This window comes from Emticicia sp. MM, from assembly GCF_001649495.1.
This window is the reverse complement of the sequence record NZ_LXHX01000066.1, coordinates 1-43282: the sequence shown is the minus strand read 5'-3', so window position 1 is coordinate 43282 and position 43282 is coordinate 1. Positions and strand designations below refer to the sequence as shown.

The following is a 43282-nucleotide window of genomic DNA, read 5'->3' as shown; positions in this document are numbered from 1 at the left end:
GTAAAGGTCGTGATATCCTTTTCTTTATAGATAATATCTTCCGTTTTACACAAGCAGGTTCTGAGGTATCAGCCCTTTTAGGTCGTATGCCTTCTGCCGTAGGTTACCAACCAACATTGGCAACTGAAATGGGTGCTATGCAAGAGCGTATCGCTTCTACTAAGCGTGGTTCTATCACTTCAGTACAGGCCGTTTACGTACCTGCCGATGACTTGACTGACCCTGCTCCAGCAACAACCTTCGCTCACTTAGATGCAACAACTGTATTGAGCCGTAAGATTGCTGAGTTAGGTATCTATCCTGCCGTTGACCCTCTTGATTCATCTTCACGTATCCTTTCTGCTGATGTATTAGGAGATGCACACTATAACTGTGCTCAACGTGTGAAAAATATCTTACAACGCTATAAAGAGCTTCAAGATATCATCGCTATCCTTGGTTTGGAAGAACTTTCAGAAGAAGATAGATTGACAGTATCACGTGCACGTCGTGTACAACGTTTCTTGTCTCAACCATTCTTCGTAGCTGAGCAGTTTACAGGTTTGAAAGGTGTATTGGTTGATATCAACGATACAATCAAAGGCTTTAACCAAATCATTGATGGTCTTTATGACCACCTTCCAGAGGCAGCCTTCAACTTAGTTGGTACTATTGAAGATGCAGTAGCTAAGGGTGAGAGATTGATTGCAGAAGCTTCTAAATAAATTAAGAGTTAAGAATTAAGAATGTAGAATTTTCAAACCATTCTTAATTCTACATTCTACATTCTTAATTACAAAGAAATGAACTTAGAAATAATTACTCCTGATAAGAAAGTTTACGCTGGTGTAGTTGACGCGGTTACATTACCGGGGACAAACGGTGGATTTCAAATTTTGAAAGACCACGCACCAATTGTAAGTACACTTGCCAAAGGAAACTTGGTTATCGACATTAACGGTAAAAAAGAAACATTCCTTGTTGATGGTGGTGTAGTTGAAGCAGCTAAGAATAAAGTTTTAGTTTTGGCTGAATCGGTTGCTTAAAACCTTTTTTTATAGATACTCAAAAGAGGCATAGAGAAATCTGTGCCTCTTTTGGTTTTATGGGCGAAAAGAGAGTATATTTACTCAGATAAAAGGCAATACCTTCATTAATTTTGAACCTCAAAGAATATTATTAGGTTATTAGAATATATTATATCGATTGAATGCTCATAGATAATCACGGAAGACCTATTAATTACTTGCGATTGGCTGTAACTGACCGCTGTAATTTGCGTTGCTTTTATTGTATGCCAGAAGAAGGAATACAATATTTGCCAAAGCCGCATTTATTGAGCTACGAAGAGATGCTTCGTCTTTGCCGAATTTTGGCTGAAATGGGCATCAGCAAAGTCAGAATTACGGGCGGAGAGCCATTCGTTCGTAGAGATATTATTCCTTTTCTGTGGAAATTATCAGAAATTGAAGGTATTGAGAAGATAAATATTACGACCAATGGCGTACTTACAGCACCATTAGTGCCAGAGTTAAAGCAAATAGGCATTAGTTCGGTTAATCTTAGTCTTGATTCGCTCGACCGCCAACGGTTCTTCGAAATTACTCGCCGTGATGAATTTCCGAAGGTTTGGGCTACTCTTGAAGCTCTTTTAGCACACGATATTCCCGTTAAAGTCAATACAGTAGTAATGGCTGGTAAAAATGATGCTGATATTTTATCAATGGTTGAGTTGGCTCGTAACCAAAATGTATCGGTGCGTTTTATTGAAGAAATGCCTTTTAACGGCGAAGGTCTTCGCCCCGAACAAATGGAGTTTTGGAGTTATCGACGAATCATTGATTTAATTCGCTCAGAACATCCTGAACTTTACAAGTTACAAGACGAACCTAATTCTACGTCATATAATTATCATATTCCGAATTTTAAAGGAACGGTGGGTGTAATTGCAGCATTTAGTCGAACTTTTTGTGGCACTTGTAACCGCATTCGTGTAACGCCTACGGGCAGCTTCCGAACTTGTTTGTACGATGATGGTGTTTTCAACGTAAGAGATTTCATGCGTCAGAAATTATCAGATGAAGAAATCAAACAGCGAATTTATGATGCTTTACAAAATCGTGCAAAAGATGGTTTTGAGGCCGAAAATCGCAGGTCTGGTGCCATTTCAGAGTCGATGACTACGATTGGTGGTTAATATCAACGAAAGAAATTGATGATAGAATGCATATTAAATTTAGAATAAAACTTTACCAAATATCAAATTTATAGTTTATGTTAAAAGCAGAAATGGTTACCGATAAAGGTACAATGACAATTGAGTTTTACGAACAAGACGCTCCAATTACAGTAAATAACTTTGTTACATTGGCAAAAAAAGGTTTTTATGATGGCCTAATTTTCCACCGTGTGATTCCAAACTTCATGATTCAAGGTGGTGACCCAACAGGTACAGGTGCTGGTGGCCCCGGTTATACAATTCCGTGTGAATTAACAGGTAATAATCAATACCATGATAAGGGAGTACTTTCAATGGCTCACCGTGGACGTAATACTGGTGGTTCGCAGTTTTTTATTTGTCATAATCGCTCAAATACTCAACATTTAGACCGTAATCATACTTGTTTCGGTAAAGTTGTTGAAGGATTGGAAGTGGTTGATGCAATTCGTCAAGGAGATAAGATTCAGAAAGTAACAATCATTGAAACTGAAGCGTAATTCAGACTAATATTAGCAATAAAAGCTGCTCAGAAACTTGTTTTTGAGCAGCTTTTTCTTTTTCCACCATCAAAAACAATTATTTCTTTCTATCTTCGCAAAAAATCAAACTTCATCGTTTTTATATGAAAAAACTATCCATCTTTACTATCCTAAGCCTAAGTTGTGCTTTGGTAGTTGAGGCACAAAGACCAGCCGCAACTACAGAGTATAACGCTAATACTCGATTTGAGCAAATGGGCACTGCTCTTCCAACTCCTAATACATTCCGCACAGCAGCGGGTAGCCCCGGAAAAGACTACTGGCAACAAAAAGCAGATTACGACATTAAAGCAGAATTAGATGACACGAAACAATCTATTTCAGCTACCGAAAAAATTACTTACACCAATAATGCCCCAGAAGAACTACGTTATTTGTGGCTTCAACTCGACCAAAATCTTTTTGCTAAAGGTTCGATGGGTTCAAATATTGGCCAATCGGCTATTAATCCTGCCAATGGAGCAAGTTTTAATACTTTATCGAATATGACAGGAGCTAATGCCAAAGATTATGGTTTTAAAATTTCAGCTGTAAAAGATGCTCTTGGAAAAGATTTGAGATATACCATCAACGAAACCATGATGCGTGTAGATTTACCAACACCTTTAGCAAAAGGTATGGCTTTTACGCTACAAGTTGATTGGAAGTTTAATATCGTAGATTTGAAAGGAAGTGGTGCAAGAAGTGGTTACGAGCTTTTCCCGAAAGATGGAAATGTTTTATATGAAATTGCTCAGTGGTTTCCACGCATGGCCGTGTATGATGATGTAAATGGTTGGCAAAACAAGCAATTTTTAGGTCAAGGTGAGTTTACACTTCCATTTGGTGATTATAAAGTAGCCTTGACAGTGCCAAACGATATGGTTGTTGGTGCAACTGGCGAACTTCAAAATGTGAAAGAAGTTCTAACTCCCACACAAATCAAGCGTTGGGAACAAGCCAAAAACACGAAAAATCCAATTGCAATCGTAACGCAAGAAGAAGCTGAAGCTGCTGAAAAAGGTAAGCCGACTGGCAAGAAAACTTGGGTTTATGCCGCAAAAAATGTGCGTGACTTTGCTTTTGCAGCTTCTCGCAAATTTATCTGGGATGCCATGCAAGTTGATGTAGAAGGTAAAAAAGTTTGGGCGATGTCGCTTTATCCAAAAGAAGCGAATCCACTTTGGGGACAATATTCTACTCGTTTAGTGGCTCATACGCTTACAAGTTATTCGAAGCGTACGATTCCTTATCCGTACCCAGTTGCGTATTCGGTGCATGGCTCGGTTGGAGGTATGGAATACCCAATGATGAGTTTCAATGGGGCAAGACCTGAACCAGATGGAACTTACTCTGAAGCAACGAAAAACTTCTTGATTTTAGTTGTTATTCACGAAGTTGGACATAACTTTTTCCCGATGATTGTGAACTCTGACGAACGTCAATGGTCGTGGATGGATGAAGGTTTAAACTCATTCTTGGAAGGTTTAGCTTGTTTGGAATGGGACAGAAACTTCCCAGCAACTGGTATTGAGCCTCAATATATTACGGGCTATATGAAAACCGACCCAACTAAGCAGAACTCAATTATGAGTAGCTCAGATAATATTTTACCGGGAACATTTGGACCAAATGCTTATTCGAAACCAGCAACGGGTTTAAATATCTTGCGAGAAACAGTGATGGGGCGTGAATTATTTGATTACGCATTTAAAGAATATGCACGTCGTTGGGCATTTAAGCATCCAACGCCAGCCGATTTCTTCCGTACAATGGAAGATGCATCGGGTGTTGACCTAGATTGGTTCTGGAAAGGATGGTTCTATGGTGTTGAACCCGCTGACCAAGCTATTGCTAATGTAGAATGGTATAGTATTGATAGTCAAGACCCTACTAAGGTAAAAGCAACAGCTAAAGCGGATGCAGATGCTAAAGCACAAACACTAAGTAATATCCGAAACAAAACTGATATCAAAGAAACAGTTGTGGAGGCTGACCCAACCATGAGAGATTTCTACAATAGTTATGATAAGTATGCAGTAAGTGATGCCGATAAGAAAAAGTATGAACAATATTTATCTACTTTAAGTGAAGAAGATAGAAAGCTTGTAGAAGAAGGTAAAAACTTCTATGTGGTAAGTTTGAAAAACAAAGGTGGGTTGGTAATGCCTGTAATTATCAGAATGGAATTTGAAGATGGTACACACGAAGATGTAAGAATCCCAGCGGAAGTTTGGCGTTTGAATGATAAAGATGTAAAGAAGACTCTCGTTACAACAAAAAAAGTTGCCAAATTCAAACTTGACCCTTATCACGAAATTCCAGATATTGATACTTCTGATAATGCGTTTCCGAAAGAACCTGAGCAACCAACAAAATTCCAAGCCTTTAAGCAAAGAAGTTTTGGTGGTGGTTCAAACCCAATGCAAGAAGCATTGAAAAACAAACCAGCAGGAACTCAGACAAGTGGAGAGAAGAAGTAAGGAAAATAGATATATTTTCTTAATTTTAACGGTGAAGTCAATCAACTGGCTTCACCGTTTTTTATTATCATTCAACAACAAAATCATCATGCAGACGCTTCAACTAATCATAGAAAACAACATTGCTCGTGTAACTATCAATCGACCAGAAAAAGCCAACGCTCTCAACCAAACAGCATGGGACGAAACAAAAGAAGTTTTTGAAAGCCTTGACGAAAACCCTGAAGTAAGAGTAATTGTGCTTGAAGGAGGAGAAAGCAAACACTTTTGTGCAGGGATAGATTTGAGTTTATTGATGTCGGTTTCTCAAACAAATATCGCTTGTGATGCCCGTCGGCGTGAGCGTGTACGTAAAGATGTATTGCGTTTACAGGCACCGATTGATGCTATTGAAAATTGCTCAAAACCAGTTTTGGCGGCCATTCATGGTGGTTGTATTGGTGGAGGAATAGATTTAATCTGTGCCTGTGATATGCGTTATTGTACAGATGATGCCTATTTTACTATCAAAGAAATAGATATGGGAATGGTGGCAGATTTGGGCACTTTACAGCGTTTACCAAAGATTATTGGCGATGGTTTGGTGAGAGAAATGGCCTACACAGGCAGAAATGTTGAAGGAAAAGAGGCTGAGAAAATCGGTATAGTCAATCGCTCGTTTACTGATAAAGAATCAATGATGAGAGAAGTGATGAAAATAGCGGCAATGATTGCCTCTAAATCACCCTTATCTATTCGTGGGACTAAACATATTTTACTTCACACTCGCGATCACTCTGTGGCGGATGGGCTGAATTATATGGCCACTTGGAATGCGGCTATGCTACTTTCAAATGATTTAAAAGAAGCTTTCTCTGCAAAGTTAGAAAAGCGTAATACAAATTTTGAAGATTGAGTAAAACTGCCTAATTTTAATATTATGGATACTTAGTTGTGCAATAGAATTGGAAAATTTCAATAAAACCGAAAGAAAATTAGCTTTTTTTTAAGGAAATAGCTCATTTATTCTAAAAAAGTTGGCTTTTCAATTGGAAAGGCTGTAATTTTGCACCCGAATTTGAGCAAATGCCTAATTCTTCAATTTTATTATCAAAATTTTACATCTAAGTATCATGTCTGCATTAAATTTAGTTGCCGACAGAATCAATGCGTTGGAAGAATCAGCCACGCTTGGTATGTCGAAAAAGTCTCGTGAATTAGCGGCACAGGGACACAAAGTAATCAATCTCTCCGTTGGAGAACCTGATTTCAAAACCCCAAAACACATCTGCGAAGCTGCCAAAGCAGCTATCGACGCTGGTTTTCACCACTACACTCCTGTAGCAGGTATTCCTGAACTACGAAAGGCTATTGCAGACAAGCTTAAACGTGAGAATAACATTGATTGGAAACCTGAAAACATCGTAATCTCTACTGGTGCAAAACATTCTTTGGCCAATGTGATTCAATGTTTGGTTAATCCAGGAGATGAAGTAGTAATTTTGGCTCCATACTGGGTAAGTTACTCAGAAATGGTGAAATTGGCAGACGGCAAATCGGTAATTGTTGATGGTGCTTTTGAAAATGATTTCAAAGTAACTCCAGCACAATTAGAAGCAGCTATTACAGAGCGTACGAAAATTGTAATGTATGCTTCTCCAAACAACCCAACGGGTTCGGTGTATAGCGAGGCAGAATTGAGAGCATTAGCGGCAGTAATCGAAAAACACGAAAATGTGTTTGTCTTAGCTGATGAAATCTACGAATATATCAACTTTACAGATGAAGGCCATTTCAGCATGGGGTCTATTCCAGCATTGAAAGACCGTGTAATTACAGTAAATGGTTTTGCTAAAGGTTTTGCCATGACTGGCTGGCGTTTAGGATATATTGCCGCAGCAAAATGGATTGCTGATGCCGTAGAAAAACTTCAAGGACAAGTTACATCAGGTACCAACTCTATCGCTCAACGTGCAGCAGTTGTTGCATGGGATGATACAGCGGCAGCTGAATCAATGAAATTGGCGTACTTACGTCGTCGTGATTTAGTGGTTGGTTTATTAAGAGAAATTCCAGGTTTTAAAGTAAATATGCCAGATGGTGCATTTTATGCATTTCCTGATGTAAGTTATTATTTCGGAAAATCTGATGGAAACGTAACCATCAAAGATGCTGACCAATTGTGTATGTGGTTGCTCGAAACAGCTCACGTAGCACTTGTTGGTGGTGGTTCGTTTGGTGCTCCAAATTGCTTACGTTTATCAACCGCTGCCTCTGATGAAGCTCTGACAGAAGCGGTAGCAAGAGTGAAAGCAGCTTTGGCAACATTGAAATAAGGAGATTTATGTTTAAGGAAGACTTCGCTTAGAGCGAAGCCTTCCTTATTATATCAACCCCTCCAATCCCAAACCACAACTCTCCAAACTTCGCCTAAGGCTTCATCATGAAAATCTTTTACTGGGATAAAACCCACACGGGCGTGAGCCTTCAATGAACGTGTATTATTCGTTGAAATATCGGTTACGCACATTTCAAATTTTGCAGCTAATTCTTCTCGGAGTTTCTGATACATTCCATCAAAGAAGCCCATACTTCGGTAGCCCTCTCCCACACAAACTTGCCCCATAACTACATAATTAAAATCTTTTAGCTTTTGTTCGTCGTAATCGATTTCATCAATAGCCTCGAATAAGGTCTTTAGTTCTGGAACACCGTTTTTAAATTCTGGCAACATAGCTAAGCAATAAGCCACAACTGTATCTCCATCTTTCACGATAACACTTGGTTGGGCATCGTTCATAGCCTTCAATACGGCATATTCGTGCTCTACCGTTACAAATCCTTGACTTTGAATTTGTTCGGGTGTGAGATTCTTCTTTAAGTTTTTTTGTTGGAGGGCTAAAATTCCCCTTACGTCCTCGTCACTGCTAACGGTTGTAATGATTGGATTCATTGAAGTACTGACGTTTGATTAAAGCTCGAAATTAAAGTTCTTTATCAATGAATTAAAGGATTTACTACATTGAATTTTATGCACCATAATTAAAGGAAAAAATTTCGCTTATTTACTCATAATCATATTCGAGTATTCGTAGAAAACTTCCTATTATTCATCTATCTTTGGGCATTGTTTAACACTACGTCAATCAATTCATGAACTTCAAAAATATTATCTCAGGCTTACTTTGTAGCTTTTTTCTTTGCCCACAAATAGGTATCTCACAAAATACGGCTGAACAATACCTCTTGGTTGGAACCTACACTCGCAAAAATAGCGAAGGAATTTACGTCTATAAATTTAATTTAAATACGGGCGACTTCAGTCGTGTTAGTGTAGCTTCGGGCATTAAAAATCCATCTTTTTTAGCTGTTTCTCCTAATCAAAAATTTGTTTATGCAGTTTCAGAAATCAGCGATGGGATAGTCTATTCGTACAGTTTCGATAAAAATACGGGTATGCTCACAAACCTAAATACGCAGTCGGCTGGTGGGGCAGACCCTTGCCATATTAGTGTCGATAAAACAGGAAAATGGGTTTTAGTTGGTAATTATTCGGGAGGAAATTTATCTATTTTACCAGTAGAGCCGAATGGTTCGCTTAGTGCTGCAAGTCAAACAATTAATCATTCTGGAAGTGGACCCAATAAAGGTAGACAAGAAAAACCACACGTTCATTCGGTGAATATTTCTCCGAATAATCGAGATGTTTTTGTGCCAGATTTAGGAATAGATAAAATCATGACCTATAGCCTAAACGCACAAAATGGTAAATTAGTAGAAGGAAAACCAGCGTTTACGAAAGTGGCTGATGGTTCGGGGCCTCGCCATTTTACGATTCATCCCAACGGAAAATTTGTCTATGTGATTCAAGAACTAAGTAGCACCGTTACAGCCTTTAATTATGTTTCAGGAAAACTATCTCCTATTCAGACAATTACTACGCTTGCGAAGGATTTTAAATATAAAAACAAGAGTTTTTGTGCTGATATTCATATCTCGCCCGATGGGAAGTTTTTATATGGCTCAAATCGTTTTGTAGATGCAGGAAATAAAAACGGCATTTTTGCTCCTAATAATACTACTGATACAATAGTTATATATAGTATTGACCCCAAAACAGGTAAACTGACTTACATTGGAAATGAACCAGTTTTAGGAAAAATACCTCGTAATTTTATGATTACACCCAACGGAAAATTTGTTTTGGTAGCCAATCAAGAGACAGATAACATCACGATTTTTAATAGAGATGCCAAAACAGGAAAATTATCGCCAACTGGTAAACAAATTGAAGTTCCTGTACCGGTTTGTTTGAAGATGATTGATGTGAAATAATTTAGTAGGACAAGTTTCTAAGTTGTTTTGATATTTGACAAGTTAAAAACTTGTCCTACAAGAAGGATTGCATGGAGCAGTTAATTTGAAAAAAAATCAGTTTTAGCTAAAACTAACTTGTAGCTAGCTAAAACCGATTTTAAAATAACAAGTTGGAAACTTGTGCTACAACCTTACAAAAATAAACTTAAACTCGCACCAAATTGCCAATTTCTCGGCATGGCCGCATTAAAGAAACGATTACCAACCGCATTGATGTCGTTTCCGAGGCTATATACTTCATTTAGTAGATTATCGCCAGCGGTATAAATATTCAAACCAACTCGTTTGAAACTCTTACGAAAACCAATTCTGGCATTTAATAGTTTATAGCTATTTGCATAAACGGTATTGGCATCATTGAGAGGCATTCTATCTGTAAAGTTAAAGGTAGAATTTAGGTAAACGCCAATTTTTGTTTGTAAATCTAAGCCCGAAACCCATACTTGGCGTGGCACGCCCGTAAGTGCATTTCCCGATAAGTCGGTTTTGAGTTGTAAGTAATTCTTGAAGCTATAATCATTGAAAGTATAGCTCGTGAAAAGGCGTAATTCTTGAATAAATTCTTTATCAACATGCTTGATAATAAAGCTATTCAGTGATAATTCAAGTCCATTTTGAAGCGTGCTTCCTGCGTTTGTAAAAATCTCTCTTCCTGCATTATCAGTTCTTCGAACGATTGTATTTTTTAAGCGAAACGAATACGCCGTAACATCAAAATTAATTCGCTTGTTAAATAAATTTCCCCGTGTACCGATTTCGTAGTTAATGCCCTTTTCGGGTGCGAGCGATGGGACAAACGAACTAGTTTGGTAGCCACTGATATATTCTGTAACGGTTGGCGGTGAAAAACCACTGCTAACACTCGCAAAAATTGAGATTTTATCTTGTATATTCTTCAAAAGGGCAATTCTTGGTAAAAATGCCGCAGGTAATAACTCGGAAATCGGCTTGATTTTCGGAGCATCCGATAGACGAGTAAAATCATACTTGAAACGATTATAGCTACCGCCAATTGTCAGAATAAAGTTTTGTGGCAAATCGGTTTCCAACTGGCCAAACAAGAAATAATTCCAAGCGGCTACGTTATCATTGGTTTGTAGGGTATCAATTACTCCTGCTTTATTCCCAAAATTGCGAATCACCCAAGCTGACTTTTGTAGTTCACCACCAACTGTAAAACGATTTTTGAGTTGCCCCAAATCAAAAACATAATTCATGCGTGTACGACCACCAAAAGTTTGTTCATTACGAATTTCATAATTAGTAATAAATGGATTACGTAGCTCCGAAATTGTTCCATAAACACTCGTTACGTTTGTCCAATGAGAATTAAGGTGGTATTCTTGCGAAACACCAATATTGAATAATTTCTGATAAATTCCTGCTTTTTGTTGAATCGGACTTGGTAAAGTAGCAGTGGCCAAACGAGCCTGACTTGGGTCTTTTTCGAACTGTGCTTGTGTAAGTCCACCGGGCGTTTGGTAATGAATATCAGAATAAAGTGTTGAAATATTTAAGGTTTTCTTATCTGACACGAAATAACTTGAACGCCAGCTAAGAACATCTCGCACCATTGCACTGTTTTGTCGATATCCATCAGATTGGGCGTGGGCATAGCTCAAAACACTATTGACTTTCGCCGAAGCCACATTCCAAGCAAGATTACGATTTTGTAAACCATAACTGCCATAAGCTATGCTAGAAGTGAGATAATTGGTGCTTTCTTTCTTGCCTTCTGCCTTGCTTCCACCAAGCAGGATTACACCGCCAGTTCCTGCCCCATAAACACTTCCTGCGGGTCCTTTGATTACCTCAATATTACTGATAGTATTCATATCAATGGCATTTAAAAAGGTATTGCCATTACCATCAGTTAGCGGAATATCATTCCAGTAAACTTTTACATTACGCACCCCAAAAGGCGAACGAAGCGAACTTCCACGAATGGCTAAACGATAGCTTCCTGGCGAGCGTTCTTCCATGCGTACTCCCGCTAAGGTATTAAAAACGGGTACAAGTGTAGTATTTTCAAATCGTTGTATGTCTTTGATTGTCAGTAAATTAACTGAGGCAGCGGTTTCGATTAACTTTCTTTCTGATTCAAAGCCTCGAACAATAACTTCATTGAGTTGCTTTGTGGAATCTGCTTCTTGGGCAAAACTATTGAGAGCAATAAAACTGAAAATAAGAATATTTGAAAAGTAGAATTTAAGCATTTGTTTATTTAAAATGTAATTATTCATTAATTGAAAAAGCTCCAGTATCGTAGAGCGAAATTAAGTTAAGGTGTAAACTATCGGCTTGGTGCTTGAGGTTTTCAACCACATAACGTTTGTTGGAGTCATCAACAATAATTAACCCTGTTTGAAAATTTGTAAAAGAAGGATTCAACTTTCGAATGGCATTGTTTGAAAGCAAAACATAATCAGCATTTCCTTGCAATTTTCCATTAAACTTCTGCTGTAACCATAAGATTTTCTTTCCTTCAAAATCTAAATAAGTGATACCTTGTTTATTTGTATACTGGTTTGAAGCCAATTTGTTTTCATTTACAACTCCAGATTTGTCATAATAGTTTTTCAAATGGAAATCATGTGTTTTTTCGCTATTAAGTAAAGTTGTATCGGCAATGAATGTAGCTGATTTGCCATCAATAATACTAATACCCGATTTTTTAGGAATAAAATGAAAAGTGAGGCTTTTTTGTTTACTCTGTAAATAATCTTGACTGATGTTAAAACACGTTAGAACAAAGACGAGAGCTAAACTTATGCGTAGATATTTGAATTCTAATCGAAGAAAGAAAAATACGATTAGTAAAATTATGGCATAAATGAGAATTACTTCGGTAAAGGAAATAGAAAAGCCTTTTAAAGTAGCAAAGGGTAGTTTTTCAAACAAAAAGATACTTTTATTAAGAAAAACCAACGAATGTTTTAGAATAAAGCCAAATACAGTACCTAAAAATGGCACTTTCGCCAAAATTAGCAATGCTAAACCCGCGGGTAAAACAGCAAACGAGAAAAATGCTACAAACGGATTGGCAATTAAAAAATAAGTCGGAAACTGATGAAAATAATAGACACTCAAAGGAAATGTAAATAATTGTGCTGCAAAACAGACACAAGTGCCTTCCCAAAGACTTCTAATAATTGGGTTATTGGGCGATAATAATTGATATAAATAAGGATGCAAGAAAACAATGCCAATAATAGCCAGGTATGAAAGCTGAAAACCTACATCTATCAACCAAAATGGGTTCCAACAAAGCAATAAAAGAGCTGAGATTGCAAGTGTATTATAGATATTTTGTCGGCGGCCAATTGCTGTTCCGATTTGAATGAATGAAAACATGACCGTTGCTCGAAGAACAGTAGAAGAAAGCCCTGTGAAAATAGCGTATCCCCAGAGAATACCAATGACAAGTACAGTGAAGATTTGTTTGCCGAACTTGCCACGCTTTTTTATCCAGCCTAGCATCCAACCAAGAAATAAAAACAAAATTCCCACGTGCATACCCGAAACTGATAAAACGTGGATGGCTCCAGAGGCTGAGTAAGCATCAAGAAGGTCGTTGTCAATATCATCTCGTAAACCTGCCACCATTGCACTCGCAACGCCATATTCGTTCGGTGTTTCAATGCGTGCCTTGAAAACGCTATCGGCATATTGATTGGCTTTATACGAAAACTCCAAAAGTTTTGAAGGAGCCTGATGCCCAATTTTTTCATATTCTTGTCCCCACAAAAAATGGTGCGTATAAATACCTTTGTATTGTAGAAACTTTCGGTAGTCAAATTCTTCAGGGTTTTTTGGTGCTTCTACTTCACGAGGCATATTTTTTATTAGAAAAACATCGCCATATTGTGGTTTTTCAGACGCTTGTTTGTTGAAATAAAGAAGTGTTTTCCCAGTTGCTTTTATCCATTGACCATTTACTTTGATGGCATTTATTTCAGCTTCTACCTTAAAAGTTTTAGGCTTAGTTTCAGAATTACCAATAATAGTTGCTTGATAATGACTAAACTGAGGAAGATTTATGAAATGGTTTGGCTGATTGCTTGCTGTTTTGAAATGCGTAAGACTCCAACCAGCCAAAAAGATAATTGCCATTAATGCACTTCCGCGAACCACAGGCTGGCGGAAGCGTATCGAAAGACCAAAAATTAGCATCAAAAAGCCAATCAAGTAGTAGATAATTTCTGTTGGAAAAGAAATAGCATAGGAGTCGGTTTGGAGATAAACCGTAATTCCTAAAATGAAAAATAGTAAATATCTAACTACTGGAAAAGCGTTGAATTTCATTTCTTGATTAATTTATCTAATAACCAATTATGGATAATCTCATTTTCTTCAGGGAAAGTCCAATGACCTGTTTCTTGGTATAATTTCAATTCTTTGGGTGAGGAAATTGAATTATAGGCCGCCCACATCGAAGTTGGTGGACAAGTTTCATCATTGAATCCCATTGAATAAATGCACGGAACTTTAAGATTTTTGGCAAAATTTACTACATCATAGTAAGCCGCAGTCTTAATTTTAGCTTCGGTATTGTGATGCGGATTATTTTTATCAAAAATATGCGGCCAACCACCCGCACGACCTTTCAAATACCCAACCATGTCTGACATGGCAGGGTAAGTTGGAGCCGCCCACTTCACACGAGAATCGAGAGCCGCTGTAACAATTGATAAAGCTCCTCCTTGACTTCCACCCGTTACGGCCAAGTTTGTCCCATCAAATTGGGGTAAACTTACCAAAAAATCGTTGGCACGCACACAGCCTAAAAATACTTTTTTATAGTAATATTGGTCACGGTTATCTAAGTTATATGTCCAATAACCGCTAAGTGCCGCTGCTCCTAAGTCGGTATAAACACTGGCATCCAAAGTTACAGGAACACCATGAATACCAATTTCTAAAGTAATAACTCCTTTTTCGGCAGTTCTCACATCTCCTGAATACGGACGCACACCCGCACCCGGTACACGCAATAAGGCTGGATATTTTCCTTCCTTTTTCGGCATACACAAAATTCCGTATAAACGAGTAGTACCACCTTCTTTATAATTTTGAAGATTTAGGTGGTAAACATTTACTGTTTCGGTGCATCGTTCGGGCAGCAAAGTCATTTTTGCGTCCATAGGTACTTTGGCGAGATTTGCTTTCGCCTTATTCCAAAACTCATTAAAATCGCTTGGCATTTCAACTGCTGGTTGAATTTTTTCGGGCTCAAAGGCAGCTGTTGCTAAATTTCGGTATTCTTTTCCATCTACTTTGGCAATAACCGTACAGCGTAAAAAGCCCGAAGTTGTCATTGTTCCGCCATCAAGTTTTATTACGCCATCTTTCAAAACTGTACTATCTTTTTTGGTTTCAAACTTTTCTGGCCCAATTTGATAGATAATTTTGGTGTTTTTTAGAGGATTTCCCCATTTCGATACCGTTACCGAAAACGTAACTTTTTCACCGATTTTATATGTCCAATCTTCATGGTCTGGTGCAACCATAACTTTTATCATTTGGGTAGAAGGTTGTGCAAATGTTAGGCTACTTAGCAGCAGAAAAGATAGAATATAGAAGAGTTTTTTCATTGCAAATATGATTTTAGGGTTGAATATTTTTGGAAAATTGAGTGGCTTCGACTACGCTCAGCCACCCATTTTCCACTTTATTTAATCAAATATGGTCTGATAATTTTTGTCCATTCAGCATAGCCTGCGGGCTTCATGTGAAGGCTATCGCCCACGAAATAATCGCCATTGATGCTTCCATTCGGACGATACATGGCAGGACGAATATCAATGTAAGTAAAGTTTTTATGTTTTTTGATATACTCTTCTATCATAGCATCAGCTTTAGCTACTTTCGGCCAATCAGCTTTTCTTGAAATAGATGGTTTCATAGAAATATAATAAATCTTGGCCTTTGGTAAACGATTTTGGATTAATGTAGCCAATTCAGCGAAGTTATCGAATACTTGCTCGGGGGTACGTTGTGGTTTACCAATAAATAGGTCATTTTCGCAGTAAAGTACAATGTTTTTAGGTTTATACGGCACAAGCATTCGTTCGGCATAATAAGTCATTTCTGGAAAAGTAGAAGCACCAAAACCATGATTAATGACCGAAAGTGGAGTAAAATCTTCTTTTAGGGTTTTCCAAAGTCTAATACTTGAGCTTCCGTAGAAAACCGTTTGTCCTTGTAGTTTTTCAAGGCCAATTTCTGCATCTTTTTTCTCATAATTTACAATTTCATTTTCGAGTCGGTCGATTTTATAATCTACTTCATCGGGAGGGGCTATGGGTATGTGCGTAAGTGTTCGCTGACAAGCAACTGCAAGAGCTAATAACGCTGAAAAAAAGAATAAAGATTTTTTTGTCATTTTTTGAATAGGGTTGAATAATTGATAACCAAAAATAGTAAAAACTCGTTTTAAAGATTTAATAACCTCTACAAAGTTATTAAATCGGGAATTTGTTAATTCTGTGTAAATCTCGCAAATCTTTTTAATCAAGGCTAAAAACCTTAGCTTTGTGTTCAAAATATAGACATAATGAACCAAAATATCGACAAACTTTATAGAATAGCACAAAAGAAAGAACGCCTAATAATTGGCTTAATGTCAGGCACTTCAATGGATGGGCTTGATGTAGCTTTATGTAAATTTCGAGGAAGTGGTGGCGATACTGAGGTAAGTGTGATTGGCTTTGAGACGATTGGTTTTGATGAGGAAGTAAAAGATGAAATTCGACAAGTTTTTGCCAAGCCAACCATAAGTTTTCTACAATTATGTGTATTGAACCCGTGGATTGGCAACCTTCACGCCGATATTATTAATAAATGTTTGAAAAAATGGAATATTTCACCCAATGAGGTTGATTTAATCGCTAGTCACGGACAAACAGTTTTTCATGCACCAAGGATTCTCCATAAAATTGAGAAATTCCCTAACGCTACACTTCAAATTGGTGATGGAGACCACATTGCAGTGAAAACAGGTATCATTACATTTTCAGATTTTCGCCAAAAACATTGTGCAGCAGGTGGCGAAGGAGCTCCTTTAGCGGTTTATGGTGACTATCTTATTTTTTCTAAGCGAAATGAAAATCGTATTCTCCTGAATATGGGTGGGATTTCCAATTTTACTTATTTGGCAGGAAATCTTGATGCAAACGAGGTATTTGCTACTGATACTGGGCCTGGAAATACGTTGATTGACGCTTACATGAAGAAACATTTGAACCTACCTTATGATAAAGATGCTAAGGTAGCCAGTAGAGGAACGATAAATCGAATGTTGTTGGATGAATTAAAAAGAGATGATTTTTTTGCTAAGCCATTCCCTAAAACGACTGGCCCTGAGTTATTTAACCTCGAATATTTGAAAAATGCACAAGATAAAAGTAATACACTTGGGCTTTCGCACGAAGATATTTTGGCAACATTATGTAGGTTTTCGGCTGAAACAATTGCTGAGGCAATCTTACGAATGATGGAGTCTAAAACTTTGAAAGATGTGAGTGTCTATGCAAGTGGTGGAGGGGTCCATAATCCACTAATTATGAGCAGTTTAAAAGGGTTATTGCCTAGTTTTGAATTCCTGAAAACAGACGATTTAGGTATTGCGGGCGATGCAAAAGAAGCGGTTCTATTTGCTACTTTGGCCAATGAGGCAGTTTCGGGGGGGAATACCAATTTCGGTACTCGCAAGGGCGTTCCAAGCATAAACATGGGTAAAGTTTCGTTTCCATACTAAATATTATTTCACCAAATTTGTATGTTTTAGTATTAATTAAGTTTTATGAATTACAAATTACTATTATCCATTCTACTTTTTGTATTAGTTAAAAATGGATTTGCTCAAATCACCATCACTCATCCTTTTGAGCGAATGGTTTATCAAAGAAATAATTCGAATCAAGCAAAAATTAACATCGCTGGAAATTATTACTCTGCTATTGACCGAGTCGATGCTCGTGTAGTGAGTATTACAGGAGGTAACACAACTGCTTGGACAACCATACAATCGAACCCAAGTAATGGTTATTTTTATGGTACAATTACCGCTACGGGTGGGTGGTATAGATTAGAGGTTAACGCTTATCGAAATAATACCTTAGTTGATTCAAAAAGTATTCAAAAATTAGGTATTGGTGAAGTTTTTGCTATTGCGGGTCAATCAAATGCACAAGGTGGGGCTGGGGTGAGCACGCCCGCAAGTGATGATAGAGTAAATACGGTAAATTATAGTAATAACCTAACAGATTATAATCGTTTACCTATTGGGTTTTCAAAAATGGAAGGCGACTCTTGTAAAATTGGCCCCTTTCATTATGTTCCATGGGCTTGGGGAAAACTAGGCGACTTATTAGCAAGTAAACTAGGCGTACCTGTTTTATTTTATGGTGCTGGGCATGGTGGAACTTCTAGCAATGATTGGAGTAAATCATCACAAGGCTTGCCTTATGATGGAGAAAGTTGGAAACGTCAAGATTTAGGAGCCCCTTATCGTGCTTTAGAAAATAGTGTGGCTTATTATGGGAGTTTAACAGGTTTAAGAGCAGTTTTATGGCATCAAGGTGAGAGTGACCCCGAGACATTTTTTTTACCTTACTATGAAAATGTAAGAAATGTTATTAATAAAAGTCGAGAAAATGCCGAACATACAAGTTTAGCATGGGTAGTAGCAAGGGTTTCAAGAAATCCTGAGCCGCACGACGGGCCTATACTTGGTCAAAATACATTAATCTCAGGCTTTCAGGTTGGTGGAGGTGATTATTATCCACCCGTGCCCTACGTATTTGCTGGGCCAAATACCGATAATATCAACGGTTCTACTTATAGAACCGATGGTATTCACTTTGATACCTACGCAGGTCAGATAGAATTTGCCAATGCTTGGAATTCCACCCTCGATAATACCTTTTTTACGAGCTCAATACCAATGATGGCCTCAGCATTATTGCCAGTTTCTTTAACTTGCAATAATTCTACGCCAGCTACCCCAATTACTTTAAGTGTGACAGGTGGTTTTAATAAATATGCTTGGTCGAATAGACAAAATACTGTGCAAGAGTCAATAGGTTTTAATTATAATGGTTGTTGTCAATATACGAACATTCCACCAGTTGGATATGAAAACCTTAATTGGCGTACTTTGGATAGTACTTCTATAACAACGGGCACCGCTGCAAGATATGCCGCCAATGTTAGAAAAAGCTCTAAAAAAGTGTTCTTTAGCCCTGTAATTGATTTATCAGCATTTACTTTACCAACGAGCCCAGCCTTTAGTAGTTCGGCAACGCAAGTACGTCCAAACGATAGTTTAGTATTAACAGGCTCTAATTGTAATGGAACCTTTTTATGGTCAACAGGTGCAACCACTAATCCGCTCACCTTTGTTCCAAGCACTACTAATAGTTATACCGTTCAGTGTAAAACACTCTATTGTATTAGTGCTGCTACTTCACCGCAAACGATTACCGTATCATCTTGTTTTCCAGATAACTTGAACTTAAACGGAACGGTCAGTAGTGCAGAATCGCCATACTCAAGCCAACAATCAATACAAAGTAATCAGATTATACAATTGAGTGGAAAAATAAACTATACTGCAGCCAAGAAAGTAGAACTACGGCCGGGTTTTGAGGCTAAATCTGGGACTGTATTTCAAGCAATGATTTCGGGGTGTAATTAACTAGAAGGATTTAAAGCAAAAAAGCTCCTTTCAAATGGAAAGGAGCTTTTTTGTTTACGCAATATTTTTTATGCTGAGTTTCGACTCGCATTGATATTACCAAATAGAGAGCGAGTAACCATTTTTTCGTAAACTAACTTTAGTTTCTCGTCTTTAGTCTCTTCTATTCTTTGCAAAGCATATTGCTGAATCGTTAGTAAAGGCAATACAATGTGCTCACGATAATTGATTGACATCTTACCTAAAGTTTCATTTGCCATCAATTCGCTTTGCCCCGAAACTAAAAGCATATTCTTTACAGAAAGTAAATATTCTTCATACAAGATATTCCAAAACGCACCATATTCTGGGTCGTTTTTCATGTATTTGGTCAATGGGAAATAGGTTTTAGTTAAAGCCATCATACTATTTTCCATCAATGTCTTGAAATATAGCGAGCTTTGATAGAGCGATTTCAAATCTTCTAAACGACCTTCCTCGATAACTTTTTGCATAGCAGAGCCAAATCCAAAATATCCTGGAACATTCTGCTTTAATTGACTCCACGAACCAACAAACGGAATGGCTCGGAGGTCAGAAAGCATAAGTTTCTTTCCAGAACTTCGTTTACTTGGACGGCTACCAATATTGGTTAAACCATAATATTTAAGTGGACTTTTGTTTTCGAGGTAAGAAACAAAAAGTGGGTGTTCTTTAAGTTCGAAATATTTTCTTACACCCTCTTCTGCTAATTCATCAATTAATACACGCTCTTTTTTGTCTAAAATTGACCTATCATCGTGGAATACATCATTGATGATACCTGCGGAAATCAACTGTTCGAAATTATACATCGCTTGTGGGCGAGAGCCGTACATTGAAGTAATGGTTTGGCCTTGAATTGTCACCTGTATTTCATTATTGGCGATAGTTGGCCCTTGCGAAGCATAAAATTGGTGTGTTTTTCCACCGCCACGAGCTGGAGGCCCACCACGACCATCGAAGAACATTACTTCTATTTGATTTTTCTTCGATACTCTCGAAAGCTTTTCTTTCGCTTGGTAGATTTCCCAGTTTGCTTTTACGTATCCTCCATCTTTCGTGCCATCAGAGAAACCAAGCATAATCGTTTGATGATTTTTGCGGTGTTCTAAATGAGCCTTGTAGAATGGTAATTGATATAAAGCCGACATGGTTGATTGGGCATTATCTAAACCTTCGATGGTCTCGAAAAGAGGCATTACATCAACATTAACCTCTGAAGGTGTGATACCGCAGAATCTGAAAAGAGCCAAAACTTCTAACACCGAGAACATTGAAGTAGAGTTACTGATGATATATCGGTGACAAGCTTTCTCGCCATTGAGGGTTTGAATTTCTTTGATTGCTTTTACTGTTTTGAAGGTATCCTTAGTAAGCGGGTCTTCAAAATCATCTTCATTGATTAGTAACTCATGCTCTGTCAAGAAATGAAGTTTTTCTGCGTGAGTCCATTCAGAATAAGGCTTTGGAGAAATGGCATATTTTTGGTTGATTTCATCCATTACTTTTTCATGAATACTACTATCTTGACGAATATCTAAGCTCGCAAAATGTAGTCCGAATAGCTTTACTTGTTGGATAAATCTATCAAAAAGGTCTAAGAAAATAGAATTATGCTTCGTAATGAGCAAATCACGAACTTCATATAGCGATGCAAGGAGTTCTTCGAGCGTGAGGTCATTTTTCAGGCCATTCATATTCGTGTGAATACGATTACTGATTTGTGTCAGTAGTGGCATGATACCTTTGAGTGTCAGGCGGCGACAAACAATCTTGAAATCGTTGTAATAACACTTCAAAATGCTTGAACGCAATTCTTGAGCTACTTTCTTAGAAATGTCGGCCGTCACAAATGGATTGCCGTCGCGGTCGCCACCGGGCCAAAAACCTAATTCAAGTACAGGGCTAAATTCTGATTCTTCAGTTTGTAAATAATTATTGATTTTCTGATGAATCTCACCAATAACTTGATAATAAACGTGACGAAGATAAAAAATGATACTTTGGGCTTCTTCAAGCGGTGTAGGCTTTTGCTCGTTGATAAAAGGTGTTTTACCAAGCTGTTGCAGTAAAGCATCAATACCATTGATATCATTTTTAGGTATCAACTCTTCCAAATCTTGAATAATACGCAACACACTATTTGGGTAAAATTGCGTAGGGTGAGCCGTAAATACTACACGAACCTTGAAGTTTTTGAGTTTTTGCTTTACTTCTTCAATTTTATTTTGCTGAATCGCCAATTCGAAGGTGCTTTGGAGCGTTCCCTTTCCATTAATCGGCGTAAGTTTCTCAAAAGCAGAATCTTCAATACTATCAAATAATACAACCTGACGCTCAATGTAAGTAATGAAGCGGAAAAGAAGGTCTATTCTTTCCTTTTCGTCTTTGATAGTGGTGTATTGATTGAAGAATAAATTGATGATTTCTTTAGGGTCTTTACCTTGTTCAAAACCAGTTTCCGATAAATCATGAAGGAATGGCATTAATTGACCAATCTTTGCCATCTTATCGTAAGGGAGCCTCGAAAAAAGCGTGTTGAATACAAGATATTTGTTGTGAATCTCTTGTGTAAAAACCGATTCGATTGAATTTTTAGGCATTCTTGTGCAAGTATTAAGGTTTTGTGTAGCAAAATACGCAAAAACATACTGCATTTTGATGGATTAGCCGAATAAACTTTGGATTTTCTTGGAAAAATTAAAATTTTTCAAAACAAATAACAAATAATGAAAAAACGTATTCGAGATTCCGCAAGCTTAGAAGATGTTGCTGTTTAATACATAGCCAATGGGTAGGTTTTTATGACTATTACCAACCATATTATTTAGGAAGTTTTTCCTATAATTTGCGGGTGTCGTTTGAGTATATTTCTTGAAGGTCTTAATGAAGTGATTATGGTTATTGAAGTCGCAAGAAAAACAATGTCAGCAATATTTGTTTCGATACATTGGAGAAGTTTTTTTTGCCAAGTCAATTCGTTTTTGGTTGACATACTCAACTGGCGAAATACCGAATTGTTGTTTGAAACATCTGTAAAAGTTAGGTTCGCTCATACAAGCTTTTTCGCTTAGTTCCTTGACAGATAGTGTGCGATGTAGGTTTTCGTGTATGTATTTTACTGCGTAAGCAAGGCGATTAGTATTGATATTTTGTTGAAAATTTTCAAGTAAAATAGTTCTTGCTTTGGTTTGCATGAGCCTGATTATCAGTTCTTTCAAAACCAAATCGGCAAATACATCTTTTGCTTTATTATTTTCAGTAAAAATATAAATTAGATGAGAAATGAGGTGATTAATACCAATATCGTTAGTTAAAAAGAAATTCGATTCCGAAAATGACCAACCATTTTTATCATCAATCAATGGAAATTGCTCGTTTAGTTCATCAGTAACTCTTTTAATTTGTGGTTGAGAAATGGCTAAGGCTAGGCACTGAGTAGGATTATCTTCTTGGGCTTCTGGAAAATCTATTTCCACGAGTTAGTGGCTTGGTACAATCAACGATTCGCCCGGAAAAAATCAAAAGAGGGTAAATCAGTAAGGTGCATAACTTTTTTCCCTCGAATCATACTAGCTAAAACAGGATTCTAAAATTGTAATGCAACTTTTTCGGCCGATTTGTGGGTTTCATAGATATTTAATTCAGCATTATTCAATGTGTAAGCAGTACGATTCTCAACTAAATCGACTAATTTGCGATTTTGTTGATGATAGCTGATATTAAAATATGGTTCCATTGACCAATTGATAGAATAGTTCTCTTTATTTATACAATTATTTAAACCGAAAACCCGTCTAATGTGTTTTTTATATAAATTTTTAAATAATTGTATTGTACAATTTTGATAAAAAAATAGAAGATAAGATTAATTATCTATTAATTCTTTGAAGTAAAGTAAGATTTACCATTAGTTAGCGATGAAATACCCAATATATATGGACTACAACGCCACAACACCCCTTGATAAAAGGGTGCTTGAAGCAATGATTCCATACCTAACAGAGCATTTTGGAAACGCTGCTAGTCGCTCCCATGCCTACGGTTGGAAAGCGGCTGAGGCGGTAGATGCAGCACGTCAGCAAGTGGCCGATTTGTTGGGTTGTACATCAAAAGAAATTGTTTTTACCAGCGGGGCTACTGAGGCTGTCAATTTGGCGATAAAGGGTGTGTATGAAGCTTTTAGTTCGAAAGGAAATCACATTATTACAATCAAAACAGAGCACAAAGCTGTATTAGATACTTGTCAACATTTAGAAAAATTGGGTGCTGAGATTACCTACTTAGACGTTGATAACGAAGGAAATATTGACTTAGAAAATCTTAAAAATGCCATAAAAAAGCAAACAATTCTGATTTCTGTCATGGGTGCCAATAATGAAATTGGCGTAATTTACCCTATTCAAGAAATTGCTCGAATTGCACATGAAAATGGTATTTTGTTTCATACCGATGCTACCCAAGCGGTTGGTAAAATACCAGTTAATGTAATAGCAGATGAAATAGACCTACTCAACCTTTCTGCCCATAAACTATATGGCCCCAAGGGAGTAGGTGCCTTGTATGTGAGAAAAAAACTAAATATCATTGCTCAACAAGATGGAGGCAAGCATGAGCGTGGCCTTCGTTCGGGTACATTAAATGTTGCAGGAATTGTAGGATTAGGGCAAGCCGCCGAAATAGCCCATCGTGAAGGCCTACAAGAAGCAGAAAAATTACGTTATTTGAGAGATAAACTCGAAGAAGGAATACTTACCCAACTACCACATGCCAAACGAAATGGTAGTAAATTGAAAAGATTATCTAATACAATTAATATTAGTTTTGGGAAATTAGACGGCGAACAATTACTCATGAACCTCAATGAAATCGCAGTATCAAATGGTTCAGCTTGTAATTCGGCCTCAACCGAGCCAAGTTATGTACTCAAAGCTATGGGTCTTGATGATGAGTCGGCTTATAGTTCGGTTAGATTCAGTTTAGGAAGAATGACCCAAGAACAGGATATTGACGTGGCCATTGAGCACGTAGTGAAGGTGGTTAATAAAATGTACTAATATTTCAAGAAATGCCTTTTTATAGAATATACATGAAAGAAATAAAGCAAATAACCGAGGCTTATCAAAATATAGATTTCAGTAAAACTCAAGCCGCACTGGCCACTGTAGTACGTGTGGAAGGCTCTTCTTACCGACGTACAGGAGCAAGAATGTTAGTTTTAGAATCGGGTGAGTGGATTGGCGGTATAAGTGGAGGGTGTTTAGAAGGGGATGCCTTGAAAAAAGCCCGTTTAGCTATGTCACAGAACAAGGCTACGTTGATAACTTACGATACTACTGATGACGACCCCTATCAAATTGGTGTTGGTCTTGGCTGCAATGGAATTATTGATGTTTTGATTACACCTCTAGACCCTCAAAACCTCAATAATGCAGTTAGACAATTACAAAGCTGTATCGACCAACGAACGCCTAATTTGATAGTAACAGTTACACAAATAAGTAAATCAAGAAGTGATATTGCTTTGGGTGATGTTTTTCGATTTGATAATGAAGCTCATTTTACTAAAGTTTTTCCTTTAAAAGAATTGAATGAAGAGCTCGTATCTAGCATTGTAGAAGCACTTGAAACAACCAAATCGGTTTCAAAAGAATATATTCTAGAAGAAGGTACGAAAATTACACTTTTCTTTGAAGTAATTCCGCCAGCCATTCAACTCTACGTTTTTGGAAGTAATTATGATGTTTACCCAATGGTTCGGGTAGCGAAAGAATTAGGTTGGAGAGTTATTGCGGTGTGTAATCCAGCTAAAATGCATCCATCACTTTCACAAATGGCTGATGCGGTCGTGCCGAAAGATTACCAACCCGAAATAGATAAGTTTACGGCAGCAATTTCGATGTGTCATGATTATGAAACTGATTATCGCAACCTTCAAATGCTATTAAATACTGATATTCGTTATATTGGACTTTTGGGGCCGAAGAAACGAACTATCAAAATGTATGACCGTATGGCTGAAGAAAAAATAGAGCTTTTACCAGAACAAGAACAGCGAATTTTTAGCCCTGTAGGCTTGGATATTGGAGCAGCTACTCCCGAAGAAATTGCCCTTTCGGTTTGTGCAGAGGTCAGAGCTTTCTTCTCTAGTAGAGATGGAAGTAGTCTTAAGCTTCGCCCGAAACCCATATACGAAAATTAATTTTGTTCTTAGCGGTAATGATAATACTTTTGCTATTTCCAAAATAGCTAAGACCTTCACATGTCAGCAAACTTTGTCACTTTTTACCTAATAATAGTACTTATCACGGGTCCTTTTTTTCAATATCTCCCAGTGTTTACTTATTTAAGATGGGAAGAAGTTTTATTGGCAAAAGTTCTTAATCAAGCACCAACTATTTTTCTACTCGGTTATTTACTTTTTCCACTAAAGAAAAAAAAGAACTCGAATAAACCCCCATTAATTCTATTCTTACTAAGTAGTATCTTAACGGAGATACATCATTATATCGTACCCCCCGACTATGAATTAATGAGTATCGTTGGAAACAATATCGTTTCTTATAGCATACTTGCATATCTACTTTTCAGCCTTCGAGCTCCTTATAAAGAAATTACTCAGGCTGTTTGGATTTATGCTGCTGGGGTTTCGCTACTAATTTTTGCTTTATTTGGGTTTTCTGTTATTGAGATATTCAAATCCTATATTCCCGATAGACCTTTGCCTTTTTTTATTTTTATCACTTTTATTCTTGTATCAACTTTTATGGTTTTTCTAAGCTTTTTGTTGGCAAAACCATTCAAGAGAACTTGGTTTGAAATTGTCTTAGGAATTATCGCAATGGTTTGCGTCGATATCTATATCTATACTTCTTTTTTTGTATTAAATTCAACCCCAGACCTTGTCTATACTTTTGGAAAGATATTGTCATCAGTAGGTATTCTGCTTGTTGTAGATGGGATTTCCAATCAGAAGCCACAAAATTCTCTTCCTAATTATTTGTTTTCTTAATTATCTAGCTACTCTACTCGAACAGGAATCTGGCGATTTATAGAAAGCCATTGTTGAAATAAAAATTGCCCCTGTTGTATACGGAAAGTTTGAAGGCTTTGCCGAACTAATTGATAAGGTTGAGCACGAAAGTTTTGTATTAAAAGTTACCCCAAACAGAAAATTGGTAATGTAGAGGCTTATGTCAAAATTATGTTGAGTCTTATTGCAAATAATCAAATAGAATTATCATTTAAGGGTGTAGCTAATACACTTACTAATCATTTTTCTACAATTTCGAGAAAGATGTTCAAACTTAATAATCATCTATATTTAGAACGAAGTTTAAATCCTAATAAACAAACGATTAGTTTTCGAGTTTTTTATCTCGAAAACTACCTAAATAGTATTGTTTTCAAGCGAAATTTATCTTAAGACTCAAGGTTTAGTCAGTCACACATCGGAATCCAACCGTTGCATTGCGTTCAAAACCTTCTGAAACTCGTAACAAATGTTGACGATGGGTGAGTTTTTGAGGTCCGCCTTGCACATACCACCAACTTGAGGTAGGTTTAAAAAACGAGCCACCTTTAAGCATGATATACTGATAAGAACCATTCTGATAAACATCGTTCGTGAGTTGCCAAACGCTACCAACCATATCGTTTATTTTTAGTTCACTTGCACCAGTAGGGTGTTGTCCAACTTTGCTAATTTGTCCGTTTCCGTTATTAGTTTTGGTTGAATCAAACGCATTTCCCCAAGGATAAGCTCGTGAGTCGGGATATTGGGCGGCATATTGCCATTCTTTTTCAGTAGGAAGGCGTTTGCCTTTTGATTGGCAATAGCTTTGGGCATCTTGATAGCTTACATAAACAGCAGGATATTTTCCTAAAGTATCAGGTTGTTTGCTCATTTGCCAGTGCTTCAAAAAATTGAGCTTATCAGTTGGTAGGTATTTAGTTTCCGATAAAAACTTCTTAAAATCGGCATTACTTACTAGGTTTTGGTCAATCCAGAAGCTTTTCATGAATTGCGTAGTATTATTTTGTTCGTCAGGATAGAATACAAAATCATCACCCCTTGTAAATGTAAACTTGAAGTTTTGTGCGGGGATTTTTATCATTTTGCTGTAATCAGCCTTGTTTTTTACTTCTGAAATGGCACTAATTAGGCGTGGCGTCCCAGGTTTTACTTCAAAAATTCGTTCATCAATTAAGCGTGCATTATCAAATAATTGAACCACAAATTTCCCTTCGTAGCTACCAAAATAATCTATCAGTTTAAGGCTAAAATTTGTTTTTTTGAAAGATTGATAGCTTTGTTCATAGCTTGGTTTGCCTGCCCATATTCTTACTTCTGTTCCACGTGGTGCATTGATTTTTAGAGAATCTTCGTATAACTGATGGTGAATTTGTAGGAGACTTGGAAATTTCCTGATACAGCCAACTTCTCCTTCATTGTTTGTGCCGAGCCAAGATGCATTAAAGGCCTCGGTTTCAACCTCTATATAGAATTTGCCATCGTTTTGTTTGTTTGGCGAAACTTCTTTATGCTGCCAGAGGTCGATATAATGAAAATCTTTTATAGAATCGACGGCAAATAAAGGGCCTTTAAAACCTTCTGGTATTAGGCTGAAAATGGTATAAATGGCTTCATCGTTATTTTTATGCTTCCATTCGTTTACATAAATCTTGTCTTTGAGCGTAGAAATGAGCGGAACATAGTTTTTTGATTGAAAAAATGCAGAATTTTCACGTAAAATTCTTGATGTTCGACCCAAATAGCGGTACTGTTCATCAAGCCACTCAAGCGGTTTTCCATTTTTAAAAATATTGAGTTCTGTACCATAACCATTAAAAAATGAAGTGGCGAATTCTCTTTTGATAGGTTCGAGGTAAATTTCAGCTACTCGAAAAATAGCGAAGTCTGGGCGTATAAATTTATTGAGGTTCAACAAAGGTGGGTAGTAAAGGGCATTATGAACCCTTCCCGAAATAATTCCCGACATATTCTTCGGCACAGCCATTCCTTCCGAATACATGACTACTCCTTTTCTTACACTATCGGCGGCATTTTGTAGTGCTTTGCTAGATTCGCCTTTTGTATCTAATACCACGCCATCTGCTGAAACAGCCCTTACCAACTCCGCCATGCCATCAAGGTGCCCTTTTTCGCCTTCTTTGGCCGATATTTTGTAGCTTGTACTTTCATCCCAAGGATTATAGCAGATAAAAAACTTCGTATTTTGTTGACGTGAGTATTCGGCCAATGATTTAATTTTAGGCAAACCTCCCGGTAAATCACGAAACATGTCCCATTGATTACGTTGGTCGAGGCCGAGCGTTGGCCAAGTTGGCCAAATACCTACGGCATCATTGCCACCATAAAGTTTTTTGCCATTTTCTAAGAAATTTTTATAGGCTCCGTAGCCTTCTTTGGGTGTATAAAACCATTTATCCCAGACCATTATTAGGTGCATCACGTAGGCATCTCGAATCCATTGCAAATCTTTCCTCAGGTACATCGAGTCATCGAATTTTTCAATATCATATAAATAATTTTCTTGAAAAACCTTTCTGATACCTTCTTGCCAATCACCTTGATAAAAATCAACGTAAAGTTCATAAGTCACAGTTCCTTGCGGAGCAATGATGGTTTCAAACCTTTTGCGAGTTGCTTTTTCCCATGTTTTCCTACGAGTCAGAGCATAAACTTTCTGTTGATTGGTCAGTTCGATGGTAGCATACCCAAGTTCCCAAGCGTTATCGGGTACAATAACATTGACAGGCGTTTTATTAGGTTGAAATAAATGCGTTCTTGAAAGCCAATGGTCGCCCAAACCAGTGATGTACACATGTTTATCCGAAACGCCAAATGGAACGATGTTTCGGAGGTTTAGGGTGTCATTTGAGATGTTTTTGAAAATAATTTTAGCTTTATAGGCATTTCTGAAGCTTCCTTCGCTTATAAAACTAATTTCAAACTTTGTTTGCCAATCTTGGTTTAAGGTATTGGTTAGTTGTTTATTTATCTCGAAAGAAAGTAGAGGAGTTATAGCAGTTGGTGCGTGTTCTGAAATTCTTTTTACTTCGTAATTTTCTAATTTTAATTGTGCCACTTGGCCATGAGTCGCAGCGTATGTGAATAAAATTAAGAGGAAGATTTTTTTCATAGCTTGAAGATTAGGTCACGAATGAAATGAATTTAGTGTTGTTTTACCAAATATTTTCCGAAAAATATGGTAATTTGTTGACTATAAAAAATGTAGATAAAGCCGAAAAGAAAGTTTTATATGAATATATGATAACAGTAGAACAAGCAGAACAGATAATTTTAGAAAATACTATTCAAATTCCCGCCGAAAAAGTAGGCATTAATGATGCTTTGGGAAGAATTTTAGCGGAAGACCTTTGTGCTGACCGAGATTTTCCGCCATTTAATCGAGTGACAATGGATGGAATTGCCATCAGATTCGAGCAATGGCGTAGTGGACAAACTGCGTTTTCCATCGAAGCAACGGCGGCAGCGGGGAACCCTGAAAAAACTTTAGGAAATAATCAAAATTGTATAGAAGTAATGACTGGTGCGATGTTGCCAGTGAATACTGATACCGTAATTCGTTACGAAGATTTGTCAATCAAAGACAAGGTGGCTACGATTACAGTCGATAATTTATTGGTTGGACAAAATATTCACCTACAAGGCTCTGACCGAAAAAACGGTGATATAATTGTACCTAAAGGAAGAAAAATATCAGCAGCTGAAATCGGTGTGGCGGCAACCATAGGGAAGGCTGAAATTTTGGTTCAAAGAAAACTACGTGCGGTGGTAATTTCAACTGGGGAAGAGATTGTGCCCATCACCGAAACGCCGCTTCCACACCAAATTCGTACATCGAATGGTTATGCTTTACAAGCTTGTTTGAAAAACTGGGGACTTGAAACGGAAAATGTGTTATTGCCAGATGACCAAGCTATTATTGAATCGAAGATAGCTGAGTTTATGGAAACATTCGATGTGTTGATTTTGAGCGGCGGTGTTTCGGCAGGGAAATTTGACTTTGTGCCGCAAGCTCTTGAAAATCAAGGTGTTAAAAAGCTGTTTCATAAAGTTTCGCAAAGACCAGGAAAACCTTTTTGGTTTGGAAAATCTGCTAAAGGATCATCCGTTTTTGCTTTGCCGGGTAATCCAGTTTCTACCTTCATGTGTTTAAATCGGTATTTCAAAAAATGGCTTGATGCCTCACAAGGCATTGAAAATGAGCAGTTAATGGCCGAATTAGCTGAGGATTTTACATTCAAACCCGAGCTAACCTTTTTCTTGCAAGTAAAATTGTCATATTCGCTAACCGGCAAAATTTTAGCAAGCCCTGTTGAGGGTCACGGCTCAGGCGATTTAGCAAATTTAGTTGAAGCTGATGCTTTTCTAGAATTGCCGCTTGAACGTAGTTTCTTTAATAAAGGAGAAGTTTTTAAGGTGTTTATGTATCGTTAAAATAGTTGAGGCACACACAAGGTGTGCCTCAACTATTTTAAGTTTAAGGATAAATCAAATATTTCTTTCTTTTAACTTTAAATTCACTCAGACCGGGCTCCCAACTTTTTCTGATTTCTGCTTCCGAGATGCCATCAATAATTTGTTGTTTGAATTTCTCGGTTCCTGCCAGTTTATTAATATCGCCCATTTGTTTGCTTTGAGTTCGGTCGAAAAACTTGTCTTTATATGGGTAGGCTTTATAAAGTTCCATCATCCATGATAGATTAAGTTGCTTGCTTTTTCGTAGGGTATTTATATCATATTTTCTCAAATCAAGTCCAAAACATTCTTCATTTTGGTGAAGTGGGGTTTCGCTCATGCCTTGAATACTTACGGGTTTAAAGCTGAAATCGTATTTGCCTTTTAGGGCTGGAGCTCCCAAAACAGTAAACGGAATGTAGGTTCCACGCCCTTGGCTAATAATGGTTCCCTCAAACAAACAAACACTCGGATAAAGCATAATAGATTGTTGAGAATTGAGGTTTGGCGATGGAAAAACTGGTAAATCGTAAGGCATTTCGTGGCTGTAGTTGGCCATTTTAATAACACGAATTTTGCATTGACGCTTATTCGGAATCCAACCTTCACCATTAATCATTTGAGCAAATTCTCCCATTGTAAGACCATGAGCAATCGGAATTGGGAAAATACCGATACCTGAATATAAATGCTCTTCTAAAATGGGGCCATCAACCAAATACCCATTTGGGTTCGGGCGGTCTAAAACGATAAGTTCCTTGTTAAATTCCGCACAAGATTCCATCACGTGGGCAAGTGTGTTGATATAAGTATAGAATCTGGCTCCTACATCTTGTATGTCAAAAATCATCACATCAACATCTTCTAAATGTTCTTTGGTTGGGCGTTTAATTTTGCCATAAAGTGAAATAATCGGAATACCCGTTTTGGCATCAACTTCATTATTTACCTTCGCACCATTACTGGCATTGCCACGGAAACCATGTTCGGGTCCAAAAACCTTCACAATATTCACACCTAAACTTAGTAAACTATCTACGCTTGGCTTTTTACCAATAATTGAAGTTTGATTGACGACCATGGCCACTCGTTTGCCCTTAAGAAGTGGCAAATAGGCCGAAATTTGGTCGGCACCAGTTATGATTTCTTTTTTAGCTACACTAACTGAAGATGAGTTATCGGCTAATAATTGCTTTTTATTACAAGCAAATAAAAGTACAACGGCTAATTGTAGGGCAAGAAAAATGTTTAAAAGAGGGTTTTTCATAGAGTTTAATAGAAATTGTTGATATCTAATTAATCGCGTTTATTTGTTTCAGAATCTTTCGTGTGATAGTCTTGCGGCATTGGCCAAAATCTGGGTTTACTTCACTACGTTTTTTTGCTATTCGAGTGGCGAAAAAGTAAGTGTTGTTGTTTTTTTCGAGGTATCCAACCCACCAACCAGAGTCAATACCGCCGTCACGTGTCCAACCAGTTTTTGAACGAATCGTATAGTCAGGTGTTTGCTCAGTAATCATTACTTTTTTCAAAATCTCATAGTTTCGCTTAGAAAAAGGCAGTTTTTCTTCATAAACATCTCTTAGAAATGTTATTTGGTTTTTAGGCGAAATAACAAATTTGCCAAAATTCCAAAAGTCAACACCTTTTTCTGATAAATCAGCATTTCCATAATGACAGGCTTTTAGGTATTTTAGATAATTTTTTCTACCTATCTTCTTGGCCAATTCAATAAAAACCCAGCCTGCTGATACTTCGAAAGCTTCTTTCACACTCATATCATGGTAGATTTCTGGTCGATAGCCATAAAGCGTAGTGTCAGTTTTTCCAACCCATTTAATTACTTGATTCTCGTCTGAAATTACTTTTGTTTCTAAGGCAATCAATAAATTAATAATTTTGAATGTGGAAGCAGGTAAACTTTCTTTTTGTGCATCAAGCGAATCAGAATAAATCCAACGTTTATTTTGATAATCATAAATAGTAGTACTTCCTTTGATTTGACATTTTTCAAAAGCGTGTTGAAAGTTGCTCTGAGCTGTCAAATGGAAACTAAGGCTTAGACAATAAAGAAAAATAAGTAGGCGGATGATTTTCATTTGAAAGATTTAAGCATGCTGTCAAAACGAAACCAAAACTACCATTTTATCATTAATTATTGGTGTTTTTCTAAGTATAAGTTCATAAAACCTAATAACGCTTTTCATTTTTGGGCATTTTTCAATACTTTTGAATAAAAATTTCGTCTAACTTGAAAACATCAAAAGAAGGCATTATTGAAGTTCCAGTGGTTCCACCCAAAGGTGCAAGCCGTGAAGAACGTAAGGAGTTTTTGCAGGAATCGGCCAATAAATATCTAGAGGCTATCGAAACGCAATTGGGGGATTTGAAAAAAGTAGGAAAAAATGCTTTAATCATTGGTGGTGTAATTGTAGCTGCCTATGCGATTACTGAGCTTCTACTTCCTTCGAATAAGGTAAAGACTTTACCCACTCCAAAGCCAATTGCTGAAGAAGACGATGAAAATGAAGATTCGTTTGTTTGGGATGCCCTTAAAGGCGTCGCAACCTCGGTCTTATTGACTATTGCTAAAAATAAGCTCCTCGAAATAATTGATTCTTATACTACCGAATCCACAGAAAATGTCGGGACCAATTCTTGATAAAATATATCTCAACAAACAACTACACAAAAAATCATTGGCTGTTTTACTCGACCCTGATAAAGTTGAGTTGGAAACTTTCGATGTATTCTTGTTAGACTGTGTGGAAAACCATGTGGATTATTTTTTAATAGGGGGAAGTCTAATTACAAATAACATTATGGGCGAGATGATTGCTATTATTCGTCAGAAGACAAATATTCCAGTAATTATTTTTCCGGGAAATAGCCTTCATGTTGAGCCCAATGCCGATGGAATTTTACTTCTATCTTTAATTTCTGGTAGAAATCCCGAGTATTTAATTGGTCAGCACGTAATTGCTGCACCATCTCTTCGTAAAAGCGGTTTAGAAATTCTTTCAACGGGTTATATTTTGGTTGATAGCGGCCGCCAAACTACGGTTTCTTATATTAGTAATACGACACCTATTCCGCACGATAAGCCCGATGTGGCAGCTTGTACGGCGATGGCGGGCGAAATGCTAGGTCAGAAACTTATGTATTTAGATGGTGGAAGTGGGGCATTATATCCTGTTTCTGCTAAAATGATTAAGAAAGTGAGAACTTCTATTGATTTACCACTCATTGTTGGTGGAGGAATCAATTCTACTGAAAAGGCCTCTGCTGCCCTCGAAGCAGGAGCTGATATTATTGTCATTGGTAATGCTTTTGAGAAAAACCCTGCTTTATTGACTGAAATTGCCGAGGTCGTTCAAAACTTTAATTTATCTGTTGCTTGAAACCACACAAAGTTTTTCTTGGATTAGGCTCAAATTTAGGTAATCGTGAAGAAAATTTACGAAATGCCATTATTCGTATCAGAGATATAATCGGAGCTATTACGCAAGAATCGGGCATTTACGAAACTGCTGCTTGGGGCTTAACCGACCAAAATGCTTTCTTGAATCAAGTAATTGCCATCGAGACCAGCTATTCACCCATCGCAGTATTACATCTCATTCTTCGTATTGAGCGTGAAATGGGTCGAATTAGAGAGGTAAAATGGGGGGCTCGTATCATTGATATTGATATTCTTTACTACGATGACGAGATGATTTTAACCGAAAATCTTAGTATTCCCCACCCATTTATTCAAGAACGTAAGTTTGTGTTAGTTCCTTTGTGTGAAATATCTCCCGAAAATATCCACCCTAAACTCAAGCAAACTAATCATCAATTATTATTGGCGTGCCAAGATTCGGGTGAAGTGAATAAGGTTATTAATTGAGGCAAATATCTAGCTTTTCGGCAATAAATATCATTCTATCAGAGTTTTGCTCATCAAAAGTTTCGAGGTGATAATTTCCCAAAACTTCTTTACAAATCAATCCTGCTTTTTTAAAATAAGCTTTAAAATCTTCTTGCGTGAGAATTTTCACCCGTTCTTGAAACTGATGATGCGAACCCTCAAAGTCGAAATCAATATTTTTTACGATAAACCCCGCTTCAATTTGTTTTGTAATGATAAACTTGATTCCTTCCACCTCTTTTTCATAATGTTTTGAGAGATTATTGATAGCTTTTGTACAATTGATATAATCAAGTACAAGTTTACCTCCTGATTTTAAATTATCGGCTACTGCATTTATGGCTCGAAAATTGTCTTGGTCATCATCGAAATACCCAAAGCTTGTGAATAAATTCAGTACAAAATCGAAAGTGTTTGGGCGAAAACACGTACGCATATCATGAACAAAAAAATGCAGATGTTCGTTAGCAGATTGATTAGCCGATTCGATATTATTGCGAGATAAATCAAGCCCAATTACATGATAGTCTTTTGAATTGAGGTAAATGGCGTGCCGGCCTTTACCACAAGCAAGGTCGAGAAATGATTGAGTCTTTTGAAAATTGAGCTTTTTTTCGAGATTATCAATAAGCATTTTTGCCTCGTCTTGGCAACGGCTTTTGTAGAGTTGATGATAAAAAGAAGTATCGAACCATTCTGTAAACCACTCTTTCATTATCTTTATATCAATTTATGAATGCGGGAGTAAGAGGAAATAAATCCCACATTTCAATTTTTAATTAGATTTATCGTTATAAATAGAATAGCAAAATTACTGCCATTATCACCGAAAATGAAACTTTACTATAAAATATACCGCTTAACTTTTATTTCGTGCCTATTTTTCACTTCAACATCGTTGATTTTCGCACAATCAACCGATGTAGTTCCAAAAGCGAAACGCAAGGGCGAAAAAGGTTATGAAAAAGAGACAATTCAAGAAAAGCTTGATAGGCTTCCGGTTGGGGTAACAACTCCAAGGGCTTCGGCATCTTTACCCGGGGGAACGAATATTTCAAACATAGATGATGCGAAAAAATTTGCTACTGAAACTTTACCAGATTTAGGCTTAAAACTCAAAAAGACCATTAAAGATGTTCAGAAAGAGATAAAAACTATGAAGCATGAGTTTAATGGTAAAGATTACGAGGGAATAAAGGTAACTAAACAACTGATTAGACAAGGTACGGGTAATAACCTAACGTTCTTAGAATTTTATACGTTGAAAGACTTTTCCCAGCCGAATCCATACAATAGACATTTATATTGGTATGACCGCAAAGCCAATAAAATTGTAGAGGGACTCGGCCGTGACCGTGCTACGAATGATTTAATGCATGGCCCTTATAAAAAATACCTAGGCGATTTAGTTGTTGAAGAAGGCTGGTACTATCTCGGGGCAAAAGATGGGCGTTGGGAGCTCTATGATAAGAATTATAACTTACTCAACAAAGAGTATTATGAGCGTGGTTTTTATCAAGATTCAGAAATTTCATATTTCGATGAAAGAAAAACAAAAATAAAGGAGGTGATTCCCAAACTATATGGAAAGGTTACGGGTGAGTATCTATTATTTAATGAAAGTGGTACTTTGGCCGAGCAGGGTATGATGGATGATAGCGTGAAAGTAGGCCGCTGGGTAGAGTATTATCCGACAGGAAATCGTAGAAGAAAAGAAGTACAATACGGTAAAGACTGCTACGATACTACTTTCGAATCGTATGTGGTTTATGAATATGATGAGAGAGGTAGAATTACTTTTGAATCGCCAAAAATTAAAAAGAACTGATAATAAGAGAGTTATTATTTTAGCGACGATTAGATTCAAAACCTTAACAACGTTAATTTTTATGTCTCAAATTTTTCATTAACTTTGCTTACATACAGCTTAGTTTTTTGAATGGCCAAACTTTCGCCCGACGACTTAATTTATGGATATATTAATGGCATTTTTCCGATGGCCGATACCGATGGTACATTATACTGGTACTCTCCCGACCCCCGTGCCATTATTCCCCTTGATACTTACAAGCCAGCGAAATCTCTTCGCCCAATATTGAACAAAAACTATTTCGAAATACGCTTTAATCATGATTTCGAAGGAGTGATGCGTGGTTGTGCAGATGCCAGAAGCGACTCAGATGAGACTTGGATTTCTGATGAAATTATTGAAGCATATTCTGGTTTAAATGCTATGGGGCTTGCTCATAGTGTGGAAGCTTACTTAGATAATGAGTTGGTGGGTGGCTTATATGGGGTTGCTATTGGTGCTGTCTTTTTTGGCGAATCAATGTTTTATCGAGTGCCTAATGCCTCAAAAGTTGCTTTTCATTATTTAATCGAAACTCTTCGTCAGCAGGGTTTCGAATTACTTGATACCCAGTTTATTAATGATAATGTAAAGCGTTTTGGTGCAATTGAAATACCGAAAGCCAAATATTTGAATTTACTAAGAAATGCCGTTACTAAAAAGGCTCGATTTACAGAAGTTGAAGTTGAGCATTTATTTGGAAGAAAATAAAAAGAGCCTCTCCGTTAATGAGAGGCCTTTTGTTTATTTATTTTTTTCGAAATTACTTATACCTTCATTCAGAAACTTCAAAAAGTTTTCTTTTGATGAATAGCCAATGGGCTGTTTTACAATCAACTTGCCATTAGAGTCTTCAATTACATAATACGGTTGGGCATTATTATTATATTTCACAATCTCTAAATCCATATTTTTATCGCCCACAGTTACTTTCAATTCATCATCATATTTCGAAGTAAATTGTTTCTCTTTGGGGAGCTCTTTTTTATCATCAACATATAAGGAGGCAATCACAAAATCGTTTTTTAATTTCTCCAAAACCTCTGGTTGTGGCCAAACGTTTTCTTCCATTTTTCGACAATTGGCACAAGCATAACCCGTAAAGTCAATAAACAATGGTTTTCCAACTTCTTTTGAATAGGCCAAGGCATCATCATAATCATAAAACCCTTTTAAATCATGGGGTAAATTTCTGAGTTTAGAGCCATCAGCAACGGTTGTTGCAATAGTTTTAGGCGGTAAAAGACCCGACAAAAGACTTAATTCTTTACCATGGGTTACGCCCGGAACCATGTAGCCTGCAAAAGCCAAAAATAATAAACCAAAAAATATGCGTTGCGGAGCGTATTTCTGCACTTTGCTATCTTTAGGCAAACGAATAATTCCGAAAATATACAGTCCAATGGCGGCAAAAATGATAATCCAGATAACTAAAAATAGATTTCTTGAGATGTAATTAAAATGGTAAGTAAGGTCGATATTACTCAAAAATTTAAGTGCCAAGGCAAATTCCAAAATACCAAAAACGGCTTTCATTTCATTCATCCAACCACCTGATTTCGGTAAACTCTTCAACCATTGTGGAAACATAGCTAAAGAAGTAAAAATTACTCCAAATGGTAGGCCAAATGCCAACATTCCCCAAAGCGGACGCCATACTTCGCCTTTCGCTGCCATAATAAGCAATGAACCTACAAATGGAGCTGTACAAGAGAAAGAAACAACCACTAAAGTAAGAGCCATAAAGAAAATTCCAACCAAACCACCACGCTCCGACATACGGTCTATGTTATTAACCACGTTGTGTGGCAATACAATTTCAAATGCCCCTAAAAGCGATACCCCAAAAATGATGAAGATAACAAAAAATATAAGATTAGGAACCCAGTGTGTACTGATAAAGTTTAAAAATGGTGCTCCAAAAACAGTAGCTACTAAACCAATAATCCCAAATACAAACATAATTGAAAGTCCATAAAACATGGCTTTTCGAGTGCCTTGCGATTGTTTGGTGAAGAAACTTACCGTCATGGGCATAATTGGGTAAATACACGGCATAAAGATGGCGGCAAAGCCCGCAAAGAACGCCGTCAGGAGAAAACCAATAAGAGATGTACTTTCTTGCATTAACAAAATTAGATTTGATGATGACTATTTTTTTAGATAACACAAATTTGATGCAAAAGTGCCTGCATTATCTAACGAATTAAGTTTTTTTGAAAAAATAAGTCAAATAGAAGTGTTATTTACCGAAAAAACCTTTAAAAATACCATTTTTCGGTCATAAGTTTGAAGGCTACCCCAGCCACAAAAGCTGATAAAAGAAGATTCCAAGTATGTTTGCGAATCTTAAAACCATCTAAAACTAAAAAGGAAGTGGCCATCGTAATGCCTACGATGATTAATTGGCCAAATTCAAGCCCGATATTAAAAGCTAATAGTTGGAGAATAATACTTTGGTCTTTGCCTAAAAGACTTTTTAGATAACTTGAAAAGCCCATTCCGTGAATAAGCCCAAACATCATAGCAATGAAATATCTTATACGAGAAAACTCCTCAGGATTGAGCACGCTATCAGAACTTTTATGAAATAAATTTGAGAAGCACGTGATAATAATTGTTACTGGAATTAGAAATTCAATCAACGTAGAATCATACTCAATCATATTGAGTGCAGCTAATGCAAGGGTTACGGAATGGCCAACTGTAAAGGCTGTTACGAGATATAATACTCTCTTCCAATCAGTAACTCGATATATTGCACAAAGAGCCACAACAAATAAGATGTGGTCATAGCCATTCAAATCTGTAATGTGTTGATAGCCAAGTTGTAAGTAAACCAAAAACTCGCTCATGATTAGGGATTCCGCATTTTTATCCTATCTAAATATTAATGTTTATGGTAGGATTATTCCAACAAAATGATAAGATTTGTATTGTTTGTTTTAAAGTTACAACGAAAAATTAGTAAACCATGGGTATCAGAAAAAAAATCGGTTTTGCATGGGGCTATTCTTTCATTGCCTTCTACATCTTAGGTTATTATTTTATTACACCAAATTGGACATATTTTGTATTCATTTATGCCTATGGTTTAATACCCATTCTTGATGAAATTGTGAGTAGAGATTCGCAAAATGCGAGTGCTGATGAGTTTGAAAAACTAATCAAAGACCGCTATTTCGATTTTCTAGTTTATTCACATGTTTATATTCAATACTTTATCCTTGCGTGGGGTTGTTATATTCTTACTCACGATAAACTTACTTGGTATCAGATTTTAGGGCTAATGCTTAGCCAAGGAGTTTATGCATCGACTATCATTAATGTGGCACATGAACTAGGGCATCGGGTAAGTCCAATTGCACAGTTTCACGCTCGTGCAGCTTTGATTTCAGTTTGCTATATGCATTTCTTTGTAGAGCATAATCGTGGGCATCATGTGCACGTCGCTACTCCTCTTGACCCTGCGACTGCTCGTAAAAATCAAACAGTTTTTAGTTTTTGGCGGCAAAGTGTGATAGGAGGCTTTAAAAGTGCATGGAAAATCGAGAAAAAACTGCTTCAGAAAAACAATAAGAGTATTTGGAGTATTAGTAATGAAATGATTTGGGCGGTAGTATTGCCAATTCTTCTTTGTGCTTTGTTTACAGCCCTTTTCAGTGAGTCTATGCATAAAATTGCTTGGATTGTCTTACTGTTTTTTGTTGTACAAAGCATCATAGCAATTTTATCCTTAGAATGTGTCAATTACATCGAACATTATGGAATTTTGCGAAAACAGCTCGAAAATGGGCGTTATGAAAAAGTAAACCCACTTCACTCGTGGAATGCTAATCATTATTATAGTAATGTATTGCTTTTTAATTTACAACGACACTCTGACCACCATGCTTATGCTGCTCGACCTTATCAAGTATTGAGGCATTTTGATGAAAGCCCACAATTGCCATTTGGTTATACGATGATGATTCTGATGTCGCTTGTGCCACCTATTTGGTTTAAAATAATGAATAGACGTTTAGAAGAGTGGCAGCAAAATAGTGTAGATACAGAACATATTATTAAAGTAGTCAAGCAGTTTGCTTGAAAAAAGAAGGATATCATTTGAACGTCGGCAGGGTTTTAAACCCTGCCGACGTTGGCAGAAATCACCATATTATTAATTTGCCATTAAATAGCCTTTGATAAAATCATCAATGTCGCCATTTAATACAGCTTCAGTATTTGAAGTTTGAATATTGGTTCGGTGGTCTTTCACACGGCGGTCATCTAATACATAACTACGAATTTGTGAGCCCCACTCAATTTTCATTTTTCCAGCTTCAGTTTCCGCTTTCAAAGCATTGCGTTTATCTACTTCTAATTGGTAAAGTTTCGAGCGTAACATCTGCATCGCACGTTCTTTATTGCCTAACTGACTACGTTCAACCTGACATACAACAACAATGCCCGTAGGTTTGTGAGTCAATTGTACTTTGGTTTCAACCTTGTTTACGTTCTGTCCACCCGCACCACCTGAGCGTGAAGTTTGGATTTCAATATCAGCATCACGAATTTCGATATTAATCGTATCATCAACTAATGGCGAAACAAAAACTGAAGAAAATGACGTATGGCGGCGAGCATTTGAGTCGAATGGAGAAACCCTAACTAAGCGATGTACCCCGTTTTCAGATTTCAAGAAGCCATAAGCCATTGGTCCATCAATTTGTAAAGAAACTGATTTTACGCCAGCAGTATCACCATCTTGATAATCAAGTTCAGAAACTTTATACCCTTTCTTATTAGCCCACATCATATACATACGCATGAGCATGCTTGTCCAGTCTTGGCTTTCCGTACCACCTGCACCTGCATTAATCTCAAGAATGGCACTCATTTGGTCTTCCTCGTTCGATAGCATGCGTTTCAACTCCAATTCTTCAATAATTGTAGTCACTTTCGCACCTTCTTCATCAACCTCTTCTTCACTAACCTCACCAGCTTCATAAAACTCGAAGAGTGTTTCGAGGTCGCCGATAGCTGTATCGGCATTTTCATATCCGGTTGTCCAACCTTTCAAAACACGTACTTGTTTCATCACGTTTTCAGCTTTGGCAGCATCTGTCCAAAACTCAGGTTGAGCAGTTTGTTGTTCTAAATCATCGAGTTGTTCTTTCTTACTATCGTAGTCAAAGATACCCCCTCAAGGCCGCCAATCTGGCCTTTAACTCCTTCAATTGTTCGGTAGTCATAGTATTTGTGAATGAATGATTTTGTTTATGAGAAATGAGCATTTCTCAAATGAGGTGCGAAATTACTGATAATTGCTTAGAAAACAGCGGATTAGATAAATAAAAGAGATTTGAGTGGTAGGAAGTAGAGAAAAAACCAACTCTTATTCTCAAAGAGCTGGTTTTCTTGGTTAGACTCTAAAGAGTGGCTTTCTCTTTGATATAAACACTTATTTTATCATAGTATAAAACACTTAGACCTTCAAAACCAGAATCAGTGCCTACACAAAGCCAAATTTCGCCTTTTTCGTTAGGTTTTACTGTGACCAATTTTCCAGTATTGTTTCTATTCACAACTTTAAAACCCGGTTCGGAAAGGCCGTTTGAAGCATCGCCGATGGTAATTAGCTCTTTTCCTCCTTCTGCTTGATTTCCTTTATCAAGATTAAACTTATAAAAGTCTCCCTCTAAATATTTATTTGGTTCTTTGGAAGATGCACCAGCCTTTACATAAACTGAGCTGCCAGGAGAGCCACCAATTCCGACGCTATTGGCATGAAAATAAGTACCTAATTCAATATTGAAGAAAACCTCATAGGTTTTTTGACTATTCAAACCACTGATTTTTTTCTTTGCATACATAAACATATCGTCGCTACGATTATGGCTTTGTACGCGTAAACCTTTTTTGGTTGAATCGGAAGGGATTTTTTCAACACCATACTTGAATTCTATCGAACTACTATCTATTGAAGTATTGTATTCTGCCAAATCTACAATCCAACCCTCAAAGCCATTTTCAAAACTTGAAAATACGCTAACCTGATTACTAACTTCTGCTTTATCGCATGCTAATGTAAGAACCGATGCTAAAGCAATACAACTATACGAAACCCACTTATTCATAATTTATTTAATTTGTTTTGTGTTGATTAAATTTTCTGACCGGTCATAAAAAGAGATTCAGATGTTGCTGAAATAGTTGGAAGTAGCAAACATAAAATGAGCCGTAGAATAATGAATTGTAATCTAAAAAATTGATTATCAGGCTTGTAATAAGTAGTTTTTTCTATGATTTTAGTGAAGAAAAACACAGTTTTTCATGTGAGACTAAGTGGTTAGAGATGTACCAAACTCATTCTATTTACTTCAAATTTGAGCTTTTACAAACAAAATCTCAATAAATCAATAATATCTTCCAAAAAAGTTTTTCTTTTCATTAAAAAACTTGTACCTTTGCAGCCCTAATTGGAAATTAGTATCTAAACGAAAACAATTATTTAAAAAAATGCCTACTATACAACAGTTAGTAAGAAACGGCAGAGAACAAATGACTTGGAAATCTAAGTCTCCGGCGTTGGATTCATGTCCACAACGTCGTGGCGTTTGTACTCGTGTTTACACTACGACTCCAAAGAAGCCAAACTCAGCACTTCGTAAAGTTGCTCGTGTTCGCTTAACAAACCAAAAAGAAGTAAATGCCTACATCCCAGGTGAAGGACACAACTTACAAGAGCCTC

The 43282-nt window shown here is 37.0% G+C and carries 36 protein-coding genes and 1 pseudogene; 21 read left to right on the top strand and 16 right to left on the bottom strand.

The features are described 5' to 3' along the window. The 7 genes and pseudogenes from A6M55_RS08270 to A6M55_RS08240 form a co-directional block, all read left to right on the top strand. Positions 1-704: pseudogene (locus tag A6M55_RS08270) on the top strand (F0F1 ATP synthase subunit beta); the annotation flags it as partial. 78 nt (positions 705-782) lie between these two features. After that, entirely contained in the window at positions 783-1025 is a 243-nt protein-coding gene (gene atpC, locus A6M55_RS08265) for an ATP synthase F1 subunit epsilon (protein ID WP_015028834.1), read from the top strand. Between the two features lie 164 nt (positions 1026-1189). Further along, positions 1190-2176 carry a GTP 3',8-cyclase MoaA gene (gene moaA / locus A6M55_RS08260; RefSeq protein ID WP_064197198.1) on the top strand — a complete coding sequence of 329 codons (987 nt, stop codon included), beginning with the start codon at positions 1190-1192 and terminating at the stop codon, positions 2174-2176. A gap of 77 nt (positions 2177-2253) precedes the next feature. Then, positions 2254-2697, top strand: coding sequence for a peptidylprolyl isomerase (locus tag A6M55_RS08255; protein ID WP_041693483.1), 444 nt, complete (start codon positions 2254-2256; stop codon positions 2695-2697). A 125-nt stretch (positions 2698-2822) separates the two neighbouring features. Next, positions 2823-5201, top strand: coding sequence for a M1 family metallopeptidase (locus tag A6M55_RS08250; protein ID WP_064197197.1), 2379 nt, complete (start codon positions 2823-2825; stop codon positions 5199-5201). Then, the gene (locus tag A6M55_RS08245; protein WP_229235495.1) at positions 5185-6096 is read left to right on the top strand and encodes a crotonase/enoyl-CoA hydratase family protein; all 912 of its coding nucleotides are present in this window, start codon (positions 5185-5187) and stop codon (positions 6094-6096) included. Before A6M55_RS08250 ends, A6M55_RS08245 begins: the two co-directional genes overlap by 17 nt. Before the next feature lie 217 nt (positions 6097-6313). Beyond that, positions 6314-7516, top strand: coding sequence for a pyridoxal phosphate-dependent aminotransferase (locus A6M55_RS08240; RefSeq protein ID WP_015028839.1), 1203 nt, complete (start codon positions 6314-6316; stop codon positions 7514-7516). 53 nt (positions 7517-7569) lie between these two features. Here the strand turns inward: A6M55_RS08240 and A6M55_RS08235 are convergent, their stop codons facing one another. Further along, positions 7570-8133, bottom strand: coding sequence for an N-acetyltransferase (locus tag A6M55_RS08235; protein ID WP_015028840.1), 564 nt, complete (start codon positions 8131-8133; stop codon positions 7570-7572). 200 nt (positions 8134-8333) lie between these two features. Between A6M55_RS08235 and A6M55_RS08230 the strand changes: the two genes are divergently transcribed. Beyond that, positions 8334-9515, top strand: a complete 1182-nt coding sequence (locus tag A6M55_RS08230) for a lactonase family protein (protein ID WP_064197195.1) — start codon at positions 8334-8336, stop codon at positions 9513-9515. Positions 9516-9688: 173 nt separating this feature from the next. Here A6M55_RS08230 and A6M55_RS08225 read toward each other — a convergent pair whose 3' ends face one another. From A6M55_RS08225 to A6M55_RS08210, 4 genes are all read right to left on the bottom strand, one after another. Next, a complete protein-coding gene (locus A6M55_RS08225) occupies positions 9689-11773 on the bottom strand; it encodes a TonB-dependent receptor (RefSeq protein WP_064197202.1) in 2085 nt (694 codons plus the stop codon). Between the two features lie 19 nt (positions 11774-11792). Continuing rightward, positions 11793-13862: a ComEC/Rec2 family competence protein gene (locus A6M55_RS08220; RefSeq protein WP_015028843.1), complete on the bottom strand. Its 2070-nt coding sequence runs from the start codon at positions 13860-13862 to the stop codon at positions 11793-11795. Further along, positions 13859-15151: an acetylxylan esterase gene (locus A6M55_RS08215; RefSeq protein WP_015028844.1), complete on the bottom strand. Its 1293-nt coding sequence runs from the start codon at positions 15149-15151 to the stop codon at positions 13859-13861. The genes A6M55_RS08220 and A6M55_RS08215 overlap by 4 nt, the downstream gene beginning before the upstream one ends. 77 nt (positions 15152-15228) lie before the next feature. Continuing rightward, positions 15229-15942, bottom strand: coding sequence for a GDSL-type esterase/lipase family protein (locus tag A6M55_RS08210; RefSeq protein WP_064197201.1), 714 nt, complete (start codon positions 15940-15942; stop codon positions 15229-15231). A gap of 171 nt (positions 15943-16113) precedes the next feature. Here A6M55_RS08210 and A6M55_RS08205 point away from each other — a divergent pair, with 171 nt between their 5' ends. Both A6M55_RS08205 and A6M55_RS08200 read left to right on the top strand, forming a co-directional pair. After that, positions 16114-17316 carry an anhydro-N-acetylmuramic acid kinase gene (locus A6M55_RS08205; protein ID WP_064197194.1) on the top strand — a complete coding sequence of 401 codons (1203 nt, stop codon included), beginning with the start codon at positions 16114-16116 and terminating at the stop codon, positions 17314-17316. A 45-nt stretch (positions 17317-17361) separates the two neighbouring features. Next, positions 17362-19257, top strand: a complete 1896-nt coding sequence (locus A6M55_RS08200) for a 3-coathanger stack domain-containing protein (RefSeq protein WP_064197193.1) — start codon at positions 17362-17364, stop codon at positions 19255-19257. Between the two features lie 68 nt (positions 19258-19325). Here the strand turns inward: A6M55_RS08200 and A6M55_RS08195 are convergent, their stop codons facing one another. From A6M55_RS08195 to A6M55_RS17560, 3 genes are all read right to left on the bottom strand, one after another. Beyond that, a complete protein-coding gene (locus A6M55_RS08195) occupies positions 19326-21935 on the bottom strand; it encodes a phosphoenolpyruvate carboxylase (protein ID WP_015028848.1) in 2610 nt (869 codons plus the stop codon). 270 nt (positions 21936-22205) lie between these two features. Further along, positions 22206-22757, bottom strand: coding sequence for an AraC family transcriptional regulator (locus A6M55_RS17565; RefSeq protein WP_064197192.1), 552 nt, complete (start codon positions 22755-22757; stop codon positions 22206-22208). A gap of 110 nt (positions 22758-22867) precedes the next feature. Then, positions 22868-23017 (bottom strand): hypothetical protein, encoded by a 150-nt coding sequence (locus tag A6M55_RS17560; protein ID WP_229235494.1) that lies wholly within the window; start codon positions 23015-23017, stop codon positions 22868-22870. Between the two features lie 181 nt (positions 23018-23198). Between A6M55_RS17560 and A6M55_RS08185 the strand changes: the two genes are divergently transcribed. Genes A6M55_RS08185 through A6M55_RS08175 form a run of 3 tightly spaced genes read left to right on the top strand, consistent with a single transcriptional unit; the run spans position 23199 to position 26290 of the window. Continuing rightward, on the top strand, positions 23199-24335 hold the full coding sequence (locus A6M55_RS08185) for a cysteine desulfurase family protein (protein ID WP_064197191.1): 1137 nt from the start codon (positions 23199-23201) through the stop codon (positions 24333-24335). 32 nt (positions 24336-24367) lie between these two features. Next, positions 24368-25480, top strand: coding sequence for an XdhC family protein (locus A6M55_RS08180; protein ID WP_064197190.1), 1113 nt, complete (start codon positions 24368-24370; stop codon positions 25478-25480). Between the two features lie 60 nt (positions 25481-25540). Beyond that, positions 25541-26290: a hypothetical protein gene (locus tag A6M55_RS08175; RefSeq protein WP_064197189.1), complete on the top strand. Its 750-nt coding sequence runs from the start codon at positions 25541-25543 to the stop codon at positions 26288-26290. Between the two features lie 424 nt (positions 26291-26714). Here the strand turns inward: A6M55_RS08175 and A6M55_RS08170 are convergent, their stop codons facing one another. Then, the gene (locus A6M55_RS08170) at positions 26715-29444 is read right to left on the bottom strand and encodes an SUMF1/EgtB/PvdO family nonheme iron enzyme (protein ID WP_064197188.1); all 2730 of its coding nucleotides are present in this window, start codon (positions 29442-29444) and stop codon (positions 26715-26717) included. A 128-nt stretch (positions 29445-29572) separates the two neighbouring features. Between A6M55_RS08170 and A6M55_RS08165 the strand changes: the two genes are divergently transcribed. Beyond that, on the top strand, positions 29573-30766 hold the full coding sequence (locus A6M55_RS08165) for a molybdopterin molybdotransferase MoeA (protein WP_064197200.1): 1194 nt from the start codon (positions 29573-29575) through the stop codon (positions 30764-30766). Positions 30767-30809: 43 nt separating this feature from the next. Here the strand turns inward: A6M55_RS08165 and A6M55_RS08160 are convergent, their stop codons facing one another. Together A6M55_RS08160 and A6M55_RS08155 are read right to left on the bottom strand one after the other, a co-directional pair. After that, complete coding sequence (locus A6M55_RS08160) at positions 30810-32054, bottom strand: exo-beta-N-acetylmuramidase NamZ domain-containing protein (protein WP_064197187.1); 1245 nt, start codon at positions 32052-32054, stop codon at positions 30810-30812. 25 nt (positions 32055-32079) lie between these two features. Beyond that, entirely contained in the window at positions 32080-32886 is an 807-nt protein-coding gene (locus A6M55_RS08155; protein ID WP_064197186.1) for a penicillin-binding transpeptidase domain-containing protein, read from the bottom strand. Positions 32887-33038: 152 nt separating this feature from the next. Between A6M55_RS08155 and A6M55_RS08150 the strand changes: the two genes are divergently transcribed. The 3 genes from A6M55_RS08150 to folK are packed head-to-tail and all read left to right on the top strand — an operon-like array spanning position 33039 to position 34676. Then, positions 33039-33449: a hypothetical protein gene (locus A6M55_RS08150; protein WP_064197185.1), complete on the top strand. Its 411-nt coding sequence runs from the start codon at positions 33039-33041 to the stop codon at positions 33447-33449. Beyond that, positions 33430-34188 (top strand): geranylgeranylglyceryl/heptaprenylglyceryl phosphate synthase, encoded by a 759-nt coding sequence (locus A6M55_RS08145; protein ID WP_064197184.1) that lies wholly within the window; start codon positions 33430-33432, stop codon positions 34186-34188. Before A6M55_RS08150 ends, A6M55_RS08145 begins: the two co-directional genes overlap by 20 nt. Beyond that, entirely contained in the window at positions 34185-34676 is a 492-nt protein-coding gene (folK, locus tag A6M55_RS08140) for a 2-amino-4-hydroxy-6-hydroxymethyldihydropteridine diphosphokinase (RefSeq protein WP_064197183.1), read from the top strand. Before A6M55_RS08145 ends, folK begins: the two co-directional genes overlap by 4 nt. Here folK and A6M55_RS08135 read toward each other — a convergent pair. Then, positions 34669-35412 (bottom strand): bifunctional 2-polyprenyl-6-hydroxyphenol methylase/3-demethylubiquinol 3-O-methyltransferase UbiG, encoded by a 744-nt coding sequence (locus A6M55_RS08135; protein ID WP_064197182.1) that lies wholly within the window; start codon positions 35410-35412, stop codon positions 34669-34671. The two genes, folK and A6M55_RS08135, sit on opposite strands and share 8 nt — an antisense overlap. 117 nt (positions 35413-35529) lie before the next feature. Between A6M55_RS08135 and A6M55_RS08130 the strand changes: the two genes are divergently transcribed. Both A6M55_RS08130 and aat read left to right on the top strand, forming a co-directional pair. Further along, on the top strand, positions 35530-36525 hold the full coding sequence (locus A6M55_RS08130) for a toxin-antitoxin system YwqK family antitoxin (protein WP_082892957.1): 996 nt from the start codon (positions 35530-35532) through the stop codon (positions 36523-36525). A 111-nt stretch (positions 36526-36636) separates the two neighbouring features. Then, positions 36637-37257 (top strand): leucyl/phenylalanyl-tRNA--protein transferase, encoded by a 621-nt coding sequence (gene aat / locus A6M55_RS08125; RefSeq protein WP_015028861.1) that lies wholly within the window; start codon positions 36637-36639, stop codon positions 37255-37257. Positions 37258-37290: 33 nt separating this feature from the next. Here the strand turns inward: aat and A6M55_RS08120 are convergent, their stop codons facing one another. After that, on the bottom strand, positions 37291-38673 hold the full coding sequence (locus A6M55_RS08120) for a protein-disulfide reductase DsbD (RefSeq protein WP_064197181.1): 1383 nt from the start codon (positions 38671-38673) through the stop codon (positions 37291-37293). A gap of 134 nt (positions 38674-38807) precedes the next feature. Then, positions 38808-39401 (bottom strand): HupE/UreJ family protein, encoded by a 594-nt coding sequence (locus A6M55_RS08115; RefSeq protein ID WP_064197180.1) that lies wholly within the window; start codon positions 39399-39401, stop codon positions 38808-38810. A gap of 119 nt (positions 39402-39520) precedes the next feature. Here A6M55_RS08115 and A6M55_RS08110 point away from each other — a divergent pair, with 119 nt between their 5' ends. Then, entirely contained in the window at positions 39521-40636 is a 1116-nt protein-coding gene (locus A6M55_RS08110) for an alkane 1-monooxygenase (RefSeq protein WP_015028864.1), read from the top strand. 72 nt (positions 40637-40708) lie between these two features. Here the strand turns inward: A6M55_RS08110 and prfB are convergent. Both prfB and A6M55_RS08100 read right to left on the bottom strand, forming a co-directional pair. Then, positions 40709-41783 (bottom strand): peptide chain release factor 2 gene (gene prfB, locus A6M55_RS08105; RefSeq protein WP_156511008.1). Its coding sequence is split into 2 segments (ribosomal slippage): positions 40709-41722 and positions 41724-41783, totalling 1074 coding nucleotides; the frame shifts between segments, so codons are not numbered across the junction. A 177-nt stretch (positions 41784-41960) separates the two neighbouring features. After that, positions 41961-42668, bottom strand: coding sequence for a hypothetical protein (locus tag A6M55_RS08100; RefSeq protein WP_064197178.1), 708 nt, complete (start codon positions 42666-42668; stop codon positions 41961-41963). Between the two features lie 382 nt (positions 42669-43050). On the opposite strand from A6M55_RS08100, the gene rpsL reads away from it, so the two are divergent. Beyond that, a partial coding sequence (gene rpsL, locus A6M55_RS08095; protein WP_064197177.1) for a 30S ribosomal protein S12 occupies positions 43051-43282 on the top strand: 232 nt, incomplete at its 3' end.

Excerpts from the sequence above, each read along its gene's own strand:
- atpC (WP_015028834.1), top strand. The coding sequence starts at position 783 with ATGAACTTAGAAATAATTACTCCTGATAAGAAAGTTTACGCTGGTGTA.
- moaA (WP_064197198.1), top strand. The coding sequence starts at position 1,190 with ATGCTCATAGATAATCACGGAAGACCTATTAATTACTTGCGATTGGCT.
- A6M55_RS08255 (WP_041693483.1), top strand. The coding sequence starts at position 2,254 with ATGTTAAAAGCAGAAATGGTTACCGATAAAGGTACAATGACAATTGAG.
- A6M55_RS08250 (WP_064197197.1), top strand. The coding sequence starts at position 2,823 with ATGAAAAAACTATCCATCTTTACTATCCTAAGCCTAAGTTGTGCTTTG.
- A6M55_RS08240 (WP_015028839.1), top strand. The coding sequence starts at position 6,314 with ATGTCTGCATTAAATTTAGTTGCCGACAGAATCAATGCGTTGGAAGAA.
- A6M55_RS08235 (WP_015028840.1), bottom strand. The coding sequence starts at position 8,133 with ATGAATCCAATCATTACAACCGTTAGCAGTGACGAGGACGTAAGGGGA.
- A6M55_RS08230 (WP_064197195.1), top strand. The coding sequence starts at position 8,334 with ATGAACTTCAAAAATATTATCTCAGGCTTACTTTGTAGCTTTTTTCTT.
- A6M55_RS08225 (WP_064197202.1), bottom strand. The coding sequence starts at position 11,773 with ATGCTTAAATTCTACTTTTCAAATATTCTTATTTTCAGTTTTATTGCT.
- A6M55_RS08220 (WP_015028843.1), bottom strand. The coding sequence starts at position 13,862 with ATGAAATTCAACGCTTTTCCAGTAGTTAGATATTTACTATTTTTCATT.
- A6M55_RS08215 (WP_015028844.1), bottom strand. The coding sequence starts at position 15,151 with ATGAAAAAACTCTTCTATATTCTATCTTTTCTGCTGCTAAGTAGCCTA.
- A6M55_RS08210 (WP_064197201.1), bottom strand. The coding sequence starts at position 15,942 with ATGACAAAAAAATCTTTATTCTTTTTTTCAGCGTTATTAGCTCTTGCA.
- A6M55_RS08205 (WP_064197194.1), top strand. The coding sequence starts at position 16,114 with ATGAACCAAAATATCGACAAACTTTATAGAATAGCACAAAAGAAAGAA.
- A6M55_RS08200 (WP_064197193.1), top strand. The coding sequence starts at position 17,362 with ATGAATTACAAATTACTATTATCCATTCTACTTTTTGTATTAGTTAAA.
- A6M55_RS08195 (WP_015028848.1), bottom strand. The coding sequence starts at position 21,935 with ATGCAGTATGTTTTTGCGTATTTTGCTACACAAAACCTTAATACTTGC.
- A6M55_RS17560 (WP_229235494.1), bottom strand. The coding sequence starts at position 23,017 with ATGGAACCATATTTTAATATCAGCTATCATCAACAAAATCGCAAATTA.
- A6M55_RS08185 (WP_064197191.1), top strand. The coding sequence starts at position 23,199 with ATGAAATACCCAATATATATGGACTACAACGCCACAACACCCCTTGAT.
- A6M55_RS08180 (WP_064197190.1), top strand. The coding sequence starts at position 24,368 with ATGAAAGAAATAAAGCAAATAACCGAGGCTTATCAAAATATAGATTTC.
- A6M55_RS08175 (WP_064197189.1), top strand. The coding sequence starts at position 25,541 with ATGTCAGCAAACTTTGTCACTTTTTACCTAATAATAGTACTTATCACG.
- A6M55_RS08170 (WP_064197188.1), bottom strand. The coding sequence starts at position 29,444 with ATGAAAAAAATCTTCCTCTTAATTTTATTCACATACGCTGCGACTCAT.
- A6M55_RS08165 (WP_064197200.1), top strand. The coding sequence starts at position 29,573 with ATGATAACAGTAGAACAAGCAGAACAGATAATTTTAGAAAATACTATT.
- A6M55_RS08160 (WP_064197187.1), bottom strand. The coding sequence starts at position 32,054 with ATGAAAAACCCTCTTTTAAACATTTTTCTTGCCCTACAATTAGCCGTT.
- A6M55_RS08155 (WP_064197186.1), bottom strand. The coding sequence starts at position 32,886 with ATGAAAATCATCCGCCTACTTATTTTTCTTTATTGTCTAAGCCTTAGT.
- A6M55_RS08145 (WP_064197184.1), top strand. The coding sequence starts at position 33,430 with ATGTCGGGACCAATTCTTGATAAAATATATCTCAACAAACAACTACAC.
- A6M55_RS08135 (WP_064197182.1), bottom strand. The coding sequence starts at position 35,412 with ATGAAAGAGTGGTTTACAGAATGGTTCGATACTTCTTTTTATCATCAA.
- A6M55_RS08130 (WP_082892957.1), top strand. The coding sequence starts at position 35,530 with ATGAAACTTTACTATAAAATATACCGCTTAACTTTTATTTCGTGCCTA.
- aat (WP_015028861.1), top strand. The coding sequence starts at position 36,637 with ATGGCCAAACTTTCGCCCGACGACTTAATTTATGGATATATTAATGGC.
- A6M55_RS08120 (WP_064197181.1), bottom strand. The coding sequence starts at position 38,673 with ATGCAAGAAAGTACATCTCTTATTGGTTTTCTCCTGACGGCGTTCTTT.
- A6M55_RS08115 (WP_064197180.1), bottom strand. The coding sequence starts at position 39,401 with ATGAGCGAGTTTTTGGTTTACTTACAACTTGGCTATCAACACATTACA.
- A6M55_RS08110 (WP_015028864.1), top strand. The coding sequence starts at position 39,521 with ATGGGTATCAGAAAAAAAATCGGTTTTGCATGGGGCTATTCTTTCATT.
- A6M55_RS08100 (WP_064197178.1), bottom strand. The coding sequence starts at position 42,668 with ATGAATAAGTGGGTTTCGTATAGTTGTATTGCTTTAGCATCGGTTCTT.